Here is a 57,671-nt window from a genome sequence, read left to right as displayed (position 1 = left end):
TAGAGATAATTGCAATTAGTGCGGTTTTAAAGGGATTTTACGACTTCATGGTACAATTTGATCACTGAGACCTAAGTTGCTCGTGTAGGATAGCTTAAAACTCAATTACGAGGCATTTCTTTTGCTTTAAACTTTTATCTTTGTAAAAGAAACCCTTGCCTAGCTTATCACGTTTTTTATTCGTTGTAAAATATTTTTTCAAAATAATAAACCAGATGAACGGCAAAGAACAGAAGCGACTGCGAGACGGAATGCTTTGTGTTGAAGGCCTTGTTTTCCTTTTCTACCTTACTATAAACTACTGATTAAAGATACAAAAATAAAAAGAAGCAAATACAGTATTTTAAAGCATTTTATGAGTTTAGGTTTGTTGTTTCTATCTTATACTAAAGAGCCTCTATAATACCGCTAAAAACGCGAATAAAAGGCATACAAACTCTATATGAATGTAATCCATTATAAGAGATGAATAAGTTAGAGTTTTGAGATTAACTCAAGTAAATTGCTACAAAAAACGTCCTGTAGACTTAGCAGCACCTAAAGAAAGTATAAAAGGATTGAGACGATAACCATGGTCTTTGCAAGAATATCCTGGCCAGCCAATGTTTTCAATAACGTCGTTACAATTTGCACCAAGCTCTTTGGATAAAATTTCTTTTATTGCTTTAATCATTCTATTTAGTGGCCTTCTAATCTTGTACTCTAAATTGTGAATTTCTGAATTAAAACCCAAGTGCTCTCCTAGTTGATTGATATTAAGGAACTTATATTTTTCTGCTGGCAATCCGCTTTTGAAATCCTGCCAAAACTGAGCTAACAAAACGTGCATAATACCAAGGCGTGCTACTGAATGCTTACTGATAATTTGAATGTTATTTATGTAGATTGAGTTATTTATAATATGCAAATGTAGTATCTTAGGCTGAGATAGCTCAGTGGATGGAACGAGCAACATTTATTAACTTATTATGTTTAATAAACTTATTATAGTATATTTTCAATAAAAAAGTAGAATTTTTTGGACGAATTTTGAAGTTACCGTGTATATATATTATGTACACACTACAACGTACCTCTAATTTCTAGTAATGTCAATCTTAACACTCGACCTCGGCAAACAAACGGGCTGGGCAATTCTTACAGATGGAGTAATTGAAAGTGGGAGCAAAAGTTTTCATGGTAGCCGTTTCAGTGGAGGTGGAATGTGCTTCTTAAATTTTCGTAATTGGCTTAATTCTTTGAAGGACATTTCTGCAGTGTATTTTGAGGAAGTAAGAAGACATCTAGGAACTGATGCAGCCCATTGCTATGGCGGTTTTCTTGCAGTGTTGTCTGCTTGGTGTGAAGAACATCATGTGCCATACAAAGGTGTTAATGTTAAAACTATAAAACGCTTTGTAACAGGCAAAGGTAATGCAAGTAAGAGTGAAGTTATTGAAGCGATACGTGAAAAAGGTTTTGCACCTAGAGATGATAATGAGGCCGATGCTTTGGCATTAATGTTTTACGTTATGAATCTTAGTAAAGATTTTAACATATCAAGAATGCCATAAAAATGGGTCCTTTCGGCCATATTGGTGGGTTTGGTGGGTCAGACCCCAGGCCTTTTCTAGTGTTAGACATATTTTGAATATTAACTTTTTAATTATTAAGATATGAATTTAGCAATCCACTACTATCCTACTCGAAACCTAGTTGAATATGATCGTAATCCTCGTAAAAATGATGACGTAGTAAATAGAATGTGTGCTTCTATTCGGGAATTCGGCTTTCGTATTCCAATAGTTGCAAAAAGCGATGGAACTGTGGTTGATGGTCATTTAAGACTTAAAGCAGCAAGAAAACTTGGTATGGAGAGCATTCCTGTTGTTTTAAGTGATAATCTAAATGAACCACAAACCAAAGCTTTTCGATTACTGGCAAATCAATCAGCTAATTGGGCAAAGTGGGATGATGAGCTTTTGAAAGTAGAAATTCAAGAGTTAGAAGATTTACAGTTTGATCTTAAAATGACTGGATTTGAATTAGAAAAAGTTCAACATTTCCTTGATGATTTAGATAGTGAAAAAGAAGATCTTTCTGACTTAGCTATTGATGACAAAAAAGTAACAAAACCAGGTGATTTATGGATTTTAGGTGATCATCGAATCTATTGTGGTGATAGCTCTGTAGTTGAATCATATAAAGCGCTATTAGATGATAAAATGGCAGATATTACCGTATGTGATCCTCCATATAACGTTGATTATGGTAGCAGCCAAGAGAGAGAAGACAAGAAGATATTAAACGATAATCAAGGTGAAAAGTACGAACTTTTTCTCTACGATATCTGTTCCAATATTTTAGCATATACGAAAGGTGCAATTTACATCTGCGTATCATCATCAGAGTTTTCAACGTTGCAAAAAGCATTTGAGGAGGCAGGAGGAAAATGGTCAACATTTATCATTTGGGCAAAGAGTCACTTTACGCTAGGAAGATCAGATTATCAAAGACAATACGAAGCAATGCTCTATGGATGGAAAAGCGGTAATAAACGTGAGTGGCATGGAGGAAGAAATCAAAGTGATCTGTGGTTTTATGATAAGCCAACACATAACTCATTACATCCAACAATGAAGCCAGTAGAGCTAATGGAGAGAGCAATAGTTAATAGCAGTAGACCTGGAGATATAGTATTTGATCCATTTAGTGGTTCTGGAAGTACACTGATTGCATGTGAGAGAACAGGAAGAATTTGTAGGACAATAGAGCTAGATTCAAAATTTGTAGATGTAACCATAAAACGTTGGCAAATATACACAGGTAGGGAGGCAATTCTTTCTGGTACTGGCAAAACCTTTTCAGAGATTCAAGAAGAAAATTCGTAGATAAAGAGACACAAAAGAGAGAAGAGAAAAAAAAGTGGAAAAGATAACACAAACAGAATGGGCAAGAGAGATAGGAGTATCAAAGCAATATGTCTGTTATTTGGTAAAAAAAGGAATAGTTGAGTTGGAGGATGGTTTGATCAATAGAGAACAGGCAAATGAAGCGGTGGCAGCAATAAGAGATCCAAGTCAGCCACTGAGGAGGAAAAATCCAGAAAACGAAAATACAAATAACCTTTCTACAATGTTGCTAAAAACGCGAATAAAAAATGAGATGGAGCGAGGAAGATTATTGGAGGCAAAAGCAAAAGCTGAGATAGGAGAACTTGTAGCAGTAGAGGAAGTAAAAACTGAAGCATTTAACGTAGCAAGGGTTGTCCGTAATAATTTGCTTAATATTCCAAATAGGGTTTCAGCAATGCTTGCATCACTGAGTGACACTGAAAAGATTCATATGGCGCTCACTGAAGAGATTACAAACTCATTACAAGAATATCTGTAATAGTTTAGACTTGATCTGACAAGCAAACAAAGTAAGATAAAAATATAAACAAGTTTTAAAGGAGTGTCAGATATGAATACAACACAAGAAAAAATACTAAAACCAAAGTTGGGATTGCTAGAACTTGCAAAGCAATTAGGAAATGTATCACAGGCGTGTAAAGTAATGGGATATTCAAGGGATACATTTTACCGCTTCAAAGAACTGTATGAAACAGGAGGAGAAGAGGCTTTACACGAGATAAGCAAAAGCAAGCCATTGTATGCAAATAGAGTGTCGGAGGATATAGAAAAAGCAGTAGTTGAAATAGCAATAGAGTTTCCAGCATACGGACAAGAAAGAGCAGCAAACGAACTGAAAAAGAGAGGAATTCTCATCTCTGCAAGTGGAATAAGATCAGTGTGGCAAAGAAACGATCTTGAAAATTTTAAAAAGAGGTTAAAGGCATTAGAAGCAAAAGTAGCTCAGGATGGTATCATTTTAACAGAAGAACAGATAACAGCTCTAGAAAAGGCTAAGGAAGAATAAAGAGGCCCATGGAGAAATTGAAACAGAGCATCCAGGATACTTAGGTAGCCAAGACAGTTATTATGTTGGTAATATCAAAGGTATTGGACGAATTTACCAGCAAACCTTTGTTGATACCTATTCCAGAGTTGCTTTTGCTAAGCTTTACACAGAAAGGACTGCTATCACAGCTGCAGATCTTCTTAATGATAGGGTAGTACCGTTCTTTGATGAACAGAAAGTATCATTGCTACGTGTTTTGACGGATCGTGGTACAGAGTATTGTGGCAGACCTGAAAATCACGTTTACCAGCTATATTTAGGGGTAGAAAATATTGATCATTCTCGAACCAAAGCTCGTTCTCCACAGACTAATGGCATATGTGAAAGGTTCCATAGAACTATGCAAGATGAATGTTACAATATTATCTTTAGAAAGAAAATTTACACCTCTTTGGCAGAACTTCAGTTAGACGTAGACCATTGGGTGCATTCTTACAATAGATCTAGACCACATTCAGGTAAATATTGCTATGCCTATGCAAACCTTTTTTGATAGTATGCATATTGCTTATCAGAAAAATATTGATAGCATTAAACAGGATGCTGATATCGGTTTTGACTTTGTCAATTCTTCTGTCAGATAATTCATGCCTGTCAGATCAAGTCTAAACTATTACATCTTAAAGATAAAATACTTAGTCCGACAGAAGGAGTAGAAGGAGATGAAGAAAGGTCCATCCCAGTAGAAAAATTAGTAGGATGCCTTGATCAAGTTTATGGTAAGGAAAAAACATATGACTCTGAAGTGGAAAGGAATTTCTTGGAAGAGTTAGTAATACAAAGTCCAAAAGATAAAGATAAAGTTCGAGAGCTGGAGAATGGAAATGTAATCGAATTAGCGCCTGATTTGACAGATCAAAAATTAATTTCTGATGAAGTAAATCGACTAAAAAGAGTGATTGTAGATTCAGTAGATAACCTCAATAATATTAAGGTTGCAATGCAGAAATGTCTTGAGGATAACATGGATTATCAAAGGTTAATAGCTGGTGATCTAGCTTTGCAAACAACTATGTTCACTGGTGAAAATAAAGTAAAATCAGTAAATAGAACTATAGATTATCATGACATAACTGATAGAATACCAAATGCCATCGAGGATACCAAAACCGTTCAAGGCACTGTGAAAGATTATTCTACTCAAGATGAAAGAGATCTATCAGATAATACCACTACTATAACTACCAAGTTACTTGCTGATAAAAATCAGGTATCTGTTAGTGAATCTGGAAATGCTAGCGTGGAAGGATTAGAGATACCAGATGTAAAGGAAAGTACAATAGAAAAAGGTAAAGAATCGATTTTTAAGGAAAAGTCAGAAATATTTTCTGGCTCTAGCAATTATGATATAAAAAGAGAAGAAGGTGGAAATTTTGCAGAGGATGTCACAAATATGGTTATCTCGGACAATCTGATATCTGATACAGGAGTGAGAGAGGCAGTTTCACAACAGACTCTTAATACTCTAGATGGCTATAATATTCTACCTTCACCTGATTTGTATTGACTTAAAGATTTCTGGCTTGGCTATAACCTTCTACTAGCAGCCAGAAGACATACAAGCTCCTATAACATGAGTAGATCTACTTCTTACTATGTCATGTGCTCGTTGTATCCGTTCAGCGGAGCGGTCGAGAATGCTTAAACAAGTAAAATCGTTAGAATCAAACTGGCTAAATACGGTATAATATGGTTGATTTTTTAATACTTTATACAGTCCAAAGCAAAAAATGGATCTTTTGCTTAACTCTCAACTGTCTTCTACCGCTCCGCTGAACAGACACCACACAGGTGTGAAGGCAGATTTAAAATATTACAAAAAACCTCACAGCCACATGTCACTTCACAGAACACCATCGGAAGAACTAAGGTGAAGCGACAAAACTGCGGACTTTCCCCATACTCCCCATGGCAATCCAAAGCACAAGCCCCCAAGCGAGAGGTAGGCTCTAATTACTTTACATCAATTTTCTTGATGTGTTTCTCCGACTTAGGTATGGTTACATGCAATACTCCATCTGAAAAATTAGCAGATACTTTATCTTGCTCTACATTTACTGGAAGTTGAATAGACCTATAGAAAGAGCCATAGTATCTTTCTCGATGATAAAACTGCTTATCTTTTGACTCATTATCACACGTCTTTTCACCCTTCACTATTAAGTTATCGCCAGACATGCTGATATCTATGTTTTCTTTGGAAATACCTGGTAGCTCTAGCGAGAGACAATAGCTTTCTTTTGTTTCATAAAAGTCGCAAGCTGGTAATAGACTACTACCCCTTCTAGAAAGCTCTGAGCCCCACCCTGTGAAGAAGCTATCAAATATTTCATCAACAGCTCTTTGCAATCCTCTTACACTAAAATTATCACGATTATTGTTTTTATTTGAATGAACTATATTACTCATGTTGTACCTCCTTTTATTATACAAGCGTTACATAATCATTCCACTTACTAATTTCAATTCTAAATCTAGAATTAGAACTTTTATTAGATGTGAAAAGTTGTTCGAATTGACTATAACTTGATTATAAGAAAAAATCTTATTTAGATTATCGTGGGTAGTAATGAATCTCGATTTAACACTTTCTACCTAGAAATTTCTTCCCTAGAATCAGAAATCCTTCTTAAATGTACCTGTCAAGGATTATGAACAGTTTTTTAGAAATGTTCCTTCTCTATTGGGCTCACCAAACAGAACAATGCCTAGGACAGCCAAAAAATAGAAAACTGTTAGTAGCAACGAAAAACTTACAGACTGCAAAGAGGCAGCTCCAACAATAGGTATGAGAGAAACAGGAAAAGCATAAAACAAGCTATGTACTACAACCACCGACCAAATTGAACCGTTTTTTTCAAACAGCCAAGTATAGATTATAGATGTTAAGAGGAGCTGAGCAAAAGAAATGCAGATCATGGGCAGTGACATATGTTCTGTATGACCAGCAACTATAATTGTAGAAAATATTCCATAAAGTAAACTAATCAACAACGCCCTAGTATAAAAATTTGATATTTGGGCTCTTATGTTCTTTAAAAAATAACCTTGCCAACCAACCATAATTGAAATATTAGAAATAGCACTACCTACGAAACTACCAATAAACGCAATCGGAATCACAGAGTAAGCAACACCAACAGGTTCTAATTTTGGTTCATATTTTATCAATGAGAATAGCAGACCTAATCCAAAAAGGCTAGGAAACGTCACTAACGGGATCATCAGTCCACATAGAAGATTTTTTACTGAATCCTTCTTAAAAAGGCTACTTATTTTCTTCCTATTATAAATCGTTAATAGAATAGCAATGACGCCAGGTACAAAAGGAGTAAGAAAAGAAGTATTAGGCACAACATGGACCAGGAGAAACGTCAGCAGATAGGTAACCAAAATAAACACCATACACTCTTTACTCATATACAGAACTCCTACATCTTACAATTGTGTCAAAAAAAGTATCAATACAGTACAACAACTTATCTTATCTATATCTAAGGTTTACAATAAAAGTTGTCAATGAATAGCACCTAAATTTGAGTAAAAAACTTCACTGCTGTTCCCTAATTCATTAAAAATCTAAGAATTTCAATAATTTACCCATTCTACATACAATCAGATTCATGTAATATAGTAATAAATTATCATTTTTTAGCTTTACTCAGTTTATCATAATGGGGAAGATTTTCAGCGTGTTATCTATATCTTAATCTGTAGATAGCGTAAGAAGTATTTTTGAGAAGAATATTACATTGATTAGCATGACAAAAATCTTAATTATTTACTTTCTACAAAAAATATAAAGAAGATCGTATATTTGTGAGAACAAGCCACGTAAAAGTATGGTTATGAAAATAGAAATTTGCAATCCTTGTAACAAAGTTAGGGAAATTGATTCGTATGTAAATGTAGTAAAAATTGGCTAATATAGATGGCTTTAGCGTATAGTAAAATCACTATATTAAAAAGTTCGCACAGTAAACTTGGTAGTCCAATCCATACCAAAAAAACTTGTTCTCACCGCACTTGGTTTTGAGCGCTGAAAATGGTTGATTTACTTGAGATATTAATAATATAGTTTACTGAATTAATAGTAATTCATTTGAGAATAAAAAGAAAAATTTATGATAATTTTACATTTCAAATCGATATTGTTCTTTTTATAAAAAATATTCCTATACTGCGCAAGGTCAAGTTTTAACCACATCAATTTTTCTTTCAAATTAAATCTTATCTTTTACAATGGGTCTTACGTTTAAATTATTTGATACCCAAAATTAAGGAAGCCATTTTAAACGGCACACAACCTCAGCATCTAAAACTAGCTGATTTGAAGGAAATATCACTCTCATGAGAGGAGCAAATGAAGGTGCTTTACGGACAAGAGTCTTAATAATAGTCTTCTATATTATTGTTAATAAACACCACCATAAAATATCTTACTATTACCCACAAATAAAAACATAGTATTGTATTTACTCAAATAATTTAATTTTATTAACCTGAAAGCTTATTGGATTAAAATTATTAAACTAAGAGTTATAATTTTAGCAACTAAAAGCTGTAAATTGCACCATATAAACAGTTATTTCAAGCAAAAGTTATGCCATTAAGAGCTACGCAACAAACATTTATATTTGTGGGTAATAGTAAGATAAAATATGCAGAAACAACCTAGAAGACCGATTACAACCAATGCGTAAATATAGAGTAAAGAAAACTTCATCCACCTATTAACTTCTACCTACTACCTCTACTATTGCTATGGTTATAAACTCTACTCACTCCATCAATTTTATCTAATGCAGACTGCGGGTTACCAAAATCAATTGATATCACTCTTTCTCCGCCTAATTGTAATGCTCCTCCACCTCCACGCTGTGGGTATTGGAGTCCTAAAAATTGTAATAGTAATGGATCAAATTCATGTTGAATTCCTGGATGATCTTGAATCAGTCTACCCCTAGGAGAAGATAGAGGATCATTTTGGAATAATTGTGAAATATTTCTTCTCCGATTTTTAAAGTATTGTTCATTTCTTTGAGATTGTCTAGTGTCATTTCCAATGCCTACACTAAGAAGACCACGTATATAACCTATAATACCCTCACCTTTCTCTCCAAAGTTATTATTTCCCTGTAAAGCTTGATCAATAGCTTGGTTAATATCCCTAGCATTTTCGTATACCCATATGCCACAATTATGGCCATCTGTTTGCTGATGAACGGAAACATTATGGACATTATCATCGTTAATATCACATTCTCTTAAAGCTCCTCGAATATTATTGTCAATACCACTATCTGGACCAAGTGAATCAGCATAATACCCATAATAATTTCCATTTTGGTGTACAATAACTAATGTAACCCAATGACGATTACCTACATTAATAATAGCAATTAATCTATCTTTTTCACCCGAATCTACTTTTTGTTTAAAGTTAGCTATGTGACTACTTAATAAGCCCCTACCTGTTGGATCATTTTGATTTCCATCGACTCCTACTGAAGTTATTGTAAAATCATGACGATTATTAGTTGGATTAGATCGATCATCATAGAAAGTATATTGTTGTGCAGCGAAAAACATGTCATGAGTTTGTAGCCAATAACGATAATTTTGATTATCTGTTGCAAAGTCTAGTGCAAGTAGATCATGCACATCTTCTATCTCACGAGCGTTGTTTCTACGAAGGATAGCATTTATTTGTTGTAATATTCCTTGTGCTGTAGGAGTACCACCTCCCCTTATTCTTGACTTTAATGTTTCTATTACCTGTGCTCTAGTACCTTGCAAGTAACTAAACGGAACATGTAGATTGTCGCCTATATCAAGCAAAAAAATCGAATTTTGTCCTGGTGCTTTTTCTTCGTAAAAACGCCTAAAGTTTTCACGAGTCTGATCTGATGATAGACCTTCTGGTGGATTCTCATCAATAACACTTTCAGGTCCCACTAATCCTCCTGGTCTTGAACCGCGAACATGACGATCAAGCTTGTGTACATACTCTTCTCTTCCTATCCCTTCTGGGAAAAGTATAAGATTACCTGCTTCGCGTGCATCTCTATTAAACACAATAGGAAACAAAACCACCTCATTTCCAGAAGTAATAGGTATAAATCCTCTGTGTTGTTTCTTAAGTCTTCCGATTTCTTGTCTCGCATTATTTTGCTGTTGTCCTACTTCTTCTGCATTATTAGCAAGTCTTAACACATATCCAATTGGGTGAGTATCTAAGTCATTCTCTCTAGGTTGTCTTAATAATAAAAGATCTAATCTCTGTTCTGTAATTCTTGTGAGTATTACCCTTTCTCCTCTTTCTTCCTGCCCCCTTTTTAAACTATATGTTTGACCAACTTTATACATAGCAAGCACTTTATAAGGATTATCACTAGCATAAAATGTACCATGTAGTATAGAACGGAACTTATCCTCACTATTAACATTTATTGTATCCACAAGCGGCATCAATGCTCCAGAGATCTCTTGAAATAATCCTCTATGCTGAGCTATATTTTTCCAGCCATCATTCACAACTTGATTTAAAGTATTATGTACATTTTCAGTATTGGGCACTTGTACAAGATCACCAGCAAGAAAATTATTTGCATTATTATTTTGGTAATCGTGATATAAACCAAGGTCATTTGGTAGATCAATATCTAGTTCAAGTTGATTATTAAGTGTGCATGAAACTTCCCACACATGAACATCATTTCCATTAACATTAAGAGTCTGTAAATTGATGGCTCCTTGTTGTTGCGCATCGTGAGCTCTAATATGAAGTATAACTATATCAGAACCTTCAGCATGAAAGACCATAGTTAAACATCTTAAACCCTCATCACCATGTCTAAATATGTACTTTGTTATAGGTGCTTCGTCTTCCTCTTCTAGTTCTAAAGGGTGCCTATCAAAAGCACTACTTCCAAAAGCAAAGCCAGTTATGCAATCAAATATTCTATTATAATTCTCTGCATTTCTTGGTATTTCAGCAGGAAGATGGTGAAGCAAGAAATCTCTAACATTTTCTCTAATGCCTTCATTCTCCAAACACTCAAATAATCTTTGTACTAAAGGAAATCTATCCTGTTGAAGTTTTACTGTATCAACACTAAAAGGATCTAGATCTAAATTAAAATTTAATCCAACACAGACAGTATTTCTTGATTCAGTATGGATAGGTATAAATGAAGAAGTGTGTAACCTTCCAGCGTAGCCTATGGCACAGTTTAATGTAACATCTGACGGTGTGTCAAATATAGCAAGATTAATAACAATAGGAATATTTTCTCTTTCTGCTTGATGACGTACAAGAAATGCAACATGTGTGTTTCTAGGAGATAAATCAAGATCGATGCCTATTGTGTAGCGATGACTAAAATTTGCTAAGAAACCTAATAAAAACCCGTGACCCTCAAATCTTTGATTGCGATTTTCAATATTATTTTCCAGTACTTGTCTGTAATTATTATAGATGTCAGTTATGTATGGCAAAATTTCTCTGCGTATTCTATCTCTTACATCTTGTCTTCTATCACTCGCTAGCATTCCCATAAAATTATCAATTCCTTGTTGACCCTGTGCTACTTGCGCAAAATTGACCAACCTACCAAGTTGTCTACGCTGATTTTGATTGAGTTGTCTTCCTTCTATTTCCTTAATTGTTAGTCTGTGATCTCCTAAGAGCCGTCTAATAAGATTGATTTCAGATGCTGAATATTTGGCAAATTTATTCCTACCTTGATGATCTTTTTCACGAATTACCTCGAATACCGTTGCAATTACCTCTCCCTGACTCTTGCCCTTTCTGTGCATGCATACTTTGTATTGCTCAAAATTTAGGTCTTCTTCCCTTAAATTTGGATTTTGCCGTCTAATCTCTTGTACTAGAGCATTTCTCTCCCTTGTACTGAACCTCAACCCATCACTATTAGGACGATCAGAAATACTGTAGCATCTGACAACTTGCTGTCCGTCAGGATAAACAGCAACTTTTAGGTTTGCCGTATTTCGATTTTTACCATTACGTGGATTAACACCATGGTTATCAAAACGAAAATAGACTCTCTCATTTGCATTTAAGGTATTAGCATCATGTGCAATAGATAACATACTAAAAAAGAATACAGGAAGGAAACGACCTGCACTTATATGATACAAGAAAGATGGACATTGATCTAAAAAAGATTCAAATCCTTTAATAAGTCCATCACCATTATTCATACAAAATACCCCTTATTTACTACGACCAGAAACACCAAGAGTTCATAAGTGGATTACTTATTACCACTAAGCGTAAAGACGCTTTTTTTCTTATAAGAAGAAACACCACTTACACTAGGAGTTCCAAGCTCAGACTGCGGACTATCATCAACTGGCAAAGTTGTTTTCTTACTACCATGAGCTTTAGATCGTGATCGCAAATTACTGCAAGGACCATCACCTACAGGACCAGGTGGTAAAATTGTTTTCTCTAACTCAGAGAATAATTCTTCTGCAAACAGACCGTAATCTACATTTACTCTTTTACCTTCCCTACCGCATAATCTAAGGTCTCTTATTATTAGTTTTTTAAAGAGCTCAAACTTTTCAGGAAAGCAATCTTTGGCAAATGACATCATATCTAATATTTCTTTTTTCTCTATTTCTTTTTCTTCATCAGTCTTATAAATGTCTTCTCGTCTCCAATTGACTATTAACTCTGCAAATACACCACTTGTAGGAACTGTATAATTAGAAGTATTAACAGCAGCTTTTCTGTATTGATACAAGCTACCACATTCCCAAAATTCCATAATAAGAGATCTAGCTTGAACATTTGATTCAGGATTTTTCAACATCACATCTGAAAGAGAGGAAAGAAAAAGCTCATAGTCTCGCTGTGAGAATATTTTGTCCGAACAGTCTCCTCTTGCTGAAACTTCTTTATAACACCAGCACTGTACCAAATCATGAACCGTATCAAAAAAACATGACTCTATTAATTCAGCAAAAAGGGAATATACTCCTTTATCTTTCTGTGATAATTTCTGTAAAAGAGTATCTTTATCGACTATCTTATTTACACAAAAATCTAAAATAGGGGCGTCTTTCTCAACAGATTGAACGCGAGAAAGAGCAAGAATAGCTTCTGTGAGCTTCTTTTCCTTATCTTCTTCTTTTAAATGATTATAAAAATACTCTACCCCTTTACTCCACTTAAGTTTTACAGCACTGTCAAAACCTTCTACTGCATCATACTTCTTTAATTCCCCAGATTCTCTATCGATCCAGAAATCAAATACAGGACCTTTCCTCTTTATGCTATCTAGTAACGAGTTTTGTACGTATTTGCCAAATTCAGTTTCAGTTTTACCATCAAATGCACCAGGAGGAAACTTGTTCCTATAAGATTCAAATCTTTTTTGAAAGAGAGGATGAATTTTATCCACTACACAGTAACTACAAGCCATCTCATATTTGCGAAGTGGATTATCTATTCCACCTATTTTTTCTTCACTAAACCTTTGACCTAAAGCAGCATTATCCAACCTTACACCTGACCAGCAACCTTCATCTTGAAATACATTGTGCAAAAACTTCAACTTATCACCCTTAAAGTATTTTATGTGCTCCATAAAGTTATCTTGAAGGACTCCCACCCATCTCTTGATAGCTGACTTCCTCCCGGCAACAACTGCTGGATCTGGATGTTTAATAGCTTCCTGTAATTTTTTGGACATCGTAGCCCGAAGCTCTTTCTGTGTTGGCATTATCCCCCCTATTAAGTATTAACAGTGTCATGTAAAAAAGGCATTATACAGAAATTAGAATGGATTGCAATATTAAAATTACCAGAATAGAGGGTTTAATAAAAAAACGTTATGGCTAAAACTTCTTTTCTTGAATTTTCTCAATATAATCAACAGAAAGACCAGTAGTTTGAGTTATAATGTCAATAGAAACTCCTGCTTTAAGTAGATTCTTTGCAACCTCAATTTTCTCTGCTTTTCTGCCTTTTTCATGGCCGATTTGGATGCCTTCTTGTCTACCTTTTTGAGTGGCATCATCGAGTTTTTGAGCGAGGACAGCCTGTTCATCACGAATACGCTTTATCTCTTGTTCATAGGCTATAAATTCTTTTTCTGACCAGTTGAACCTATTTAATTCTTCATACGCTCTTTTAATTATTAGATCACTTCCTATTATTCTCTCTAGCTCTTCTTCACTAGTTTCATCTGCATATCTAAAGAAGTAGACCCATTTTTCAACTATACTTGAAAGCTGATCTTCTTTTGTTTTTGGAAATTTAGGCAACTCAATAAATATAAAGTAAAAATCTTTTAGATCACGTTCATTAGTATCTTCATCGCGAATAGTATGCTTTGATTTGTACTCAGACTTATCAGGAAATAAAATACAATCTGCTATAGCAATAAAGATAATTTCCTTAAGGTCCTGGTATTGATCACCTTTATCGGCTTGTCTTGAATAGGCTTTAGCAGCATAGTATTGGGCACGTTTCTCGAAGCCTTTGGTTTTAGCGACCTGCATTTCAATAATCCATTGCACCCCCGTGGAATCTCTACATAATACATCAACAATGCTTTGCTTTTTAGAGGCAATATCAGGGTCTTGAATAGTACTTAAAAACTCTATATCCTTTATTTCATTTTTGCCAGTAAAACCCAGAATATCATTGAGAAAGTGAATGAGGATGTCTTTATTCTTTTCAGTGCCAAAGATACGGCGAAATGCGACATCATTCTTGGGATCCAGAAACTTCGAGAGAGCCATAGCAAGAGTACCTAAAAAGCATTAATAATTATACACAATTCTGAAGAAATATTCAACTAAAATGCAAACATAGAAGTTTTTGTATATCTTTGTTTGGTAGTATTAACATGTATAATATTTATGGCAAACATCTCAATAAGGTATCAGATAGCACAAAAAGTAAGGAACTGGAGGTTAAAGCGAGGATATACTCAAAAAGATTTAGCGAAGAAAGTCAGTGTAACGTATCAAGTAGTACTACAATATGAAAAAGGAACACGTAAAATTTCGATTGAAAAGTTGTATGCTATAGCAGAGATATTGTCGATTGGTATTGTAGACCTAATTCCTGTATCAAATGAAAAAATCTGTCTTGAAGATGAGGGAGAAGAAATACTAAATCTAGTAAGAGAATATAAAAAGATTAATGATCAGGAATTACGTAGAATGTTTTGTTTACTAACCAAATTTGTTCAAGTTAGTGAGAAAAATAGTAAAAAAACGGAGAGAATAAAAATTGCAAAAGGTCTTATTAAAGCAGGAGTTTCTGTTGATACTGTTTCAAAAACAATTGGTCTGTCTGCTGATGAATGTGTTGAAGAAAAAACGGGTTCTATCTACTACCAAATAGGAAAAAAGATAAAGGAGTGGAGGGCAGTACGGGAGTATACTCAAAAGGATTTGGCTGAGAAAATGGATACAACACGTGATGAAATAAGCAACTATGAGCAAGGACGTGTGGCCATTCCACTGGAAAAATTATATGCAATAGCAGAAACATTATCAATTAGCATTACAGATCTGCTCATAGAAGAAGATGAGATAGTAGAAAATGAACTACCTGATTTAATAAAAGAATACAAAAAGATTGAAAGTCAAGAACTACGTAATGCATTAATAAGATCTCTATTTGAAGGCATACGGATTTGCGAAGAAAAAGTGAAAAGAGCAGAAAAGATCAAAATTGCAAAAGACTTAGTAAAAAAAGGAATTTCTATCAATATTATTTTAAAAACAATAGGCATCTCTTTAGACGAAATTCAACAAATTTAAGTAAAAAAATCAGTATCTATTAACATCTTTACTTTTTGATGAAAAAATAAGTAAAAAAGATTGAAAAATTGATTTGACTTCACTCGAAAGCTATGGCTCTATGCCAATGCTGATAAAAAACAGCAGTAAATATTTAAAAAAAGTTTGTTGTTAGTGAAGGGTAAATTATATGAATAAAAGTAAAGAAGAAATCGAATTCAGAATATTAGAAAGCAAAGGCAAAGCACTACTTGATCGTGAAATAATGGAAACGTTTTTAAGTGCAGTACATGAAAGACCACAAGCTCAAGAAATTGCTAAAAATCTGGTGAACACTTATACGGGAGTAGGAAGGATTTTAGGCCGAGAAATGGATGACCTGAAAGTTATAGAAGGAGTAACTGATTCTGCAGTAGCAATGATTATGTGTGTTAAGGAAACACTAGAAAGGGTACTGAAAGAAAAGCTTAAGAGTGAGCCAATAATGGACTTACAAGGGCTAGTAGAGTACTTAAACGTAAGTATAGGTCATGCAGAGAGGGAATGTGTAAAAATACTGTACTTGAATAAAAGGCGTCAACTAATTGGAGAAGAATCCTATATTGGTGAAATGGAAAAAGCACCAGTATACATAAAGGAAATTATAAGAAAAGCATTAATAAAGAATGCAACATTAGTAATAATGTCACACAACCATCCTGGGGGACGCTTAGAACCATCAGAAGAAGATCAAGAAGTAACGAAGAGCTTAGCAGCAGCATGTAGTACTGTAAGCGTTAGATTATTTGATCATATTATCATTACAAGTGGGGGCTATTTTAGTTTTAGAGAAAGTGGATTGTTATAGCAGAAAGTATTTGCAAATCTACTCACTATGATTTATTATAAGTAATAAAGTGTATAATAACTGTACACTTAGAAAGTATATTTAATAGCGGAGGCTAATATGGGTAATAAAATAATTGTACCTTTTGGTGACAAAAAAGGAGGTACTTACGAATTAAACGTTGACCTTGATAAGTTATCAAAAGGTGAGATGTTAAATGCTATTATAGGAATTGGTCGTACTGAAGAGCAGTCTACCTTTGTAAGCAAAATTAATAAGGCTAAAAAGCCTGGAGATAAAGAAATAGTACCTTTCCCTTGTAGAGAAGTTCGCGAAAACCAAATCAACTATGGGAAAGGATTTGACTATATTTATGGCACAAAACCTTTGAGTAATCAAGCAGATTATCCAGAAGGGTTAAATCCATTTGCTTCAGCTTTGCAAAAAATAAAGCCAAGTATAAGCGAAAGCGAAAAGTTGAGCTGGTTTAAAAGTGAAGTGGTAGAGGCAAAAAACGTAAATGAATTGCACAAAACTATAGACCAAGTACTAGCCTCTGGAGCAAGAATAAATGCATATAACGATGGGGAATGGAGCATTGCAGAGTATGTAGTATTGGGTACACATTTTCATAAATTTGATAAGACTGATCGAAAAAAGATAATGCGTAAATTAATGCTAAGTGGTGCAGATTTTCATGATACTTTATTGCAGAATAAACTAATAGGTGAAATCTATAATGAGCTACAGCCAGAAGTTCAGCCACAGATAGATGAGAGACTAGAAGAACTAGAGAAAGCTGGCGAAAATGCTATGCAAGAAGGAGAATTAATAGATGTTGAGATAGATAATACAACATCGTATATAGAATTTTCTGGGGATAGCAAGGTAGAGGTAGCCAAAATACTGAGAGAGTTAGGAATTAATATTTTAAAAATTGGCAATGATGCAGTTGAGGTTAAAAGTGAGAAGGGAGGTATAAGAAACTATATCGATATGTCAGATGAAAGCTCTATTATATTAGAGTTTCCTACAAGCATTGGTAAGCTAAATATTATATTGTACCACGATGTAAAAAAATATGATCAAGTACAAGTCAGAGTAGAAAACAAGGAAATGTGGGCTGAGTTACAAAAAAGAGGCGAAGAAATTGGAAAAAATTGCCTCTTTGGGGGAGTGAAGCTTAAGGAAGTGGTAGAAAGAGGTAATTTCACTAGATGTGGCATATGGAATGAAAAGTATGCTATAAAAGAGATTAGCAATGATGAAGTATTGTCTTCATGGGTAAATAGGGTATGTGGAGGTAGTAAAGAAACCTTTAGGGAACTTTAATGCGTCTACAGCAAACTTTAAGGTTCCAGAGGTTTTTTCTACCGTTATATCTGAGCTATAGTAGAAAATATTATACGCATGGTTGTTTTCGTGGAAAAAAGTCTAGACTGTGAAGTAAGGGAAAAAGTAAAAAATTGGAGGTTAGAGAGAGGTTATACTCAGAAGGATTTAGCTGAGAAAATTGGTGTAAAGTATTGGGTGATATTGCAATATGAGAAAGGGAATCGTAGAATTTCAATTGAAAGGTTATATGCTATAGCTGAGGCACTATCAATCAGTATTACGGATCTTATTCCTGTATCAAAAAGCTGTCTTGAAGATGAGGGAGAAGAAATATTAAATCTAGTAAGAGAATATAAAAAGATTAATGATCAGGAGTTACGTAAGATGTTTTGTTTATTAACCCAATTTGTCCAAGTTAGTGAAAAAAGTAGTAGGAAAGCAGAGAAAGTAAAAATTGCAAAGGGTTTGGTTGAAGCAGGAGTTTCTGTTGATGTTATTGCAAAAACAATCAGTCTCTCTGCTGATGAATGTGTTGAAGAAAAAGTTGGTTCTATTTACTGCCAAATAGGAAGGAAGATAAAAGAATGGAGGCTAGTAAAAGAGTATACTCAAAAAGATTTAGGAAAGAAAATGAATACAACCCGTCACGAAATAAGCAACTATGAACAAGGACGTGTAGCTACTCCACTGGGAAAATTATATGTAATAGCAGAAACATTATCGATTAATATTACAGATCTGCTAATAGAGGAAGGTAGTAAAGTAGAAAATGAACTACCGAATTTAATTGAAGAATATAAAAAGATTGAAAGTCAAGAACTACGTAATGCACTAATAAAATCTTTGTTTGAAGGCATACGGATTTGTGAAGAAAAAGTAAGAAAAGCGGAAAGGATCAAAGTTGCAAAGGATTTAGTAAAAGGGGGAATTTCTATTGATATTATTTTGCAAATAGTTGGTTTATCCGCTGATCAAATTGCATGAAAATTTATTTCTAAGTAAGGTATATATGTTTGTTTCTGTAAGAGATGTTAGTTCTATACACTACAAAATAGGGCAAAAAATAGAAGATTGTAGATTAATGCAAAGGTGTACTCAAGCAGAGTTAGCAAGTAAAATCGGATTAGCATATAAAGAAGTAACCAATTATGAAAATGGGTATATTCCTATTCCGATTGAAGTACTATATGTAATAGCAAGAGTACTGTCAGTTAATGTTGTAGATCTATTACCTAAACCAATAACAGTAAGAGAGTATGAAGATGAAGACGAAGAAATACTCTATCTAACAAAAATATATGAGAATCAAAAGTTAGGCAAAATAGTACCTTCATTAATCAGGTTTGTTCATATTAGCGAGAAAATCAATCAAGAGGAGGCAAGATTAGAAGTAGCAAAAAATCTAGTTAAAGAAGGAGTTTCAGTTGACATAATTTCCCAAGCAACCGGCTTATCTATTTACGAGTATGATAATACAGAGAAAGAAGTCTGCACTGATTCTATATACTACAGAATAGGGCAAAGAATAAGAGAATGGAGGTTGATAAGAAGATATACTCAAAAAGATTTGGCGGATAAAGTTGGTTTAACACTCAAGGAAATACACGAATATGAAATAGGATACACTGCCATATCATTTGACAAATTATATCAAATAGCAGAAGGATTATCAGTGAATATTAAAGTTCTGCTACCTAAAACAAGAGAAAGCAAAAAGCTATTGAGTTTAATGGATGAGTACGGAGAACAAGAATCACTAGTCAAATCTCTATCTGAAAGTATGAAAAATGGCAAGAAAAAAGTTAAAAAAATAGAAAAGATCAAAGTTGCGAAAAATCTAGCAAAGGCAGGTGTTGCTATTGATATTATTGTGCGAGCAAGTGGCCTAACTACTGATGAGTGTGAAAATTGAATTGTGTTAAAGATATAAGTAAAAGTAGTTATATACTTAATATAGATAAAGGTTGCAAATAATCTACTTATGCTGGACATTTCTATTGAGGAGCTTGAAAATCATGCTTTCAAAACTTAACCTGGATTAAAGATTTCAGTAGTTTACTTACTCATAAATAATACATTAAAATATCAATAAAAATAATTGTATATTTAATATATCTAAATTACTGAATGAAATTCTTGTGCTTCTGTGTTTAATATATAATGTTCAAATAGATTGAAGTGAATTAACTAAATTAGAATTTGCTTAATGTAATTCATTGGTATCACAAATGATTATCTTGAGTATGCCAATTTTTCTAAAAATATTGACGGTACTAAAAAAATAAGTTATCCTTTTAACAGATTTATTAAGAAGGTGTGTATGGTTAGTCATGAAAAGAAACATACAGTAGCATTTTGCATTTCAGCTATTGCGTTTTGTGTTGGCATCTCATTAATTGCAGCAGTACTTACAACAATAGCACCTTTAATTGCCATAATTGTTTCAACTATAATAGGGGCAATAACTATTTTGTCTGCTTGCCAAGCTATTGAAAGCTACTCAGTCATAAAAAATAGCAATAAGGCAACAAGTAGTTTGCATGAAATAAAAGAAGCTTTTACAGGAAAGGAAAGCGAGCTTTTTATTGAAAAGGTTTTTAACCATTTATGTGGATTTTTTAGTAGTGAAAAAGAAAGTAGTACACAAAGATAATAAGATTTCTCAACAAGGCAAATTTGCTTATTTTACTTTTCTGGCTCAACTAAAGCTTTAGATTTTACTTGATGTAAATTAAGATACAATGTCACAAAATTTATCGATTACTTTTTGATTGCCTTCTACCATTGCCTTTGCCTCTTGCTGAAGAGATTTGATATTTTTTGATGTAATATTATCCATGTCGGGTGATGCTATTTTTAATTGCGATTGTATGCGTATATATTTATCACCTATAACTTGATCAAGTTGGTAATTTACTGAATCTAAACTTGAGGCAAACATCACATGTAATAGTGGTTTTATCCAGCCTATTTTGCCAAATTTCCTTGAATTAGCATACTCTATGCTTCTATCTGTTCTTCCAGTACCTATCGATAACAGTAGAATATCATCATTTGGAAATAACCTCTTACCACTTGCATATGCACAAGCCGCTGGATTATTGGCAAACACCCCTCCATCCACTAATATTCTGTCTATCTGGTTAATTTTGAGATGTTTTGGTATGAAATAAGTAGGTGCAGCCGTTGCAGCTCTGAGTGCATCTTTCAGCTTAATATTACCTTCTTTCCAGCTTTTAAAGAAAAATGGGCAGTTATTCTGAATATCGTAACTCGTAATCAACACATTACTTAAAGTGTTTTTAAGGATATCATCGCCAAAATATTTATCCAGTACAGATTCAATATTTTTATGTGGATATTGTGCGCAGTTAAACCAAGATAGTATTGATCGCCTAAAAAATGAAGATTTAAAAATATATGGTCCATATTCCCGATAGAACTCGACTAAATCATTAGTAGAATATTGAGGTTTATCTTTTTTACATAATCCTGCTATAACAATTCCACCAGTTGAGGTTCCTGCCATAAGATCAAAGATTTCAGCTACTCTCTTTCTTGTTCTTTTTTCTATTTCTGCTAGAATGATGGCTGGTATTATGCCCCTTATGCCTCCGCCATCAACTGAAAGGATATATTTAATCATGTTTAGATATTTAATAATTTTATTAACTTGTTCTCTTTTATCAGGTTGTGTTTCTTGTCCTAGTACTACTGTATGTTTCACTCCTGGGGAAAATTGCACCAATCTAATAATTGATTCCGTAGAGCATGCTAAAGGGTCTGTGTTAGTTCAAGCATACCAATTTACCTCAAAGCCTATTGCTGAGTCCTTGATTCAAGCCAAAAAACGAGGTGTAGAAGTTAAGATAATTCTTGATAAGTCGCAAATTCATTCAAAATATAGTGTCATCAATGAGTTATTCGAGCAAGGTATTAAGATTTATATTGATTTCAAACCAGCAATCGCTCACAATAAAGTCATGATTATTGATAACAAAAAATCATAACTGGGTCTTTCAATTTCTCTGACGCCGCACAGAAAAAAAACGCTGAGAATCTACTAATTATAACAGGAGATCCTCCATTAGTCGAGCAATACATCAAAAACTGGAAGGATCGTCAATCTCAATCTGATGCTTACACACCAAAAGTAGAAGAATAATTACTTGTACTTCAAATTAGCTTTGAATTCATCTAATTCCTCAGAAAGATTCTTTACCCGTTCTTCCAGACGATATACCGTAACGGCCAATCCATTGTTCTGCTCTATAAATTTATCATGCATGTGTACCCGTAAGTCTAGCTTGGCGAGCCACCAAATTGTTGCTATGGTCTGTATTACCATCGTTATTATTACTGTGATTGGGATTTTTTGTTTTTGCATGCTTTTCCTGATTGTATAATAAAAGACTTTCAATTATTTCTTGTTTGGTAGTGTTCATAAGCGTCAAGTTAAGTGCAAGCGGCATAAGAAGGAAAATGGAAAAAACTATTTTAGAAATTGAGTAATAAGGTTAGTAATTTATGGATCAATCTAAAAAAATTATCTTAAACTTGACATGTATAAATATTTCCTATTGTTTCCCAGTTACGAAATATTACTGCTCAGATTTGTGTTCCTTTTCAGCATTATAGAGCAAGTGTATAATTTCATCGTATGGTTTATCTTTATTGTGCCGTGATCTTAGCACAGCTACATCTCTTGGGTTTTTTCCATCTTTATTTCTGATTGTAGGATTTGCACCTTTCTCCAATAAAAACCTTATGATTTCTAAATCCCCTCGATACGCAGCATTGTGAAGTGCTGTACTTCCATACCCGTTGATAATATTTACATTAATTCCTTCGTCTATCAGAAATTTGACAACTTCTAAGCATCCTTCTCCTGCAGCATAATGTAGTGTAGTAAGTTTAAAAATTTGCGTATCTATATCTAATAAATTTTTTACTGAAAACTTCGCAATTTCTAAGTTACAATTTTCAGATGCAATCCGCAATATTGTTTTATAATTATCTGTAGCTTTTGCTTTCGTATAGCAATAGGTAATAATAACACATACTACTGTTACTATAAACCACCAAAAATGTAGCTTATTTCTTGAGTCTCTGTTCATATTCAATACTTTTTTCAACATTAAACATTTGGTTTACTGATTTTTTCTTAACGTTGATGCTGATAACACAGTGCGATAACCTGAACTATCTAACACATGTTCTGCTCTGTCAATTATCCATTCACCGTCTATATCTTGATGAAACCCTAATAAACTGAGTTTTGCCTCTGCAAATAGTTCTGGATTACCAGGCATAGTAACATCCAATACTGCATTATTTCGCTTTAATTGTTTTAACTTAGCATTTGCTGCACTTAGTGCTGATTCTACATTAGAGTAAAGCGTTTGTATAGTATAACTTGGGCTACCAAAGCCAACTGTTTCTGGTCTGGTAGAGACTTATGACCTTGAAATCAGCGATTTGGTCTCATAACCATAGTCTCCCCAAAAGAACCGTGCTTGCGGATTTCCCGCACACGGCTCCACAATACAGCGTTCACACTAGTGCTCTGTGTATAAAGAAACATATACCTTTGGTTTTGGTAATGGATTTACTTTTAAATAGTGTATAAATTGTTCCCAATCGATACTTTTCTTTTGACTACGTCGGTTTATCCACTTAAATGCTAACTTTGTTGCCAGTCGATTGAATTGAATCAAACACCGATAATTTCCGCTAACTCCGAAGTAGCTATAGTGTCCTGTTAGTTTGGCTTTAAGTTTCTGCCACCAATCTTTGAGACAGATACGACTTCGTACCATCTTCAACCACTCTTTGATTTCTTTAATCTTTCTAGCTAGGCTTATTTTTGAAGTTTTCTGCTTCATCATAAGTTTACCATTACGACTTTTTCCACAATAATGTGTAAATCCTAGAAAGTTGAAGCTAGCCGTCCTACGTTTCTCTCTTTCTGCTTGATACCATTCTTTCTTACCAAACTTTACTATTTTTGTTTTATTTTCAGCTATTTCCAATCCAAATTTACTTAGTCTTTGTTTCAGTAATTCTAGAAATTCTTTTGCGTCTTCTTCCCTCTCGCAGCCAACTACAAAATCGTCGCAAAACCTTATTAGCTGTATATATCCTCTGGCTTTTGGCTTAAATTTCTTTTCAAACCATAAGTCCAGCACATAGTGTAAGTATATATTAGCTAATACAGGGCTTACTATACCACCTTGTGGTGTGCCTTGATCGGTTGCTTTGTAACATCCAACTTCGACTATTCCTGCCTTTAGAAATCGTTTTATTAACCACAATAAATTTGGGTCAGCTATTCGTTCCCTTAGACAATTCATTAGCCATTTATGTTGAACATTATCAAAGAACTTCTTGATATCCACTTCTACAATATAGTTAATTGGTTTGTGCATAACTGCTTTATCTAGAGCGTTTATCGCCTGATGACAATTTCTTCCTGGTCGAAATCCATACGAGCTGTCCATAAAGTTTGCTTCATAAATATTTTCTAATATCTTCTTTAGCATTACCTGTACCAACTTTTCTTCTGTTGATGGTATTCCGAGACCGCGTTTTTCCTTGCTTCCAATTTTGGGTATGTATACCCTTTTCACTGGTTGCGGTCGGTATTGCTTTCTCTTCATACTATCCACTAGCGTTCTAAGTTTCTCTTCTAGATTTTCTCCATAAGCTTCCACTGTCACACGATCTATACCGCAAGCCTTGTTGCGTTTTAGTTCCTTGTAACACTCTGCAAGATTCTCTTCATTAATCAAATGAACTAGCGATGTAAATTTTACTCGCTTATCTTGCTTAGCCCTTACTGCTATCTGGTTTAGTTTTCCTTGCATACTCCTCCAATCTCTGTTGTATTGGTATAGCAATCCCTATACCAGTCACTATATTGCTAACCGCTTCCCCTTGTATGTGGCTTTCCCACACTCCGAGTACTATCAGTTAGTCCGACTTCCTTTGCATCTTCCTCCAGTCCTTGCCTTTATTGACTTGTTCCAGAGTACCCTTACAGGAATACAAAGGATCTCCCAAGTTCACGTAAGGTCCATCTCAACACATGACGCGGCCTTCGATCCCGATGGGGTGAGTAATATCTTTCCTTAGCGTTATTACCCATGTTGCCTTCCACCAAATGTAAAGTGTCGGCCCCCATGACGCGTGAATTACGGGACTTAATACCTTCACTTTCGTTGCACCCTATGTTGTCCATTCCATTAGCTTTACTACGCTCGTTACCTTACGCAGCATAATGGTTTGTTCCAGGTTGCTGGCTAAGCTTTACCCGTGTTGGATTTTCACCAACTGTTCCTTACGCACTTCTTGGCGCACACATAGTTTCACCTCTTTCATAGCTATGCCATTTTGCAACCACTGAGTTGTACCTACTCACAGTAAAATGCACTTTCCAATTTATCGTGTCTTGAGGTCTAATAGCTGTTGTTCCTAAAGCTTTTCCAGTTGCCGACTTTGCTCTGCCTTTTGGAATAAAAAGTATGTATCCGCCAGCTAACTTTGCCATTGCCTCACGTTCTATTGCTATTTTTGTTAATAAACTTATATCACTTTCTTCTGTTTGGTTAATATGGGGAATCAACACATTTTCAAATTCTTCTGCAACTTTGCATCCATATCCGTGCTTTTCTGCTATTTCCTTAACCAAGTTACCTAGAGTAATTTGATGCCATTCTTTAGATACTTTCTCCTTTAATGATAGTCTTAAATTTGTTGCATGAGCCTTTATTAGTAAGGTTTTAGGTGGACTCTGTACCGTAATTTCATTAACTGTATATATACTCATGGGCGTCACTCCGATTTCCCTATACCCTAAAGAAATATTCAATTCATCTGGGATATTTAAGTTTTCATCTCTGTAATCAACACACACTTCAACTACATCGTCTATTGTCCCAGATTCATCGGTAAGGCGTAATGATATAACTCTATCTTTAATTGATTCACATTTATCTATTATAAAATCTGGCTGCATTTATTCCCAGATCTTCAATTTTGACTTTTGTATTGTTTTTTGAATAGTAGGGAGCTTTATCTTTAATCCTGCCGGTAAAAAGCTTCCGTATTCTGCCAAACCTAAGTTCTCTGCTAGTACTAATTCCACTACTCCATCCGTAAATCCGTAATGTTTCCAGCAAATCAGATCTAGCATTTCTCCTTCTTTGGCTAAATAATATATAGTCATCTATAGCTCTTCAAACTCAAACTAAATTCAACTTTTCTTGGTAGTCCATTAGGTAAAAAATACATCTGCTTTTCTTCTAACTTGGTAATTACGAATTGTCCTAAAATATTACCTAAACTATCTACTAAAACATGTGGGTTTTCAGCTTCTTTCATATTCTTTAATTGATTTAGCCCGTTGAGATTATGTGGATAAATCGTTCCTTCTAAATCTATATTTTCTATGCCTTGACCGATATTTTGTAATAGTGGTATATTTTCAATACACTCAATTGTACTCCAACGATTTTCTCTATTATACTTTAAACTTGTTGGAGCAAATTTATAAGGGGCAAGAGACAACATTTTAATAAACGGAGTCTATGGTATCAAATAAAACATCACGTGACTTTTCTCTTATCCTTTTTATTACTTCATCTGCAAGACTACGAACATCTTGATTTGGCTCTGCTTTAATGCTGATAGTATAATTATTAGTGATGTTCTGAGTTTTATTTTGTTCTTTATTTTCAAATTTACTCTTTGCAAATATCTTATCATTATCACTCTCTGTAAACTTTTTCTCCTCAATAAGGCTTTTGATTCTGAAGCTATTCTGATTTCTATTGGAAAATTCTTTAATTATACTGTTACCTAGCAAAGGATTTCCACTGTTGAGAATATTACTCTTTAGGGGACTATGTACTGCTTTTATTTCAGTAACAATACTTTTTCTTTTTTCAAATTCTTTCAGTGGACTATTTTTAGCAAATATGCTACTAACTGTATTTTCTATCCATGAAAAGGCTTCTCCTATAGGTTTAATGAGTGATTTTATGTATTCCAAAAAGCTAGAAAAAAAGTCTTTCACCTTTTGCCAGTTAGTCACAACAAGAGCTGCACCAGTAACAAGACTTGCTATTAAAAATCCAATCGGGTTACTCATTATAGCGAGTGTTATTGCTCTTAGTCCTGTTACTACTGCAGGAAAAACTGTAGCTGATAAAAATGAAAATACTCCAAGTAGGTTTGCTTTCAGACTAAAAATCGTACTTCCTAGCAATGTAAATCCGTATCCTAGTCCTACTGCTACAATTTTTAAACTTATTAAAGCTGCTATAGTTCTCATGATTGCTGTAGTTAAGGTTGGATATTTTTCTGCAAACTCTGCTATATATCTAGTTTTTTCTTGTAAAAATTCAGCTATAAATTTTAAAGTAGGCAGCATCACCGAGCCCAGGTTCATACCAACTTCAGCTATTGCATTTCGAAGGAGTCTTAATTTATTGGCTGTAGTGTCTGCACGATTTTTGAATTCTTTTTGCAGAGAGCTTCCGTACTTTTCTGTGTTAGCCAATAACTTTATTGCATCCTCATACTTATTAAAACTTCCAGCTAATAATGCAATATCATCTTGATATTCCTGACCGAAAAGTTTCATCAGGATTGTAGAACGTTCCTGATTATCCATTTTCTTTAGAGTTTGAAAAAAGTAGAGTAATGCTTCTTCCCCATTTTCACTTATTCTTTGCACCATTTCTTCTGTGGCTATACCCATTTCTTCTAGCGCTGCCTTAAATTCTTTTCCTTGTCCTTCAGCAGTTTGAAGCTTAGAAAGTAAAGCATTTATAGCAGTTGCAGCTTTTGCTGGTTGTTTGCCTAAACTAATGAAAGCATTTACTAAACTGCTGGTTTGTTCAAACTTTAATCCAAACTGCTTTGCAGTACCACCAACTATTGCTAGAGCTTCAACCATATCTTTTGCTTTAGCAGCAGTGTTATCTGATAAGTGGTTGATTACATTACCAACGTGCTCCATTTCACTAACATCAATTCCATAAACGTTAGAGAGTTTAGCTATGGAATCACCTGCTTGCTCTGCAGACATATCAAATGCTGTAGACATTTTTGCCACCGTTTCTGTAAATTTGAAAAGATCTTCTTTTTTGATACCAAGTTGACCACCGCTTGCAGCTATTTGTGCCAGTTCTGCGGCTGATAATGGTACAGTACGTGACATCTCTTTTAACTTTTTTGCAAATTTATCAGCTTCCTTTGTCTTTTCATCAAAATCAACTACTTTTGTAACATCAGCCATAGCACTTTCAAAGTCAATAGCAACTTTAATTGGTGCTGCAAGTGAAAGCCCTAGTCCAATAGTCTCTATAATTTGTGACTTAAAATGTGTCTTACTTGCTAAAAAACTTTGGTGACTACGTATTGCAGATCCAAGCTTACCATACTTACCTTTTAATACTTCAATAGAAGAGCCAAGTTTATGTTGGTCACTTACTAAGTACTTAATATTTCTTCCACTTTTTCTTACTTCTTCATTGAATGAATGCAAAGCATCTCTCTTCCTTAAGTATGCCTCTTTTGCTTTTGTTGCAGAAAACTTAGCTTTATCAAACTCAGCTTTTAAAGTTTTGCTTGGTTTCTCTATTGCTTTCATTTGTTTAGCTAAAGATTTTACTTGATCTTCAAAGCCCTTCCACGACCTCCTGCTAGTCAAAACATCACTACCCAACTGCTTAAATTTTGATACTGATTTTAAAGATGAATCAAGCTTTCTTATATTCTCACCAAGACGGGTAAGTTGACTACTGCTTCCCTTTATTACAGTATTAAAACTGCCATCAAGTACCGCACCTATTTTTATCGATAATACTGACATTTGAACTCCCTAGCTAATTTGCTCCATAAAATAAACTCACTAATCTCCATATCAAGAATGTGCTCAACTCCACCACCTATGATAGAGCCAAGCACTAGTATTTCTAATCTCAAGTTTTTTGGATAATCGGTGAAAAAAAATCCTTTAATACCTCTTGAATTTTCACATAATCAGCAATATCTAACTCTTCAATTGCTTCTTTTGCAACTGATGTCAGGTTGGCAGTCAAAGTTACTTCCTTACTTAGATCACTACCATTAAGTCTCTCAATAGCTAGATAATCTCTAACTTTTGGACGTCTAATGGTAAGCTCTGAGACAGAAATTCCATCAACTGTTATTGGGTTATTAAGTGTTATAGCTTGCATGTTCCTCCTTAAAAATTAATTAAATAAAAGTCTATATCGGCTTTTACATAACTAATTTTTTTACTATAGTTTTTGTGTTTGATTAACGATCCTTTATACTAAATTTCTCAATATAAAGATGATAGTAGGGGTTATTTTTCCTCAACTTGAATTAATTCTTGAACTTCATCGACAGAAAGACCTGTACACTTGACAATAGTGCTAATATCAACATTATTAGTCAACATCGCCCTTGCAACTTCAATCTTTCCTTCTTTTTTGGCATCATCAAGTTTTTGAGCAAGAACAGCTTGTTCATCACGAATACGCTTGACCTCTTGTTCGTAGGCTATAAATTCTTTTTCTGACCAGTTGAACCTATTTAGCTCTTCATAAGCTTTTTTGATTATTACGTCATTTCCTATTATCCTTTCCAGCTCTTCTTCACCTGTTTCGTCAGCGTGCTTAAAAAAATATACCCACTTCTCAACTATATTTGAAAGCTGATCTTCTTTAGTTTTGGGAAATTTAGGCAATTCAATAAATACAAAGTAAAAATCTTTTAGATCGTGCTCATTAGTATCTTCATCGCGAATAGTGTGCTTTGATTTATACTCAGACTTATCAGGAAACAGTATACAATCTGCTATAGCAATAAAAATAATTTCCTTAAGATCATGGTATTGATCACCCTTGTCAGCTTGTCTTGAATAGGCTTTAGCAGCATAGTACTGAGCTCGTTTTTCAAAGCCTTTGGTTTTAGCGACCTGCATCTCAATTATCCATTGTACTCCTGTTGAATCTCTACATAGCACATCAACAATACTTTGTTTTTTAGATGCAATATCAGGATCTTGAATAGTACTTAAAAACTCTATATCCTGTATTGCATTTTTGCCAGTAAAGCTCAAAATATCATTTAGAAAGTGAATGAGGATATCTTTATTCTTTTCAGTACCAAAGATACGGCGAAATGCTATATCATTTTTAGGGTCGAGAAATTTAGATAAAGCCATAGCAAAAATTCCTAAAAACCGTTAATAATTATACAGTATTATTAGTAATTTTTCAATAAAAAAGTGGTTGTATGAAAAAGCATCCATCTATTCCATTAAATCCCTAGAATCGTTTGCAGCAAGGCCATTTGATCAACGCCATTTATCTTTCTAATCATATTTTCAGCATCGATCTCTATTAATTCATTACCACCTATAGTAAGTTTATAGTAATGAGCAGCTATAGTACACTTCAGCGTTGCTTTTTCAGCAGGTTTCCAGCTACCAAAATCAAATTCTTTGAATATGCCTCTTAGATTGATTACTACAGCTTCAATATCGTTACTACCACTCCCTTGCATTCCACCTCTGAGCGTCAAAGATACTGAATTTCCATTTATCAACCCAAATAACCGAAAGAGCTCTGTATCGTATTCAGAAAAAGTGAAATCTGCTTCAAGCTTTTCCATGCCCATATCAATATTTATTGGAATATCCATACCACCAGCTCGATATTCTTCTGTTTTTATGGTAAGTTTTGGTAGGGTCATTTCATCTATTTTTCCTGCATAACCACGACCATCTACAAATACGTTAAAATTTCTCAGTATTTTGGGTAACACTTCGCTTTCTCCTAACTTATTACACTATTATTTACAAGATGGGATCTGAATATTATTTGCTCAGCCGGATATGGTGGTGTAAACTCAAAGTCAAAGTATACTTTTCCGCTTGCAATATTCGCCGGTGTATTGAGTTCGGGAGTTGCATAGCATTTTCCACTGATAATCGCTCCTTGGGCTTTTAAATTGGCCAAATAGGAATTCACCCCCTCAATCACATCATCTATATAAGTTTTAGTGATATTGCGATCAACTGCCCATAAATGAGCCCTAAGTAAACTATCGTTAATTAAATCAGCCGTTCTTCTCACTGACAGAAAAGCCCATTTCGAGTCATTTGAACATGTTCTATTGCCCCAAAGCCTATAGCCATTTTGATGAATTATCGTTGTTACTTCATTTTCATTTAAATGGTTTGCTCTACAATTTGTATTACCGAGCGTAAAATCAATAGGCCTGCTTGTTCCAACAATACCATTTATCTCTTTATTTGAAGGTGAGTGCCAAAATCCTTGTTCGCTATCTACTTTTGCTATTAAACCAGCTACAAATGGGCTTGCTGGCAAAATTTCTTCTTTTCCTTCAATAAATACCTTAATCCATGGATCAACTACGTAAACTCTTGAGCTGCCTACACTTTTTCTCCACTTGATTGCTTCTTCATCATTGGTATTTGGTCCATCTGCTACTATTATGCTTCTCAGCTTTTCTGCTATAGGAATTAATGCTGCAACCACTGCATCTTCTGGTAGTTGGTAAGTAAACTGAGGTGCAATTAATATTCTTGGAGCAACATGAACTATACTTTCACTACTGAGGGATGCCTCTATCCCTTGATACTCTCCAGTCTCTTTATCAACTCCTCCAATTATATTCTTCAGCGTCTCTTCTTCTTTTAATTTTGGATCGCTGTTTTCACTTTCTTCAACTCGAATAACTACTACTGTTGCACCGATTTGGGAAAATATTCCATTTACTGCAGAAGGTAAACTGCCACTCTTTCCGAGCTTTGCTGCTTCCTTTAAGCTTCCTGCAACTAACACTGGTTTATTTAGCGGAAATTTTTGCTCATCAGCTTCAGGTGCAGTACCGATTACACCTATCACTGATGATTTAGCTGCACGTACTGTTTTTGCCCCTGAGGTTACCTCAATAACATTTACTCCGTGCAAAAATTCTTCAGCCATTTCTTTGCATCTTTTGTTTAAAATCGTTTAGTAAGTTCTCTAGCTCTCGTTCACTCTTGGCTTCTTCAATTTTCCTCTTCGCCATGTCTTCCAACTCCTCGCATTTCACTATCGCTTTTACTGCTTTTTTCACTTTTTCCTCAATTATTCTTGCCATTTCAATAACCGTAATACCACGGACTTTTGCTAAAGGTTCTATAATTTCTTTATCCTTTGCATTCATAGATTCTGGTGCTGCTAAGATGTTCTCTGCGGCTTTCGCTTGAATCTCATAAGATTTAGACTTCTGGTAAGAATGTCCTGCGTATTGGTGAGTATGATTATCATAATAAAAACGCATACTATCAAGTGCAGAAAGCTTTGCATTATCCAGTAACTCCAACTCAATATCTTCTTGATTTCGCTGAGCAATTTCTCCTCCTTCTGTTAAACAATAACTTTTTTGCCAATCAAAATTCTTTGGCGCTTCATACCAATCATTTCCTGTTGGCTTGTTTTCAAGTATTGTTGTTTCAATCTGCTTGTGGTTTTCAAAACGTATATAAATAGTCACAAATTCCTCCTCATTGCCATATTTGATCAGTTCGTTCTAACCCTGGACATTGCCAACCCCTGAGCGTCCTTTCCACATCTACCTCAAGCCCTGTGGTGAGAAAATTGCTACGTATGTTATAAATCCCCCACTGAATAAATTGACCATAGTTGTGTACATAATTTGATGCAAGCATACCTTGACTAACTTGTGTTCTGGAATACAGGTAAGATGATGTGTAAAGTAATATTGCAACTGTTTTTCCTGCTGGAATCTCCACATTACCAGATCCAGCTAATTTGCTATCAGAACTCGTGTATTGGTAAACATTTTTCCATATTATTCTTGAAATTCTTGATTTATTAGAATTGGTATTATCTGGTGTTCCCACAAATAATCCTGCACCTCCATACTCCGTACTCGAATACGATGATCCAACAAATTCTATTGCTTTATTTATGTTCACATTGGTTGTATTTTTTACAAATACTACTCCAAGTGCAGCATATGGGTAATAGTATATCTCATCATAACTACCCGAAAAGCTTTTTGTGCATAACTCTCCGTAAATAAATGTTCCCTTGCTTCCCTCTATAAAACTTAGTTGTCTTGGCCGATAAAAACTAACGTAATCTGTATTGTACGTATGGCTACCTGCTAGTAGTTGTAACATATAGTCAGTTTTTGTTATATCACTACTCCACTTTCCAAGCTCTGTCGTAAAAGTTCCGTGGCCAAAATAATTATTTTTTCTGCCAAGTACACCAAATAAGAAAGGTAATGACCCTGGTTCAACCATGTTGCGCTTTCTTATTTCTTGTGTAAGCGACACTTTCAGCTCATCATCTCTAGTTTTTATCTCGTTTATAAGGGATGTTTTTAATTGGTTATCACGAGTTTCTATTTCCCTAATAATTGATGAGCCAGTGGTAACAGCACGAAAATCTTCTACTAAACCTTTAAGACCATCTTTATGACTATTACTAATGCTATTTATTGCTGCAATATTGGCATTCTTTCTCGTATCAAGTAGCGATAAATTTGTTGTTCCTTTTTCATCAATTCTCTTTAATAACTGCTTCTCTGATTCAGAGATCACTGCTAAAGAACTAGCTTTTTTATTATCCAGATCAGTTAAGTGTTTTTTTGCACTATCAAGAAGTTCTTTTAGCTTACCATCAGTCATCTGTACAATTTCAGAAACTGCACTTTTGTCGACTATTGATTCCAATGCTTTAGCAAGATATGCTAATTGATCTGGTGTACTGTTTGCTGCTAAATCCTTAAGCCTCTTTTGTAGTGCATCAATTATCTCTTTTACCTCAGTCATCTGCACAATGTCAGCAATAGCTTTTTTATCTGCTATCAATTCCAGCGATTTTGCAAGATATGCCAGTTGATCAGGTGTGCTATTTGCTGCTAAATCCTTTATCCTTTGGTATATTGCTTCTTTCATTTCCAAAAATTTAAAAAAGTCTCAAAATTAAACCGCTCAAAATTACTCTTAAGTTGATTATGCTCATCTTCTCTTTCGGTAATATCTTCATCTATTTTCTCAATTGTGGTACGGATACGAGCAACATCCTGCACAGCAATATTTTCTGGATGTGGTAGTGTATATCCTCGTTTGCTTTGGTCATTTGGCATTGATTCAAGTAATAATCACTCGCAAATTTTTGACTTTAGGACGATAGACAACTGTTCCACTTAAAACCAATTTTATCTTTGTCTCATTGCCATTAAAGTTTGTCAGTATGTGGACTCTCTCTACCCAATTTTCTCCAATTGGTTTTCCTGATGTTAAATTTACTAATTGCCAATCCACGTTTTTTTGTACATATGCTTTAACATCTGCAGTGCCAGGTATTAGCGCATCATATGTTATGGTAATCTTAGTGTTAGCCCCTGCTGTAATGCTTCTCGTTACATAATCTCCGGACTCTGAAAGATTACCTAGAACTAGCTGTAACCCAGGATAGAGAACAGGACTTTTTTCTCGCCCTCCTTTTAGGCTTGCTTTTACCGTTAATTCCCCATTTATTCTTTCGCGCAGTGCAAGCGGCAAATTATCAGACAAAAAGTTCTCTTTTCCCTCTTCATCTGTTAAGATAAATTCTACATTGGTATCAAATGCTACTTTTTCGACGTTCGTCAAAACAATTAAATCTGATACGTTATTTGCAGTAACTTTGCCCAGATCAATAACGTGAGAACTTTCGCTAAATTTTGCAGCTAGTAATCGAAACGTTAAATCTAAATTTTGATGTGGAGTCCACGTACTTGCATTGCTAGACGACAGTAATACTCCTACTTGATATGGCTGGCTTGTTACCCAACGGCTATTTACTGCATCATATTTGCCAAGTTCTGCTATTTTTACTGCAGTATCTGCATCATCAGTAAGTAGTACTATTGCATATTCCTCTCCTGCATGGCAAAACACTGGTGACCACTCTATACGTGTTGCTGTGCCATCTATCTTTATATCTTTTGGCTCAATACAACTTTCAGCAATGACAGTCTGCGAGGGCATTCCCACTGCTGTTTCTCTAATCTGCACAACAACACGTTTTTTGCCGCTATTTGTGAACCATAAATCTAGACCCCCTATGTGTCTGCTCTCATTTAAAGTAAATGTTTGTGCTAAAGGATCAACTCTTCTTGCTGCGATAACTCTTCTTCTTTCCTCTATGATAATAGTTTTTTTACCAGTATAAGTTGCTTCTCCATAACTTCCTTTATCCCCGTAAAATTGCACTAATTTAGTACCGGCTGGAATATTTGCTGGTACTTTCACCTTTCCCTTTAATTTTCCCTGATTGTTAGCTGTTAACATTTGGTTTTCCAGTTTTAAGTTATAGGTTGAATGTTTATTCCGTCAAATTTTATCTCTTTAAGCTTCTCATTTGGCTCAAAACCTTCAATTTCAAAATTCTGTATTGCTTCTCTCATAAATTCAGTTTCGTATGAAGTACTTGACAGCAGCTCTGTCGTTTCTTTAACATTAAATACTCTTGTTACTGAACTTTTCCAATTTGTTTTTACCTCCGTCCAGTGATCTATATTTTTATTTAGAGTAATTTGTGCCGGTACTAGATCAAAAGCTTGGTATGGATTGATCTTTTCTCCTTTAGTCTGAGCTCTCTATTTACTATTGCTGCAGACTGCGAAATTCCTTGATCGCGCATATCATCATCAAAGAATGAATCAACAAATACTCCTTTTTTGGTGGTAGGTTCTCTTGAATTTGCATCATTGCGTAGACGTTCCTCTGCAACCAGCGCATAAAGATCATTTATTCCTTTTTTCATTGCTTCAAGCTCATTCATCGGTACAGCATGAATAGCATTATTCACTATTTTTACCCCTTCGCCTTTTTTCCACGTCTGATGAATGTAGCAGAGTAAAAGTTGTCCACTAGGCGCTCTAGGCATCGATGGTCGCCAAGGGTGAGCTATACCTTTTATTCTCCTTACCACCCCTTTGCTATCGATAGTAATTAAATCAAAGCGTGGCATTTTCCAGGTGTAATCAATCAAAACCAGACTGTTATCAACTGCTCCTTTTACTTTACACCCCTCTTCACTTATATCTTCAGGAATTACATGAGTGCGGCAGCGGTAAGTTATTTGATAACTACTTCCAGGAGCTGGTTCTTTACCTGGTAATGACCAATCAACGTTTCCTGCGTTTAATTTGTAATCTATACTATTTTCATAAATAACATTGCCTTGTTTAACTTGAATAATCTCAAGTACTGCAGAGTCAGGTATCGGATCAATAGCTCCAGAATATGAACCATGAGTAATGGTAATGGTTTTTTGAACAGTGATATCTACTTTTTTAATTTCACTGATTGGAAAATCATTAACTTTAAGTTCCATTACTCTTTGGCTATTTGGCTGAAAAGTGTGTGGTTCTGATTCAACTGATTTTATATTCGGATCTTCATCAAAAGAAACACGAATGCTGTGAGGAAGTTCAATCTCATAACCATCAACATGAGCTTTGCCCTCATTAATCACAAATATTTTTTTTCCTCCTTCTCCCTCTTCCTTTTGCAGGAACATTACTTCAAGACCATTTACGACGTAGGAACCATTTGCTTCTTTATCATAACGAGCAAGAGCAGTAGTTACTATGTTTGCTTGTGGTGGCGGTGAATGTTCTATTAATACTCCATTTTCAATATTGTAAATTGGATAAAACTCTCCTTCAGAAAAACGTGGAGAAAGACCTTCATATTGATAACCCCAAATGGTGGAAACTTTAAGCCTTGCTGCCCCTACTTCTTGATAATTTCTTGTACCAACAGCAGGATCACGAAGATTTTCATCCTCAAGTTCTGTAATCGTAGATTCTAGATAATAAACACCGATACGCACTGTGGTACTCAGTGGAATAACAAATTCTTCTTTTTCGACTTTTCTAACTGCACCACGCAGATAGATTTTTCCTGATTCAAGCGTAACTTTACCAGTTTCTCTATCTATAATACAATTGCTTCCTGTTATAACATCACCATCGCGAAATATTGCATCACCTATACCTTTAAGCTTAGAAAGAGCATACTCCTGAGTCTCATTTAATTCTGCAGACTGTAGACCTCTTCCAGCAAGAAATAAGCTTTTCTCATATTCTTTGTCAGGATTAAAGCGGTTATAATAGGCGTTTAAAGTCATTTAATGCTAGAAAAATTCAAAAAGTTACAACAAATGAAAAAGTTTCCCTGGTTGCTGCAGTTCTGATAAGTGGTACGGTGTGTTCTAAAACTAACAAAATTCCCGGATTTTCCACGTCTTTTGGCTCGAAATATCTCTGTCCTTCAGGTAATTCTTCTTTTACTTTAGTACCAACCATAACCCCTAATTCCCGTATAACTTGATTTGCTGCATCCGTGAAATCGAAAGTGAATTTGAGAAAAAGATTGTTGGTTGGTACATTTGAGGGCCTAAACCTTCCAGAAAGAGTCAAAAGCTCTCCATTTTCATCACCTGTGCAGAATAGCACTTCATCTGCAGTACGTCTGCCAAGTTCATTGAGTAGTTTTTGAGAAGTAATAGGCTCCGGTGGGGTGCTTTCAACTATACTCTACAGTAACTGCACTATTTGCCCTGATAGAGCTATTTTCCGTACGTTTTATTACACCACTACTGCTATCAACTATATAATCTATACCTGGCTGATAAGTTGTTTGTCCTGTAAAAACCCTTACATCTTTAATAGTATGGTGATCTAGAGCTATTTCACCCTCAACAAAAACTTTTTCGACCTGATGGCTACTTTCCCAATTTGAGTCACCACTGCCCCAGGCAAGATGTAGAGATTGCTCTTTTATGCTTGCTGCTATTGCTGCTCTTCCTGACTGTGTAAGAATTGACATTTGAAAATTTGACTCCTGTATATATATTCACCAAAATTACAAAAACTGTTCAGTTTTTTTAGGAAAATTCTTCTTTTTTTCATAATAAATTTTTGTTGACTAATCTTTAATCTATTTTAGACATAACATATTTGCTTTTAGATATATGATAGCTAGTGAGGAATTTTGGGAAAGTAATTTAGAAATGCCAGTATCCTTTTTGCTTAAGGATTTTCAAAATCCAAGTTTACGTGAAAGTTGGCTTAATTCTCTTTCTGGTAGACAATTAAGTGTGATCTTTAACCATTACTTTCAGAATAAACAAAACAGGCAATTATTTAAAGACTACGAAAAATGCGATGATATTTCAACTCAGCAAAAACGCAAGATGCTTATTAAAATTTCTGGATCTCTGTTTGATTATTACTTAGTCAATCGTTTTAGTCGTGCAAAATCAGAAACAACTATAGCTGAAGTAGCACAGTCTGTATTAAGCCAAGATCTTCTGAAATCATTTCTGTTGCAAAATAACAAATATAACAAAAAGTCCTTGTTGTTTACTCTCTTTATAACTAATCGTAACTTACTAAAACAAATTTTCTGCTTTAATCAAGTACAGAAAAAAGGGTTTTTACCTTTCGTATTAAAAAATCCTCCAAGACAAAAGTCCACTTCATTTAAGAATTTTTTATCAGAAAGTACAATACAGGAAATATTAAAACAGCATGATCTCTCGGAAAATGATAGTTTTGAAAGTCAGTTTCAAGAACTCTTTTACTACCAAAATAGTATTTACTTATTTATACGACGTGCTAGTAAAGATGAGGATTTATTAATCAGTTCAAATAAGGTAATACACGGTTATAAACCTAGTAGAATTATTATTGACTTTGCTTTAAACGCTAACCAAGTAAACCTATCTATTCAAAGTTTTGATCAAGGATTAAAAATAGCAAATAGAATAGTAAGCTGTTATTTTCAGCGAGAATGTTCATTTACTAACATGCGCCACCAAAATACAACAGCACAAGTGAGGACTTTTTTGAATGACTGTGTAAAACAACATGTACCTGATATTCGCCTATTTGAATTGAAATTTGGTCCATCTAAATCTAAAACTAATCTTACGTTAAACACGGATAATATTGAAGAGTGGTTGCAGAAGATAGAGCATTCGGTTGGTAGTGTACTGCATGATGTTTCGCTTGTTCAGCATATCAAAGTATTGTTCAAAAGTAAAAAAGTTACTTTATCCTTTCAGACAGACACGCAATACGCAAATTATATAGAAATTGATTACTCAGAATATGTTCTCAATATAAAAGAACGAGATGATTTTAAGTCTTTAATTAGAGATAGCTATGGAATTACCGTTTTGTCGAAAACACTCTCAAGATATTGATAATATGTTAGTAAATAGGTCCTGGGTAAATCCTGACGAAAACTATATAGAGGCTGCAGAGTATCTCAGTCAGCTTGATTTTGTTAAACTTGAGAAGTATTACTTCGTTATTTGTGCTAATGATTTAGATCTTGATTTTCCAAATATACAAAATCCTTATTGCAAAAATGAGGTTATCATTTCTCATGGTTTTGATGAAGATTGCGATGATCTAGCTTGCGAGGATTGTGGTCGTGATATTTTTCCTGATACTTATAAAAAACAGCGTTATCTTGTGCTTTCAATTAAACTCAATACGGAAAAAATTATAAGTTGGTTTGAAAAACTATTAATAGGACTCATATGGGAAAAGGCGGCAAATGGGATATATCATATAAGTTTTAAAAGTAAAATAGTAAGCGTTATCATACCAACTTTATGTACTGATAAGTCATATTTAACTGTAGATAGGTTAAGAACTAATGTTGCTGTTCTTATAACTTTTGGAAAAGAAGACTTAAAAATATTGTTAAGCCTATACACTATTCCCATGGCTGATTTAATCTGTGAACATCAAACTCTAAATCAAATACTAAGCGAAGCAGTTGAAAAAGGAGTACCAGAATTATTACCTAACGTTTCTTTTCAAGCATTCCCTTATGTTCCACTGCAAGAAACAACTCTCCCAGAAAAAAAGATACTGCGATTAAAAGTTGAAGATAATACTATTTATGTTAATAACGTTGAAATTATAGGCAAACAAGCAACTTCAAGCATCCGCATTTTTAGAGTATTACTTAAACAATTTTTGCGTGACTTGGAAGCAGCTAAAGAATATAAATTTCTTAGTATCATTCAAATAGCAGATAGTTTAGGTATTGAAGACCCAGAACAGCAGGTGCGCAGACCTCTTAACAGAATGCAAAAAACAATAGCAGAAAAGCTAGCTAGCACCTTGGGACTAAATATAAGACGAGATGATGTGATACAAGCATGTAACTGGTCAGGCTACCGGCTTAATCCATCTACCATTAACTTAAGTGCTAGCTAAGCTCCTTAGTCAATGTTGGACAGAAAACGCAGAAGGATACTTCTCTAAAATATACCGATACAATTCTTCAGCGCTTTTTTTGTCACCTGCAATGAAAGTAAAAAATTCAACTACGTCTCCTTTAATTTTGGCTAGTTTATACCAATCTCCTGCTCTTTCTCCTGTTGTCTCAACTATTATTTTATCTCCACGTGAATCTCCAATGTAAAACTTACTTTTATAAAACTCGCCACCAGGTAGTAAATGGAGTAGGTATTCTTCAATTCTATCAATTACTAACGCTTTTATTTCTTCTAGAGATTTATTCATAAAAGGTGCCCTCCAATAATTTATGATAAAAAAATGATTCTTTTATTCGCTTAGAAAGGTATCCAATCAAGCTCAGTATTTTCTGGAGTAATAACCGTAGCAATCTTGTTTTTTTCTCCGTATCGATCAGCTTCAATACCAACTTTTGCAGTAAACTCTAACCCATTAAAATCAGCTATAGAGTTGACTTTTCTAGCAATAACTGCTTTTTCTGAAGTGTCATTTGAATGAATGTTCTGTGCTGACTCTAAAATACTTCTAAGCATAGAACGTCCAGATTCTCCCCAAACATCTTCTCCTTCAACGCTTGCTTTGCCACTTTTGACACCTATAATCTGAAAAATCTTGCGTTTTGCATATGGACCTTCAGTGACAGTAAATTCAGCGTTTAAATAGATGCTGCTAGTAGTGTAGCTTTTCGTGAACCAATTTTCATAACCTCCAGGCTTTATTGCCATTTTTACCTTGACTGTTGTACCTTTCGGTATTAAACTGCTTTGCAGTTTCGCGTTATTAAAATCAGTTAAAAAATCTGTTAGCATATTGTTCCCTATAAATTAAGTAAAAAAAAGAATCAACTCCATTGATCTACAAGTTTCCAACGACCATTTATCTTATCGATGAGCTTACTTGCTACACGTTCACCATTTCGCAACTCAAATACTACTTGACGGGTAGTGCTTTCCTCATCATGAGCAAACATCACCATACCAGTACTGTAAAATCCACGTAAAGATCCAGCACCGCTTAGGCCTTGAAATGGATCTTCTTCCAGCATCTTTTTGGACAGTTTTTTTGTGTGGTGGGTGAGTATTATGCCCGAATCTGGATTAATAATATTTCTCAATCTCTCAAGTGTTTTTTGCAAGAAGAATAACATAGCGCTATTGTCGTTTTCATTGCCATATTCACTTGAGTTAAAAATGTTACGAAGAGGATCAATCGCAATAATATCAGGCTTAAAACGTTCTTTGACAGTATTTTTAATTTCATCTATTTCTTCACTGCTGAAAGATAATTGTACTCTTGGCGTGATAATTAAGTTGTTAGCAGCTACATCTAAGAGTTCTTTATCAAGTTGAAGTTGTTGCAAACGTTCTTTCATATATTCATATTCAATTTCAGTTTGCATGTAGAAGATTTTCAAAGGTCTATTTGGTGTCATACCAAGAAATGATCTACCTACCCCTACAACAACATTGCAAGCATTGATTTTTCTCCATATGAAAAGAGTCTGGAAGCTCTTTTACTCTAAACACGATGTTTACATCCTCAAAATTAATCTCAATTCGCTTAACTAACGTTCTAATAATATCACGTTTAGTTAGCCAGTCTGCATTATTAAGACTTGAGTTAATACTAGAGGAAAACCCCTCTAAATTTGTTACTACTAGAGTTAACTCTTGTGTGAGTTTTTTCTGATCAAATATCTTTTTCTTTTGTTCTTCAACCATTTTTAAGTTTTGTTTCATTGCTTTAATTCTTGGCTCAAATTCTTCTTGATCAATATATTCTTGAGCATAACTATCAATTAACCTTGCAATACCTCGTTTTAATTTATCTTCTTGTGTTTCAAGCAAAGCACTTTTTTGATCTAGTGGTGATTTTTTAAGTTCTGAAAGTCTACGTTTATACTCCTCTAATATTCTATTTGGATTTTTTAATAGATGTTTTACCTCTTCCCACACAGCCATGTCTAATGTATCTGTACGAATTAATTTGTTGTTACACATTTTATTACCGCCAAAACGGTATGAATCCGTGCCAACACAACGATAATATACCTGATTATTAGTTTTTTCCCCCTCCTTATTCCTTGCAGTGCTAGTACCATAATATGCATAATTGCAAAGCTTACATACTACTAAACCTTGCAATAAATGTCTTGCTCCTCTTTGTCTTGTTCTTGCTATTTTTCTATTCTCAGCTAATTGTTCTTGAACGATTTCAAATAAATCTTCGCTTACTATACTAGGTACTTTAATATAAATCCAATCCTCTTTTGGAACAGGATAAGTAGAATAATTATCTTTTGGATGCTCGCAGGAGTTTTTTTTCGGTCTTATATGTTTTAGTTTGACACCAAACCTTGTTTTACCAAAAGCTGCTTGTCCTTTATAAGCAGAGTTTTTTAACATACTCAAAACTACAGCCCTATCCCAATACTCTTTTCCAGTTCTCGTCATAATGGACATAGCACTTAGCCTACGACATACTTCTCCTATACTGGCTCTTTCTCTTCCTACCCAAGAAAATACTTTACGAACAACTTCAGCTTCTTCTTCATAAATCTCAAATAAGGCCTGTCCTGTTTCTGTATTTTTGTTTATATAACGATAGCCATAAGGAGCAGCACTCATTACACTTATACAACCCTTATTTGCTGCATAAATCTTTCCTCGACGACTTCGTTCCATGATTTTTGCACGTTCGTATTCTGCTATCATACCTTGCATTTGTAATAGTAATTGAGATTCTGGATTATCGCTAATTTGATGATTTAAAAAAATGACTTCCACTCCTAATTTCTTAAACTCTTCAAGTAATATCATCTGATATGCATACTTACGAGATAAACGATCAGGAGAATGAATATAAACCTTATCAATGTTACCTTCTGCTATTTTATCACGTAATTTTTCCAAACCAGGACGGATTATGTTAGAACCACTATAACCATTATCAATAAATTTATATTCATTTAATAATTTATGTCCATCCATACTAATTTGATTCTCTATAGCAGCAATTTGGCTTGCTATTGTATCTTCTTGTGCTTGCTTCCCTGAAGAAACTCTTGCATATAAACTAACTGTTACCATTTTACCGTCCTCAAATCTACTTTCTTATATTCAGAGTTTTCTTCCTTTTTGCTCGCTTTTATTGGTTTACTTAACACTAATTTTTCATACGCATCTAATAGATACAACTCTGCTAATCGATTTACTTCATAACTACAACTAATACGAACTATTAATTTCTTGTTGCCCATGAGCTCTACCATATATTATCCATCGAGACATATGGTTATTTGATCATTAGCTCTATAAATAAATTCAACTCTCCGTTCTTTTTGTAGAAGCTTTCGGGAAATAGTCTTCTCAAGTTTCAGGTTTATTGCAATATTGTTGGCGGAGTCCCAGCGGCCATATGAACGAGCCATGAAATCAGAAAATCGCTTTTGCCGATTTTAGGTGGACCACCCAGTACCAATAGACCTCTTTTCGTTAAAATTCTTGGTGAGATTATATCCTCTGGTATTGGCGTTTGATCACTTAAATATTCCTTTACGCTATAAAAAGGGACTTTTTGACCGATGTTGAAAAAGCTTTGTTCCATATTACTCCTTTTAAAATTAAATTTAGGCAACAGAAGCCAAGGTTTTGGCTTTAATTTTTGCAAGTAATTTACCTAAATGCGGTTCTTCAACCATATCAAGGCAGCCACTTCGATCTTTAGCGGGATATCCCCAAGAGTTAATAGTCTGACAGACAAATGAGCGAACCTCTGTACCATCATCTTTCTTGATTCCAACCATACTAATTACTTCATCAACAATACCTGGAATTTCACTAGCAGTTTTTGCTCCTTCACATTGAGGCAGCCAAGTTGGACGATTGCAGTCATCAAGATATTGACCTAATGTGCCAACTATGATGATGTCTTTATCTCTGATATGTTGAAACTGATTGAGCCAGGCCATCATTTCTTGTGCGAGTAATCCGTAAGCAGCTCTTTTATCTTCTCTTCCTGATCTATCTGAAAAAGCTTCAGGTTGCATTCTGGCCCATGAAAAACATAAACGTGATGCAACAGTTATGCTATCAATAAAAATAGAGCGGTATTTAGAAACCTCAGAAAGAAGATCTTTGTGCTTGCTACAGACATGCTCATAATGTTTTTGACTATACGCCTGATCAGACCTTAATGCAGGATTAGGACCACCTATGAGACATGCAATATCTCTTGCCTCATTCCAAGTACGAATACTGATTGAATCTCCTTTCCAATCTTGTACAGCTAGAAGTCCTGCTTCAAAATCAAGGCAAAGTGTTGTTGATTCATCGAGGGTTTTAAGTAGGCTAGTCTTGGCGATTCCATAAGGTCCAAAGATTACTATCTTCACACCTGTGACCATTTTTGCTCTTTCTTTGCTGTTTATTATTTTCATGCTTTTACCTTAATTTGCCACTATATATAAATTCACCAAATTTCAAAAAACTGTTCAATTTTTCTTATGCTTTTTTCCGTAAACAGGTGCAAATTTAGATCGCATTTTCTTGAGAATGTTGTACAAAGTAGTCCGTGACATATTGTTTATGTCTGCAACTTCAGCAATGCTGTGGTGTTTTAATTGTTCACATAAAACTTGCCACTTCTTTGGTAATTTTGAAATAATTTGCTCAACATCAATACGTGGTATCGCTTCATCTTCAAAACAGTAACTTTCCTGTTGCACATTATTTTCAAGCTTAGGAGTAGTACGTGAGTGTTTACGGACTAGATTATTAATACGATTTTTAACAACTTGCTTAGCAAAAGTTGAAAGACTGCCCTTAGTTTTATCATGCTGATCTATGCATGAAAGAAATTCACAGAAGAGGTCTTGTTCTATGTCTTCAATATCTTGATCAGTAAGCGATTTGTAATATTTTGCATAAAATTTTATTAAATTAACAACTTTAGGATCAATACCTGAATAAGAGTTTCGAGATTTCATAAGATGTATCCTTAAATGAAAGACTTAAGGATGAAACTTTCTTAGTAAATATTGTAGGACATGAAAAAAATACCTCAGACAATCGTGAGTTTTTTACCCTCTGAAAGTCTAGAATCTTTTCTAAATCTCAGACACTCAAAACTTTGATCAGACAACGCACCTACGAACTGAACAGTTTTTGTAAATCCGGTGAATATATAGAACAAGACTCCGAATTTAAAGGTTAATTATGAGTGTTTCATACAATGTTCCAGAGATTAAAGCACAACTATTGTTGAATTTAAGATCTTGTCTTTCTTACCTTTTCCCCAATGGTACCTTCCATGGTGATGAATTTCGAATAGGTGATGTGCATGGTAACAAAGGAAAAAGTTTAAGAGTAGAACTAAGTGGCAGTAGAGCTGGGTTATGGAATGATTTTGCAGCTGGAGAAGGTGGTGACATTATCGACCTTTGGGCATCTGTACATAGAAAGAATGCAAGGACAGAGTTTCCTGAGGTAATGGCTTCTATAGCTGAGTGGCTCGGAAATAATAAAAAATACATCGAGAAACAGTATGTTGATGAAGACTTCGAGAAATTTATTACCCACAGTTGGAATTATTATGATGAAAATGGTCAGGTGATTGTAAAAGTTTACCGTTCTGACCCTCCCGGAAAGAAAAAAGTATACAAGCCTTTTGATGTTAAGCGAGGCAGATATGGTTCACCAGGAATAAGGCCAATCTACAACATTCCAGAAATCTTAAAGTCTGATAAAATTGTTCTGGTGGAAGGGGAAAAATGTGCAGAAGCGCTGATAGAGAAGGGAATAACTGCAACAACAGCGATGTCTGGAGCAAATGCACCTATTGAGAAAACTGATTGGACTCCGCTAAAAGGTAAACACATTATTATATGGCCAGATAATGATGAAGCAGGTAAGAAATATGCTAAAAATGCTGAAAAAAAGCTTTTAGAAATCGGAGTTGAATCACTTGTTGTTCTTAATATTCCACAAAATAAAACAAAAGGCTGGGATGCTGCAGATTGTGTAGAGGAAGGAATAAATGTTAAAGAATTTTTAGCTTCAACTGCACTTACTACTAATACTCTAAGTACAAAAAGTTTGATTTCATTTTCTGCAAGGCAATACTTTAACGATAAATCACCGATGCCAGAAGATATAGTTGCTCCTCGAATTTTAACTCCAAGTGGACTTTTAGTGTTTGCTGGAGCACCTAAAGTAGGAAAAAGTGACTTTTTAATTTCTTGGCTAATTTACATGGCAGCAGGAGCTCAATTTCTTGATATGGTACCTAAAAGGCCTTTAAGAATCTTTTATCTTCAAACTGAAATTGGCTACCACTATATGCGTGAACGTCTACAGCAACTAAAAATCAATGAAGAACTGCTTGAGATTGCTTTGGATAACTTAGTCATTACACCTCAAACAAAGCTACTCTTAAATGATAATAGTATAGATGAAGTTCTTGGTGAAATAAAAAAATCATTTGGTTCAAATACAGTTGATATTATAGCTATTGATCCACTACGTAACGTTTTTGATGCTGGCGAGAACAGTAGTGAAAATGATAATAATGCTATGCTATTTTTCCTGCAAGAAAGAGTTGAAAAATTGAGAGAGTTAGTTAATCCGAATGCAGGAGTCATTTTAGTACATCACACGAAGAAGATGCAAAAGAAATCATTAGAAGAAGATCCTTTTCAGAGTTTCAGTGGTGCTGGTTCATTAAGAAGCTTTTATACTACGGGAATGATAATGTTTAAGCCAGATGAACGGCAGAGTAGTCGTCAACTGATGTTTGAATTACGTAATGGTCATGCTATTCCATCAAAATGTGTTGATAAAATCGATAACTGCTGGCAAATACTTGATTATGAGTCACAGAGACTGATACATAAAGATTATGGACAAAAATTAGATGCAGAGCGTTCTCGTAGATATGATATTATACTGCAATTAATTTACGACGAGGCGAGAAATAGAGGGAAAGTATATACAATCAATACATTCTGTGAGGTATTTGAAAATAAAGCAGGTCTTGGTAGTAAAAACTCCATTCGTGAACGCATTGATGTTCTTGCTGCAAAAGGTTACATTAAGTTTAACAGGAATGATAAAAATGCTGAAAGAAGTAAATATGGGATACTTTGTGTTGAAGATATGGAAAAGAAAGTTACAAACCAACTAAATAAGGATATTACAGTATATGAGAAGATTTTACCAACCGATTATAAATCGCCAGAATATGGCAGTATTATGCCAGTTGAAGATTCAAACATTTGGCTTTACTATAATTAGATCTCTTCTATATCATCTACAGTAATAAGGTTACTTACGAAGTATATTGATTATTTCAGACTCCAGAACTCTTCAGTCTTGGCAGAATCTGGTGCAGTTTATGAGATCTGGTACTTTCTGGTAGTAAAAAAATGCCAGATTTTCAATGGTTTAATGGTTGACAGATTTCTGAGCTGTAATCTGGTTTAGGTGGCAAAAAGCTTAGGAGTATTGCGGGGTTTTGACCAGTCTCCAGTTTCCAAAATTTCCTATTATTATATAATAATAATATAGTAGTATGACTTTAAAACATACTACTCTGTTCGGTTACTAACCAGTCTACAATAATAAGCTATGGATACGTGTAAAGCTCTCTTTCAAAATTATCTGATAAAAGAAATGAAAGACAATGCTCAGAAAAAACAAATGAACCGTAATTGGGTTTTAAAGCGATTCTACAACCTCAGGGTATAATTCCACCAAGACCTAAGTTACTCACCTAGGGTAGCTTAAAACTTGATTATGAGGCATCTCTAAATTATCTCTTGCTTTAAAGTTTTACTTGTTATAAAAAAAAACCATTGTACCCTATCACGCTTTTTATTCGTTGTAAAACATTTTTTTCAAAAAAGTGAAAAGTTTTTGTAATTTAGGTGAAACAAGAGCTGGTTTTGGAGGTCTTATTGAGATATAACGACTTTTATCTAAAATTCTTAAGTTGAGTCTTTAGGTAATCTCTATAAATAATTTGTAGATGAAGCTAAAGGAAAAAAGTTGCTGCCATAAACATAAGCTACTGAGCTCGTAAACTGCTTAAAATGGAGACAAAGATCTAAATTTATTTATTTACGTCTCCAATTTTATCGCGTATAATGGAGACAAAGATTTGTGTTTTCACTATTTATTGGTAGATAGGGCTTTCTAAAGGGTGGGGGTCTGGTAGAGACTTATGACCTTGAAATCAGCGATTTGGTCTCATAACCATAGTCTCCCCAAAAGAACCGTGCTTGCGGATTTCCCGCACACGGCTCCACAATACAGCGTTCACACTAGTGCTCCTGTGTATAAAGAAACATATACCTTTGGTTTTGGTAATGGATTTACTTTTAAATAGTGTATAAATTGTTCCCAATCGATACTTTTCTTTTGACTACGTCGGTTTATCCACTTAAATGCTAACTTTGTTGCCAGTCGATTGAATTGAATCAAACACCGATAATTTCCGCTAACTCCGAAGTAGCTATAGTGTCCTGTTAGTTTGGCTTTAAGTTTCTGCCACCAATCTTTGAGACAGATACGACTTCGTACCATCTTCAACCACTCTTTGATTTCTTTAATCTTTCTAGCTAGGCTTATTTTTGAAGTTTTCTGCTTCATCATAAGTTTACCATTACGACTTTTTCCACAATAATGTGTAAATCCTAGAAAGTTGAAGCTAGCCGTCCTACGTTTCTCTCTTTCTGCTTGATACCATTCTTTCTTACCAAACTTTACTATTTTTGTTTTATTTTCAGCTATTTCCAATCCAAATTTACTTAGTCTTTGTTTCAGTAATTCTAGAAATTCTTTTGCGTCTTCTTCCCTCTCGCAGCCAACTACAAAATCGTCGCAAAACCTTATTAGCTGTATATATCCTCTGGCTTTTGGCTTAAATTTCTTTTCAAACCATAAGTCCAGCACATAGTGTAAGTATATATTAGCTAATACAGGGCTTACTATACCACCTTGTGGTGTGCCTTGATCGGTTGCTTTGTAACATCCAACTTCGACTATTCCTGCCTTTAGAAATCGTTTTATTAACCACAATAAATTTGGGTCAGCTATTCGTTCCCTTAGACAATTCATTAGCCATTTATGTTGAACATTATCAAAGAACTTCTTGATATCCACTTCTACAATATAGTTAATTGGTTTGTGCATAACTGCTTTATCTAGAGCGTTTATCGCCTGATGACAATTTCTTCCTGGTCGAAATCCATACGAGCTGTCCATAAAGTTTGCTTCATAAATATTTTCTAATATCTTCTTTAGCATTACCTGTACCAACTTTTCTTCTGTTGATGGTATTCCGAGACCGCGTTTTTCCTTGCTTCCAATTTTGGGTATGTATACCCTTTTCACTGGTTGCGGTCGGTATTGCTTTCTCTTCATACTATCCACTAGCGTTCTAAGTTTCTCTTCTAGATTTTCTCCATAAGCTTCCACTGTCACACGATCTATACCGCAAGCCTTGTTGCGTTTTAGTTCCTTGTAACACTCTGCAAGATTCTCTTCATTAATCAAATGAACTAGCGATGTAAATTTTACTCGCTTATCTTGCTTAGCCCTTACTGCTATCTGGTTTAGTTTTCCTTGCATACTCCTCCAATCTCTGTTGTATTGGTATAGCAATCCCTATACCAGTCACTATATTGCTAACCGCTTCCCCTTGTATGTGGCTTTCCCACACTCCGAGTACTATCAGTTAGTCCGACTTCCTTTGCATCTTCCTCCAGTCCTTGCCTTTATTGACTTGTTCCAGAGTACCCTTACAGGAATACAAAGGATCTCCCAAGTTCACGTAAGGTCCATCTCAACACATGACGCGGCCTTCGATCCCGATGGGGTGAGTAATATCTTTCCTTAGCGTTATTACCCATGTTGCCTTCCACCAAATGTAAAGTGTCGGCCCCCATGACGCGTGAATTACGGGACTCAATACCTTCACTTTCGTTGCACCCTATGTTGTCCATTCCATTAGCTTTACTACGCTCGTTACCTTACGCAGCATAATGGTTTGTTCCAGGTTGCTGGCTAAGCTTTACCCGTGTTGGATTTTCACCAACTGTTCCTTACGCACTTCTTGGCGCACACAATTTTTCACCCCCCTTGAAATTAAAATAAAAGCAAGATGTCAAACACAGATAGCTCAACTACAAGCTGGTTTTTGTTGTAGTTATTTTCTCACTTTCTTTACTTGCTTTAATTAATTCATCAAAATCAGATTCATGTCTGTACAACTCTGTACTTTTCGTATTCTCCTTCAGCTAGAGCTTTTGCAACTTCAGCACTAACTTTACCAGCATCTTTAAGCACTTCATAATCATTGAACAATAAAAATGCATCCAACTTTTCAACCCAATTCTACATTTTCATTAGCCGATGCTTTCTTGCTTGAAGTTCCGCATAATCTAGGAAACAATATGATTTAGTTCACTCAACTCTTTTTCAGTCAAGTAGTTTTTTGCAGTACTCACATCACTCTTATGAATTTTGTTGCCAGGACCATCTTTCCATGTAGTTAGCCCCATATTTGGTTTTTTGTGGTCAACTCGAGAATATATTAGCTCTGCTGCAGTCAGGCCATAAATCGCCCAATATAATTTATTCTGTACTTTTGCATAAAATTGTTTTGTTATTTCTGAATTTGGATCATAGTCTGCAGAGCATTCAGCATAAATGTCGGTAATCTTCTGGTAAAACCTACGTTCCGATGCTCGTATTTCCCTGATTTTTTCAAGTAATTCATTGAAGTAGTCTTTGCCAAACTTTGGGCCGTTTTTTAGCCGTTCGCTATCTAATGCAAATCCTTTGATGATGAAATCTCTCAAAATTTTTGTAGCCCATACTCTGAAAGATGTAGCCTTTTTAGAATTAACTCGATAACCAATAGCTATAATTGCATCCAAATTATAAAATTGTGTAGGGTACTGTTTACCATCTTCAGCAGTATTCCGGAAAATCCGGATAACTGAATCTTTATCTAACTCTTGACTAGCAAATATGTTCTGTAAATGCTCACTAATTGTTCTAATATTAACATCAAACAACTCCGCCATTCTTTTTTGTGTAAGCCAAATGTTTTCATCTCGATACAAAACATCAATTCTCACGTCTCCATCTGGAGCTTACTATTACCCACAAATATAAATGTTTGTTGCATAGCTCTTAATGGCATAACTTTTGCTTGAAATAACTGTTTATATGGTGCAATTTACAGCTTTTAGTTGCTAAAATTATAACTCTTAGTTTAATAATTTCAATCTAATAAGCTTTCAAGTTAATAAAATTAAATTATTTGAGTAAATACAATACTATGTTTTTATTTGTGGGTAATAGTAAGCATCTGGAGTTGTATATAATAAAATTTCGTTTTCATTTATTATCATATCTACTCTACCTTACTTCAAGTAGCATATAGGTTATTTGTAAAAAAGACAAGCAACTGTAAAACTCTAAAAATAGGGAACTATCTACTTTATTCTTTAGCTGGTAAGCAGTTTTGAAATTATTTTAACTTTTTTTTTAGAAAATCCCGGAAAAAGTAGAAGAAATCCGGTATATATTAGTATAGGGGCATTGAGTGTAGATGTGCTTCAAACAGAAAAGTTGAAAACAGAAAGCAAAAGAAATTTAGGCTTTTGGTAAGTTACGTAATTGAGAATTTATATTTTTTTAAATAAGGCAAAAACTGTGTTTTAAAGCTAGATGTGACTTTAGGGAAAAAACTATCACTGCTCACCAAAGAACGTCTATAATAGCCTTTAAACTCAAATAAAAGCTATCCTTAGTAATTCTACTGTTACAAAACAAACCTGCAGACAAGTTTAACAAGGTTTTTATCCTTTGCAAAAAAAAGTGAACAGTTTTCGTAATTTTGGTGAATATATATAACAAGAAAACAACTTTCTGCAGTAGCACATAATTCTCGAATTTCCGTTGTTGGACTACAAAAACCTATGAATTTCTAGTGTATTTTGCAGAAACCAGACGATATTTTGGAGTAAGTGCTACTTGTAATTTTAATAATAGCAAATGTCAACCCTAACACTCGATCTCGGCAAGCAAACCGGCTGGGCAATTTTAACAGATGGAGTAATTGAAAGTGGAAGCAAAAGCTTTCATGGTAGCCGTTTTAGCGGAGGTGGCATGTGCTTCTTGAATTTTCGTAATTGGCTTAATTCTTTGAAGGACATTTCTGCAGTGTATTTTGAGGAAGTAAGAAGACATCTAGGAACTGATGCAGCGCATTGCTATGGCGGTTTTCTCGCAGTTCTGTCTGCTTGGTGTGAAGAACATCATGTGCCGTACAAAGGTGTTAATGTTAAAACTATAAAACGCTTTATAACAGGCAAAGGCAATGCAAGTAAGAGTGAAGTTATTGAAGCTGTAAAGGAAAAAGGGTTTTCACCTAAAGATGATAATGAATCTGATGCTTTGGCATTAATGTTCTACGTTATGAATTTCAGTAAAGATATTAATAAGACGAAAAATCCATAAAAAGTGGGTCCTTTCGGCCATATTGGTGGGTTTGGTGGGTCAGACCCCAGGCCTTCTTTAGCGTCAGAGATATTTTGAATATTAACTTTTTAATTATTAAGATATGAATTTAGCAATCCACTACTATCCTGTTGAAAATCTAGTCGAATATGAGCGTAATCCACGTAAGAATGATGACGTAGTAAATAGAATGTGTGCTTCAATCAGGGAATTCGGTTTTCGTATTCCAATAGTTGCAAAAAGCGATGGAACTGTGGTTGATGGTCATTTAAGACTTAAAGCAGCAAGAAAACTTGGTATGGAGAGTATTCCAGTTGTTTTAAGTGATAATTTAAATGAACCACAAACCAAAGCTTTTCGATTACTGGCAAATCAATCAGCTAATTGGGCAAAGTGGGATGATGATCTTTTAAAGGTAGAAATTCAAGAGTTAGAAGATTTGCAGTTTGATCTTAAAATGACTGGATTTGAATTAGAAAAAGTTCAAAACTTTCTTGATGATTTAGATGGTGAAAAAGAAGATCTTTCTGACTTAGTTGTTGATGACAAAAAGGTAGAAATAACAAAGCCAGGTGATCTTTGGATTTTAGGTGATCATCGAATCTATTGTGGTGATAGCTCTGTAGTTGAATCATATAAAGCGCTGTTAGATGATAAAATGGCAGACATTACTGTTTGTGATCCTCCATATAACGTTGATTATGGTAATAGCCAAGACAAAAAGATATTAAATGATAATCAAGGTGAAAAGTATGAGCTTTTTCTCTATGACATCTGTTCCCATATTTTAGCATATACGAAAGGAGCAATTTACATCTGTGCATCATCATCAGAGTTTTCAACGTTGCAAAAAGCATTTGAGGAAGCGGGAGGAAAATGGTCAACATTTATCATTTGGGCAAAGAATCATTTTACGCTAGGCAGGTCTGATTATCAAAGACAATACGAAGCAATGCTCTATGGATGGAAAAGCGGCAATAAACGTGAGTGGCATGGAGGTAGAAATCAAAGTGATCTGTGGTTTTATGATAAGCCAACACACAATACACTACATCCAACGATGAAGCCAGTAGAGCTAATGGAAAGAGCAATAGTTAATAGCAGTAGATCAGGAGATATCGTACTTGATCCATTTAGCGGCTCTGGAAGTACACTGATTGCATGCGAGAGAACAGGAAGAATTTGTAGGACAATAGAGCTAGATTCAAAATTTGTAGATGTAACTATAAAACGTTGGCAAATATATACCGGAAGAGATGCCATTTTAGCCGGTACTGGTAAAACTTTTGCAGAAATTCAAGGAGAAAAACAGTAGGAAAAAAGTGAAAATTACACAAACAGAATGGGCAAGAGAGATAGGAGTATCAAAGCAATATGTCTGTTATTTAGTAAAAAAAGGAATAGTTGAGTTGGAGGATGGTTTGATCAATAGAGAACAAGCAAATGAAGCAGTAGCGGCAATAAGAGATCCAAGTCAGCCACTTAGGAGGAAAAATCCAGAAAACGAAAATACAAGTAACCTTTCCACGATGTTGCTAAAAACTCGAATAAAAAATGAAATGGAACGAGGTAAACTTCTTGAGGCAAAAGCTAGGGCTGAGATAGGAGAACTTGTAGCAGTAGAAGAAGTAAAGCGCGATGCATTTAATGTAGCAAGAGTTGTCTGTAATAATTTACTTAATATTCCAAATAGAGTTTCAGCATTGCTTGCATCACTGAGTGACACTGAAAAGATTCATATGGCGCTAACTGAAGAGATTACAAACTCATTACAAGAATTATCTAATACTAAATTTCAAATATAAGAAAGATTTTGAATATAAAATGGCTGATAACTTAAGTTTAGAGTTAATAAAGTGTCTCATTAATCAACCTGGATTAGATGTAAATATTAGAGGATTAAACGGAAAAACCCCACTACATTGCGCTATAGAGTTTGATGAATTAAGTATGGTAGATCTGTTACTCACGAAAAAGAACATTAATCCTTTTATAGAAGATAATGATGGTAAAACATCTCTTGATTACGCCAAAGAAGGGAAAAAAGCAGAAATATTACAAGCGCTAATCAACAATAAATATGGATCAGAGCAAGATAGTTTACTTCATTTAGCTGCAATGATAGGTGAAGTTAATGCAGTTAGATATTTGATAGGAAAAGGTGTTGACGTTAATGTACGAAATGCTCTGCATCATACGCCATTACATCTAGCAGCAGGCATAGGACATGCAGAAGTTGTAAAGATTTTGATAAGAGAAGGAAACGCTGAAATAGATGTCTTTGATGTACGAAATCAGACACCAATGCACTATGCAGTTAATAATAAAAAGTTGGAGATAGTAAAGTTACTGCTAAAGCTAGGAGCGGATGTAAATAGTGCACGCATGGGACAAAACTCAATGAAATTGTCACCTGTGCATATAGCTGTAAGTAATACTAATTATGATGAAAGAGATTTATGTTTGGATATCCTCAAATGCTTAATAAAGGAGCCTAATGCTCAAGTTAATTTACAAGACTACGAAAATAAAACACCACTACATTACGCTGAAAGACTTAAAACAATAGAAGTTTTACTAACGCGAGAAGATATAGATCCATTGGTAAAAGACGATAGCGGTAAGACACCATTTGATTACGCTAAACCTGAGATAAAGAAGGCTTTGATGAGTAATAAATACGGTTCTGAAAAGAATAGTCTACTCCATTTAGCTGCACAAAGAGGAGAAATTGAGCTTGTAGATGCAATCTTAAAGGAAGAAATTGATATTGATATTTCAAATAATAAAAATCTACCGCCGGTTTACCTTGCTGCAGAAAAAGGGCATTTACATGTAGTAAAGTTATTGCTGAAAAAAGGAGCAAATTATAAACCTGTTTTGCATTTAGCAATCAAGTCAAATAATTTAGAATTACTTAAAGTTTTATTTAATGAAAAAAATGGAGCGTTACTCTGCAGAGATACCGTTGTTAATTTTCCAACCCTTCATAATAAATATATAGCACAGAGAGAAATAGCAGATAAAAGGATGAAAAAACATAATAATATTATCTGCATCTGTATTACAGTTAGCGCAGTAGCAATGGCAGCATATATAGGTTTAACAGCAGCAACAATAAGCAGTGCAATCATTTTTGCAACAATAACAGGGATATTTGCGCTTGTTATAGCAATAATGATAAGTGAGATGAGCAAAAGATATATAGAAAACGAATTTCAGAAAAAGATGTTTATGGAATTGGAAGAGTGTAGTTCTACTGTTAATGATGTTGAGATAGAACCAGTTATGAGTAGATGCAGATAATGATATACGCCACATCTTTTTCTGAAGGTTTAAAACCAGATCCAGAGCTTAAAGTATCAGAGTGGGCGAATGAGTATCGAGTTTTAGCGCCAACTGCAGCATCAGAGCCAGGTAAATGGAGAACAGAAAGAACTCCTTATTTAAAAGAAATTATGGATTCACTTTCTCCGTCCTCACCAGCAGAAAAAGTAGTATTCATGAAAGGAGCGCAGATTGGAGGAACAGAAGCTGGCAACAATTGGATTGGCTATATCATAGACCAGATACCAGGTCCAATGCTGGTAGTACAGCCAACAGTTGAAATGCGAAAGCGTTGGTCGAAGGGAAGATTTGCACCATTAATAGAGAGTACACCATGTTTAAAGAGTAAAGTAAAAGACCCAAGATCAAGAGACTCAGGCAATACTGTACAAAGTAAGGAATTTCCAGGTGGAATAGTAGTAATAACTGGAGCAAACAGCAGTGTAGGCCTCCGATCTATGCCAGTAAAGTATCTCTTTCTTGATGAGATTGATGCGTATCCAGGAGATTCAGGAGGAGAAGGAGATCCAGTACTGCTTAGTATTGCTCGAACTAACACTTTTGCACGGCGAAAGATTTTTTTAGTATCAACACCAACGATTCATGGAATAAGTAGAATTGAGAAGGAATTTGAAGCAACAGATAAGAGATATTTTTTTGTTCCATGTCCTTATTGTAATTATTACCAAATATTAAAATGGTCACAAATAAAATGGGAAGATAAAAATCCAAATACAGCACACTATATATGTATAGAATGTGGTAAAAAGATAGAAAATCATCAAAAGACAGAGATGCTTGAACGTGGAGAATGGAGGCCTACTAATAGAGTAAAAGGTGAGAAAAAAGGATTTCATCTTTCAAGTCTTTATAGTCCAGTAGGCTGGTATAGTTGGCAACAAGCAGTAGAAGATTTTCTGCATGCAAAAGAAAGTGAACAATTACTGAAAGTTTGGATAAATACCACACTTGGAGAAACTTGGGTAGATAAAGGAGAAGTACCAGACTGGAAGCAATTATTTAACCGAAGAGAATTTTTTCAGATTGGCACAGTACCAAGGAGAGAAGTGGTACTTACTGCAGGAGTAGATGTCCAAAAAGATCGTTTAGAAGTAGAAGTTGTAGCATGGGGAAAAAGTCGTGAAAATTGGTCAATAGACTACCGAGTATTTGAAGGAGATACAGGAGGTGGAGAAGTATGGAAAAAGCTTTCGGAGCTCCTCAATCATCATTTTATCGGTGAAAATGGGCTTGAATATATGATAAGTATGATGGCAGTTGATGCAGGATATGCAACACAGGAAGTATACAATTGGGTAAGAGGTCATCAGTGCTTTGGGAAAGTAATGGCAGTGAAAGGTGTAAATAAAGCCTTAGTACCACTTAGCAGCCCAAGTAGAGTAGATATAACAGTTGGTGGTCAAAAGCTGAAAAGAGGTATAAAGCTCTGGCCAGTAGGAGTATCGATATTAAAGTCAGAGCTTTTTCAATTACTTAATGTTTTAAAAGAAGGTGAAGAA

The 57,671-nt window shown here is 34.7% G+C and carries 50 protein-coding genes and 6 pseudogenes; 20 read left to right on the top strand and 36 right to left on the bottom strand.

The window, feature by feature from the left end:
* Nucleotides 1-505: 505 nt before the first annotated feature.
* Nucleotides 506-955, bottom strand: coding sequence for a hypothetical protein (locus OM967_RS01465; RefSeq protein ID WP_211908246.1), 450 nt, complete (start codon nt 953-955; stop codon nt 506-508).
* A gap of 133 nt (nt 956-1,088) precedes the next feature.
* On the opposite strand from OM967_RS01465, the gene OM967_RS01460 reads away from it, so the two are divergent.
* The 5 genes and pseudogenes from OM967_RS01460 to OM967_RS01440 all read left to right on the top strand — a co-directional run bounded on the left by OM967_RS01460 (nt 1,089) and on the right by OM967_RS01440 (nt 5,449).
* Entirely contained in the window at nt 1,089-1,553 is a 465-nt protein-coding gene (locus OM967_RS01460) for a crossover junction endodeoxyribonuclease RuvC (protein WP_264337444.1), read from the top strand.
* Nucleotides 1,554-1,655: 102 nt separating this feature from the next.
* Nucleotides 1,656-2,870 (top strand): DNA modification methylase, encoded by a 1,215-nt coding sequence (locus OM967_RS01455; protein WP_264337443.1) that lies wholly within the window; start codon nt 1,656-1,658, stop codon nt 2,868-2,870.
* A 34-nt stretch (nt 2,871-2,904) separates the two neighbouring features.
* The gene (locus OM967_RS01450) at nt 2,905-3,372 is read left to right on the top strand and encodes a hypothetical protein (protein WP_264337442.1); all 468 of its coding nucleotides are present in this window, start codon (nt 2,905-2,907) and stop codon (nt 3,370-3,372) included.
* A gap of 72 nt (nt 3,373-3,444) precedes the next feature.
* Nucleotides 3,445-4,526 (top strand): annotated as a pseudogene (locus OM967_RS01445) (IS481 family transposase).
* A gap of 176 nt (nt 4,527-4,702) precedes the next feature.
* Nucleotides 4,703-5,449, top strand: a complete 747-nt coding sequence (locus OM967_RS01440; RefSeq protein WP_264337440.1) for a hypothetical protein — start codon at nt 4,703-4,705, stop codon at nt 5,447-5,449.
* Between the two features lie 446 nt (nt 5,450-5,895).
* Here the strand turns inward: OM967_RS01440 and OM967_RS01435 are convergent, their stop codons facing one another.
* From OM967_RS01435 to OM967_RS01415, 5 genes are all read right to left on the bottom strand, one after another.
* A complete protein-coding gene (locus OM967_RS01435; protein ID WP_264337439.1) occupies nt 5,896-6,351 on the bottom strand; it encodes an Hsp20/alpha crystallin family protein in 456 nt (151 codons plus the stop codon).
* Between the two features lie 240 nt (nt 6,352-6,591).
* On the bottom strand, nt 6,592-7,362 hold the full coding sequence (locus OM967_RS01430; protein WP_264337438.1) for a CPBP family glutamic-type intramembrane protease: 771 nt from the start codon (nt 7,360-7,362) through the stop codon (nt 6,592-6,594).
* 1,320 nt (nt 7,363-8,682) lie between these two features.
* Nucleotides 8,683-12,171 (bottom strand): C48 family peptidase, encoded by a 3,489-nt coding sequence (locus OM967_RS01425; RefSeq protein WP_264337437.1) that lies wholly within the window; start codon nt 12,169-12,171, stop codon nt 8,683-8,685.
* 53 nt (nt 12,172-12,224) lie between these two features.
* Nucleotides 12,225-13,670: a cytoplasmic incompatibility factor CifA gene (locus OM967_RS01420; RefSeq protein WP_319606899.1), complete on the bottom strand. Its 1,446-nt coding sequence runs from the start codon at nt 13,668-13,670 to the stop codon at nt 12,225-12,227.
* Nucleotides 13,671-13,815: 145 nt separating this feature from the next.
* The gene (locus OM967_RS01415) at nt 13,816-14,724 is read right to left on the bottom strand and encodes an Rpn family recombination-promoting nuclease/putative transposase (protein ID WP_264337436.1); all 909 of its coding nucleotides are present in this window, start codon (nt 14,722-14,724) and stop codon (nt 13,816-13,818) included.
* 120 nt (nt 14,725-14,844) lie between these two features.
* On the opposite strand from OM967_RS01415, the gene wmk (OM967_RS01410) reads away from it, so the two are divergent.
* The 6 genes from wmk (OM967_RS01410) to OM967_RS01385 all read left to right on the top strand — a co-directional run bounded on the left by wmk (OM967_RS01410) (nt 14,845) and on the right by OM967_RS01385 (nt 20,549).
* Complete coding sequence (gene wmk, locus OM967_RS01410) at nt 14,845-15,756, top strand: WO male-killing family protein Wmk (RefSeq protein ID WP_264337291.1); 912 nt, start codon at nt 14,845-14,847, stop codon at nt 15,754-15,756.
* A gap of 169 nt (nt 15,757-15,925) precedes the next feature.
* Entirely contained in the window at nt 15,926-16,582 is a 657-nt protein-coding gene (locus tag OM967_RS01405; RefSeq protein ID WP_264337374.1) for a JAB domain-containing protein, read from the top strand.
* Between the two features lie 99 nt (nt 16,583-16,681).
* Complete coding sequence (locus tag OM967_RS01400) at nt 16,682-17,893, top strand: hypothetical protein (protein ID WP_264337434.1); 1,212 nt, start codon at nt 16,682-16,684, stop codon at nt 17,891-17,893.
* A 78-nt stretch (nt 17,894-17,971) separates the two neighbouring features.
* On the top strand, nt 17,972-18,880 hold the full coding sequence (gene wmk / locus OM967_RS01395; protein ID WP_264337294.1) for a WO male-killing family protein Wmk: 909 nt from the start codon (nt 17,972-17,974) through the stop codon (nt 18,878-18,880).
* A 25-nt stretch (nt 18,881-18,905) separates the two neighbouring features.
* Entirely contained in the window at nt 18,906-19,808 is a 903-nt protein-coding gene (wmk, locus tag OM967_RS01390; protein ID WP_264337295.1) for a WO male-killing family protein Wmk, read from the top strand.
* 408 nt (nt 19,809-20,216) lie between these two features.
* The gene (locus tag OM967_RS01385) at nt 20,217-20,549 is read left to right on the top strand and encodes a WD_0736 family protein (RefSeq protein ID WP_143688908.1); all 333 of its coding nucleotides are present in this window, start codon (nt 20,217-20,219) and stop codon (nt 20,547-20,549) included.
* 78 nt (nt 20,550-20,627) lie between these two features.
* On the opposite strand, the gene OM967_RS01380 is transcribed toward OM967_RS01385, so the two are convergent.
* Nucleotides 20,628-21,542 (bottom strand): patatin-like phospholipase family protein, encoded by a 915-nt coding sequence (locus tag OM967_RS01380; RefSeq protein WP_264337433.1) that lies wholly within the window; start codon nt 21,540-21,542, stop codon nt 20,628-20,630.
* Here OM967_RS01380 and OM967_RS01375 point away from each other — a divergent pair.
* Nucleotides 21,541-22,061 (top strand): annotated as a pseudogene (locus OM967_RS01375) (phospholipase D family nuclease). The gene OM967_RS01380 and the pseudogene OM967_RS01375 overlap by 2 nt on opposite strands.
* On the opposite strand, the gene OM967_RS01370 reads toward OM967_RS01375, so the two are convergent.
* From OM967_RS01370 to OM967_RS08050, 18 genes and pseudogenes are all read right to left on the bottom strand, one after another.
* Complete coding sequence (locus OM967_RS01370; protein ID WP_143688910.1) at nt 22,062-22,283, bottom strand: hypothetical protein; 222 nt, start codon at nt 22,281-22,283, stop codon at nt 22,062-22,064.
* 214 nt (nt 22,284-22,497) lie between these two features.
* Entirely contained in the window at nt 22,498-23,013 is a 516-nt protein-coding gene (locus OM967_RS01365) for an ankyrin repeat domain-containing protein (RefSeq protein ID WP_244226858.1), read from the bottom strand.
* Nucleotides 23,014-23,046: 33 nt separating this feature from the next.
* Nucleotides 23,047-23,208, bottom strand: a complete 162-nt coding sequence (locus OM967_RS01360) for a hypothetical protein (RefSeq protein ID WP_264337432.1) — start codon at nt 23,206-23,208, stop codon at nt 23,047-23,049.
* A gap of 246 nt (nt 23,209-23,454) precedes the next feature.
* The gene (gene ltrA, locus OM967_RS01355) at nt 23,455-24,762 is read right to left on the bottom strand and encodes a group II intron reverse transcriptase/maturase (RefSeq protein WP_264337431.1); all 1,308 of its coding nucleotides are present in this window, start codon (nt 24,760-24,762) and stop codon (nt 23,455-23,457) included.
* 473 nt (nt 24,763-25,235) lie between these two features.
* Complete coding sequence (locus OM967_RS01350; RefSeq protein WP_264337430.1) at nt 25,236-25,913, bottom strand: hypothetical protein; 678 nt, start codon at nt 25,911-25,913, stop codon at nt 25,236-25,238.
* Nucleotides 25,914-26,123: a tail protein X gene (locus tag OM967_RS01345; RefSeq protein WP_096676762.1), complete on the bottom strand. Its 210-nt coding sequence runs from the start codon at nt 26,121-26,123 to the stop codon at nt 25,914-25,916.
* Nucleotides 26,120-26,467: a phage tail protein gene (locus tag OM967_RS01340; RefSeq protein ID WP_264337429.1), complete on the bottom strand. Its 348-nt coding sequence runs from the start codon at nt 26,465-26,467 to the stop codon at nt 26,120-26,122. Before OM967_RS01340 ends, OM967_RS01345 begins: the two co-directional genes overlap by 4 nt.
* 1 nt (nt 26,468) lies before the next feature.
* The gene (locus OM967_RS01335) at nt 26,469-28,775 is read right to left on the bottom strand and encodes a phage tail tape measure protein (RefSeq protein ID WP_264337428.1); all 2,307 of its coding nucleotides are present in this window, start codon (nt 28,773-28,775) and stop codon (nt 26,469-26,471) included.
* Between the two features lie 109 nt (nt 28,776-28,884).
* Complete coding sequence (locus OM967_RS01330; protein WP_264337427.1) at nt 28,885-29,142, bottom strand: phage tail assembly protein; 258 nt, start codon at nt 29,140-29,142, stop codon at nt 28,885-28,887.
* A 131-nt stretch (nt 29,143-29,273) separates the two neighbouring features.
* Nucleotides 29,274-30,137 carry an Rpn family recombination-promoting nuclease/putative transposase gene (locus OM967_RS01325; RefSeq protein ID WP_264337425.1) on the bottom strand — a complete coding sequence of 288 codons (864 nt, stop codon included), beginning with the start codon at nt 30,135-30,137 and terminating at the stop codon, nt 29,274-29,276.
* A gap of 95 nt (nt 30,138-30,232) precedes the next feature.
* Entirely contained in the window at nt 30,233-30,739 is a 507-nt protein-coding gene (locus tag OM967_RS01320) for a phage major tail tube protein (protein ID WP_264337382.1), read from the bottom strand.
* A gap of 11 nt (nt 30,740-30,750) precedes the next feature.
* Entirely contained in the window at nt 30,751-31,926 is a 1,176-nt protein-coding gene (locus tag OM967_RS01315; RefSeq protein ID WP_264337383.1) for a phage tail sheath subtilisin-like domain-containing protein, read from the bottom strand.
* Nucleotides 31,919-32,479 (bottom strand): hypothetical protein, encoded by a 561-nt coding sequence (locus OM967_RS01310; protein ID WP_264337384.1) that lies wholly within the window; start codon nt 32,477-32,479, stop codon nt 31,919-31,921. The genes OM967_RS01315 and OM967_RS01310 overlap by 8 nt, the downstream gene beginning before the upstream one ends.
* Before the next feature lie 10 nt (nt 32,480-32,489).
* The gene (locus OM967_RS01305) at nt 32,490-33,914 is read right to left on the bottom strand and encodes a hypothetical protein (protein WP_264337385.1); all 1,425 of its coding nucleotides are present in this window, start codon (nt 33,912-33,914) and stop codon (nt 32,490-32,492) included.
* Nucleotides 33,911-34,105, bottom strand: coding sequence for a hypothetical protein (locus tag OM967_RS01300; RefSeq protein WP_264337386.1), 195 nt, complete (start codon nt 34,103-34,105; stop codon nt 33,911-33,913). The genes OM967_RS01305 and OM967_RS01300 overlap by 4 nt, the downstream gene beginning before the upstream one ends.
* A gap of 4 nt (nt 34,106-34,109) precedes the next feature.
* Nucleotides 34,110-35,294, bottom strand: coding sequence for a hypothetical protein (locus OM967_RS01295; RefSeq protein ID WP_264337387.1), 1,185 nt, complete (start codon nt 35,292-35,294; stop codon nt 34,110-34,112).
* Nucleotides 35,295-35,308: 14 nt separating this feature from the next.
* Nucleotides 35,309-37,140: pseudogene (locus tag OM967_RS01290) on the bottom strand (DUF4815 domain-containing protein).
* A gap of 16 nt (nt 37,141-37,156) precedes the next feature.
* Nucleotides 37,157-37,841: pseudogene (locus OM967_RS08050) on the bottom strand (hypothetical protein).
* 145 nt (nt 37,842-37,986) lie between these two features.
* Between OM967_RS08050 and OM967_RS01275 the strand changes: the two are divergent.
* Nucleotides 37,987-39,222 carry a hypothetical protein gene (locus OM967_RS01275; protein ID WP_264337424.1) on the top strand — a complete coding sequence of 412 codons (1,236 nt, stop codon included), beginning with the start codon at nt 37,987-37,989 and terminating at the stop codon, nt 39,220-39,222.
* A complete protein-coding gene (locus OM967_RS01270; protein ID WP_264337391.1) occupies nt 39,182-40,252 on the top strand; it encodes a hypothetical protein in 1,071 nt (356 codons plus the stop codon). The genes OM967_RS01275 and OM967_RS01270 overlap by 41 nt, the downstream gene beginning before the upstream one ends.
* 9 nt (nt 40,253-40,261) lie before the next feature.
* Here the strand turns inward: OM967_RS01270 and OM967_RS01265 are convergent, their stop codons facing one another.
* From OM967_RS01265 to OM967_RS01230, 8 genes and pseudogenes are all read right to left on the bottom strand, one after another.
* Nucleotides 40,262-40,561, bottom strand: coding sequence for a hypothetical protein (locus OM967_RS01265; RefSeq protein WP_264337392.1), 300 nt, complete (start codon nt 40,559-40,561; stop codon nt 40,262-40,264).
* A 50-nt stretch (nt 40,562-40,611) separates the two neighbouring features.
* Nucleotides 40,612-41,103 carry a hypothetical protein gene (locus OM967_RS01260; protein WP_264337393.1) on the bottom strand — a complete coding sequence of 164 codons (492 nt, stop codon included), beginning with the start codon at nt 41,101-41,103 and terminating at the stop codon, nt 40,612-40,614.
* A 32-nt stretch (nt 41,104-41,135) separates the two neighbouring features.
* Nucleotides 41,136-41,744 (bottom strand): annotated as a pseudogene (locus OM967_RS01255) (AAA family ATPase); the annotation flags it as partial.
* Complete coding sequence (locus OM967_RS01250; protein ID WP_264337395.1) at nt 41,740-43,383, bottom strand: recombinase family protein; 1,644 nt, start codon at nt 43,381-43,383, stop codon at nt 41,740-41,742. The gene OM967_RS01250 and the pseudogene OM967_RS01255, both read right to left, overlap by 5 nt.
* The gene (locus OM967_RS01245) at nt 43,377-43,565 is read right to left on the bottom strand and encodes a hypothetical protein (RefSeq protein WP_038249248.1); all 189 of its coding nucleotides are present in this window, start codon (nt 43,563-43,565) and stop codon (nt 43,377-43,379) included. The genes OM967_RS01250 and OM967_RS01245 overlap by 7 nt, the downstream gene beginning before the upstream one ends.
* A gap of 134 nt (nt 43,566-43,699) precedes the next feature.
* Nucleotides 43,700-43,900: pseudogene (locus tag OM967_RS01240) on the bottom strand (AAA family ATPase); the annotation flags it as partial.
* A gap of 22 nt (nt 43,901-43,922) precedes the next feature.
* A complete protein-coding gene (locus OM967_RS01235; RefSeq protein WP_264337422.1) occupies nt 43,923-44,732 on the bottom strand; it encodes an ATP-binding protein in 810 nt (269 codons plus the stop codon).
* A gap of 54 nt (nt 44,733-44,786) precedes the next feature.
* Entirely contained in the window at nt 44,787-45,281 is a 495-nt protein-coding gene (locus OM967_RS01230) for an RNA polymerase sigma factor (RefSeq protein ID WP_264337400.1), read from the bottom strand.
* A gap of 229 nt (nt 45,282-45,510) precedes the next feature.
* Here OM967_RS01230 and OM967_RS01225 point away from each other — a divergent pair, with 229 nt between their 5' ends.
* Nucleotides 45,511-47,586 (top strand): AAA family ATPase, encoded by a 2,076-nt coding sequence (locus OM967_RS01225; protein ID WP_264337402.1) that lies wholly within the window; start codon nt 45,511-45,513, stop codon nt 47,584-47,586.
* A gap of 1,023 nt (nt 47,587-48,609) precedes the next feature.
* Here OM967_RS01225 and ltrA (OM967_RS01220) read toward each other — a convergent pair.
* The 3 genes from ltrA (OM967_RS01220) to OM967_RS01210 form a co-directional block, all read right to left on the bottom strand.
* On the bottom strand, nt 48,610-49,923 hold the full coding sequence (ltrA, locus tag OM967_RS01220) for a group II intron reverse transcriptase/maturase (RefSeq protein ID WP_264337348.1): 1,314 nt from the start codon (nt 49,921-49,923) through the stop codon (nt 48,610-48,612).
* A 627-nt stretch (nt 49,924-50,550) separates the two neighbouring features.
* Nucleotides 50,551-50,673 (bottom strand): hypothetical protein, encoded by a 123-nt coding sequence (locus tag OM967_RS08175; protein WP_264337405.1) that lies wholly within the window; start codon nt 50,671-50,673, stop codon nt 50,551-50,553.
* A 62-nt stretch (nt 50,674-50,735) separates the two neighbouring features.
* The gene (locus OM967_RS01210; protein WP_264337406.1) at nt 50,736-51,437 is read right to left on the bottom strand and encodes a virulence RhuM family protein; all 702 of its coding nucleotides are present in this window, start codon (nt 51,435-51,437) and stop codon (nt 50,736-50,738) included.
* Nucleotides 51,438-52,359: 922 nt separating this feature from the next.
* Here OM967_RS01210 and OM967_RS01205 point away from each other — a divergent pair.
* From OM967_RS01205 to OM967_RS01185, 5 genes are all read left to right on the top strand, one after another.
* Nucleotides 52,360-52,824 carry a crossover junction endodeoxyribonuclease RuvC gene (locus OM967_RS01205; protein ID WP_264337421.1) on the top strand — a complete coding sequence of 155 codons (465 nt, stop codon included), beginning with the start codon at nt 52,360-52,362 and terminating at the stop codon, nt 52,822-52,824.
* Between the two features lie 103 nt (nt 52,825-52,927).
* A complete protein-coding gene (locus OM967_RS01200; protein WP_264337420.1) occupies nt 52,928-54,139 on the top strand; it encodes a DNA modification methylase in 1,212 nt (403 codons plus the stop codon).
* A 7-nt stretch (nt 54,140-54,146) separates the two neighbouring features.
* Nucleotides 54,147-54,629, top strand: a complete 483-nt coding sequence (locus OM967_RS01195) for a hypothetical protein (RefSeq protein WP_264337419.1) — start codon at nt 54,147-54,149, stop codon at nt 54,627-54,629.
* Nucleotides 54,630-54,648: 19 nt separating this feature from the next.
* A complete protein-coding gene (locus OM967_RS01190) occupies nt 54,649-56,130 on the top strand; it encodes an ankyrin repeat domain-containing protein (protein WP_264337417.1) in 1,482 nt (493 codons plus the stop codon).
* Nucleotides 56,130-57,671 (top strand): phage terminase large subunit family protein (locus tag OM967_RS01185; RefSeq protein WP_264337416.1); only part of this gene is annotated, 1,542 nt, incomplete at its 3' end. The genes OM967_RS01190 and OM967_RS01185, both read left to right, overlap by 1 nt.

Origin of the sequence: Wolbachia endosymbiont (group B) of Dolichovespula media (assembly GCF_947179505.1) — a bacterium.
Classification (GTDB): Bacteria; Pseudomonadota; Alphaproteobacteria; order Rickettsiales; family Anaplasmataceae; genus Wolbachia.
The sequence above is the reverse complement of the archived record's forward strand: the minus strand, read 5'-3'. Positions and strand labels throughout refer to the sequence as shown.

Bases quoted from the DNA above. Each gene is read 5' to 3' on its own strand.
- OM967_RS01465 (WP_211908246.1), bottom strand. From the start codon at position 955: ATGTTGCTCGTTCCATCCACTGAGCTATCTCAGCCTAAGATACTACAT.
- OM967_RS01460 (WP_264337444.1), top strand. From the start codon at position 1,089: ATGTCAATCTTAACACTCGACCTCGGCAAACAAACGGGCTGGGCAATT.
- OM967_RS01455 (WP_264337443.1), top strand. From the start codon at position 1,656: ATGAATTTAGCAATCCACTACTATCCTACTCGAAACCTAGTTGAATAT.
- OM967_RS01435 (WP_264337439.1), bottom strand. From the start codon at position 6,351: ATGAGTAATATAGTTCATTCAAATAAAAACAATAATCGTGATAATTTT.
- OM967_RS01430 (WP_264337438.1), bottom strand. From the start codon at position 7,362: ATGAGTAAAGAGTGTATGGTGTTTATTTTGGTTACCTATCTGCTGACG.
- OM967_RS01425 (WP_264337437.1), bottom strand. From the start codon at position 12,171: ATGAATAATGGTGATGGACTTATTAAAGGATTTGAATCTTTTTTAGAT.
- OM967_RS01420 (WP_319606899.1), bottom strand. From the start codon at position 13,670: ATGTCCAAAAAATTACAGGAAGCTATTAAACATCCAGATCCAGCAGTT.
- OM967_RS01415 (WP_264337436.1), bottom strand. From the start codon at position 14,724: ATGGCTCTCTCGAAGTTTCTGGATCCCAAGAATGATGTCGCATTTCGC.
- wmk (WP_264337291.1), top strand. From the start codon at position 14,845: ATGGCAAACATCTCAATAAGGTATCAGATAGCACAAAAAGTAAGGAAC.
- OM967_RS01405 (WP_264337374.1), top strand. From the start codon at position 15,926: ATGAATAAAAGTAAAGAAGAAATCGAATTCAGAATATTAGAAAGCAAA.
- OM967_RS01400 (WP_264337434.1), top strand. From the start codon at position 16,682: ATGGGTAATAAAATAATTGTACCTTTTGGTGACAAAAAAGGAGGTACT.
- wmk (WP_264337294.1), top strand. From the start codon at position 17,972: ATGGTTGTTTTCGTGGAAAAAAGTCTAGACTGTGAAGTAAGGGAAAAA.
- wmk (WP_264337295.1), top strand. From the start codon at position 18,906: ATGTTTGTTTCTGTAAGAGATGTTAGTTCTATACACTACAAAATAGGG.
- OM967_RS01385 (WP_143688908.1), top strand. From the start codon at position 20,217: ATGGTTAGTCATGAAAAGAAACATACAGTAGCATTTTGCATTTCAGCT.
- OM967_RS01380 (WP_264337433.1), bottom strand. From the start codon at position 21,542: ATGATTAAATATATCCTTTCAGTTGATGGCGGAGGCATAAGGGGCATA.
- OM967_RS01370 (WP_143688910.1), bottom strand. From the start codon at position 22,283: ATGCAAAAACAAAAAATCCCAATCACAGTAATAATAACGATGGTAATA.
- OM967_RS01365 (WP_244226858.1), bottom strand. From the start codon at position 23,013: ATGAACAGAGACTCAAGAAATAAGCTACATTTTTGGTGGTTTATAGTA.
- OM967_RS01360 (WP_264337432.1), bottom strand. From the start codon at position 23,208: ATGCCTGGTAATCCAGAACTATTTGCAGAGGCAAAACTCAGTTTATTA.
- ltrA (WP_264337431.1), bottom strand. From the start codon at position 24,762: ATGCAAGGAAAACTAAACCAGATAGCAGTAAGGGCTAAGCAAGATAAG.
- OM967_RS01350 (WP_264337430.1), bottom strand. From the start codon at position 25,913: ATGCAGCCAGATTTTATAATAGATAAATGTGAATCAATTAAAGATAGA.
- OM967_RS01345 (WP_096676762.1), bottom strand. From the start codon at position 26,123: ATGACTATATATTATTTAGCCAAAGAAGGAGAAATGCTAGATCTGATT.
- OM967_RS01340 (WP_264337429.1), bottom strand. From the start codon at position 26,467: ATGTTGTCTCTTGCCCCTTATAAATTTGCTCCAACAAGTTTAAAGTAT.
- OM967_RS01335 (WP_264337428.1), bottom strand. From the start codon at position 28,775: ATGTCAGTATTATCGATAAAAATAGGTGCGGTACTTGATGGCAGTTTT.
- OM967_RS01330 (WP_264337427.1), bottom strand. From the start codon at position 29,142: ATGCAAGCTATAACACTTAATAACCCAATAACAGTTGATGGAATTTCT.
- OM967_RS01325 (WP_264337425.1), bottom strand. From the start codon at position 30,137: ATGGCTTTATCTAAATTTCTCGACCCTAAAAATGATATAGCATTTCGC.
- OM967_RS01315 (WP_264337383.1), bottom strand. From the start codon at position 31,926: ATGGCTGAAGAATTTTTGCACGGAGTAAATGTTATTGAGGTAACCTCA.
- OM967_RS01305 (WP_264337385.1), bottom strand. From the start codon at position 33,914: ATGAAAGAAGCAATATACCAAAGGATAAAGGATTTAGCAGCAAATAGC.
- OM967_RS01300 (WP_264337386.1), bottom strand. From the start codon at position 34,105: ATGCCAAATGACCAAAGCAAACGAGGATATACACTACCACATCCAGAA.
- OM967_RS01295 (WP_264337387.1), bottom strand. From the start codon at position 35,294: ATGTTAACAGCTAACAATCAGGGAAAATTAAAGGGAAAGGTGAAAGTA.
- OM967_RS01275 (WP_264337424.1), top strand. From the start codon at position 37,987: ATGATAGCTAGTGAGGAATTTTGGGAAAGTAATTTAGAAATGCCAGTA.
- OM967_RS01270 (WP_264337391.1), top strand. From the start codon at position 39,182: ATGGAATTACCGTTTTGTCGAAAACACTCTCAAGATATTGATAATATG.
- OM967_RS01265 (WP_264337392.1), bottom strand. From the start codon at position 40,561: ATGAATAAATCTCTAGAAGAAATAAAAGCGTTAGTAATTGATAGAATT.
- OM967_RS01260 (WP_264337393.1), bottom strand. From the start codon at position 41,103: ATGCTAACAGATTTTTTAACTGATTTTAATAACGCGAAACTGCAAAGC.
- OM967_RS01250 (WP_264337395.1), bottom strand. From the start codon at position 43,383: ATGGTAACAGTTAGTTTATATGCAAGAGTTTCTTCAGGGAAGCAAGCA.
- OM967_RS01245 (WP_038249248.1), bottom strand. From the start codon at position 43,565: ATGGTAGAGCTCATGGGCAACAAGAAATTAATAGTTCGTATTAGTTGT.
- OM967_RS01235 (WP_264337422.1), bottom strand. From the start codon at position 44,732: ATGAAAATAATAAACAGCAAAGAAAGAGCAAAAATGGTCACAGGTGTG.
- OM967_RS01230 (WP_264337400.1), bottom strand. From the start codon at position 45,281: ATGAAATCTCGAAACTCTTATTCAGGTATTGATCCTAAAGTTGTTAAT.
- OM967_RS01225 (WP_264337402.1), top strand. From the start codon at position 45,511: ATGAGTGTTTCATACAATGTTCCAGAGATTAAAGCACAACTATTGTTG.
- ltrA (WP_264337348.1), bottom strand. From the start codon at position 49,923: ATGCAAGGAAAACTAAACCAGATAGCAGTAAGGGCTAAGCAAGATAAG.
- OM967_RS01205 (WP_264337421.1), top strand. From the start codon at position 52,360: ATGTCAACCCTAACACTCGATCTCGGCAAGCAAACCGGCTGGGCAATT.
- OM967_RS01200 (WP_264337420.1), top strand. From the start codon at position 52,928: ATGAATTTAGCAATCCACTACTATCCTGTTGAAAATCTAGTCGAATAT.
- OM967_RS01190 (WP_264337417.1), top strand. From the start codon at position 54,649: ATGGCTGATAACTTAAGTTTAGAGTTAATAAAGTGTCTCATTAATCAA.